The sequence below is a fragment of the Candidatus Methylomirabilis sp. genome, assembly GCF_028716865.1.
Lineage (GTDB): Bacteria > Methylomirabilota > Methylomirabilia > Methylomirabilales > Methylomirabilaceae > Methylomirabilis.
This window is the reverse complement of sequence record NZ_JAQUOY010000002.1, coordinates 115,344-158,482: the sequence shown is the minus strand read 5'-3', so window position 1 is coordinate 158,482 and position 43,139 is coordinate 115,344. Positions and strand designations below refer to the sequence as shown.

Below are 43,139 nucleotides of genomic sequence, written 5' to 3'. Positions count from 1 at the left end.
TGTCGAATGCGCTGTTCCCTGATAAGGTGTGGCACGGGTAACCTCCTTCCTGGTTGGGTGGACGAGTTGGACGACCACCACTCTTCTACCACAGGGGGGAGTGTTACCCATGTATGATAACTCTACTTCGGACTCGCCTGGGTGCCTTGACCCTGAGGAGCGCCTGTGATACAAGGAACGCACCGTTAGCAAAGCTGAAAACGGCACAACTTCGCGGGGCGATTTCATCAATGGCTCAACGGTCCAACCGATATTGCATATGTGGACCACGATCCGCTAGTCGGGAAACCACTACTTAATGCTAACCGAGGCGGATACCTGCCGAAAGTACGTCCTGCCAAAACTATACGCCGCCGGCTGGAGCGACGATCAAATCAGCGACAGGAATTACTCAAGGAGTTCAACCTCCACACCATCGTCCGGTTGCCCAATGGGGTCTTTGCACCGTATACCAGTATTCCCACCAACCTGCTGTTCTTCGACCGCTCAGGACCGACCAAAGAGATCTGGTATTACGAGCACCCGCTTCCCGAAGGCCGGAAGACTACACCAAAACCCAGCCCCTTCAGTTTGAGGAGTTTGCTCCCTGTCTGGCCTGGTGGAACAATCGTATAGAGAATGACCGCGCATGGAAGGTTTCGGTCAACGATGTGCTGAAGTACGACGAACATGGTAATCTTATCTCCGCCAACCTCGACATCAAGAACCCGAATGGTAAGCAGGACTTCGAGCATCTGCCACCGGAGCAACTTGTAGACGATATACTAAAGAAAGAGCAACGGATCATGCAGATCATGGCGGAAATAAAGGCCACGCTACACCGAGAGGTCCAGAGAGAAGGGAGACCGGATTATGATTGACTGGCGGCAACACCTCAGCAGTGACCCGCTGATTTGTCACGGCCAACTCTGCGCCAAAGGAACACGCGTCCTCGTTACGAACATCCTCGATAGCCTTGCCGAGGGAGCGAGCAGGGAAGAGATTCTCCGAAGCTATCCGTCGCTGAAGCCCGAACACATCGACGCCGCCATCGCCTATGCGGCTGAACTAGCGCATGAGGAATCCCTTCTTCCTTTGCACGCCGAATGAACTACCTCGTGGCAAGCCTCGGGGAATGAACCCTGGTAGATTCAAGGGAACACTGTGACCACCGCAGAGGCGCGTCGTATGGTCAAGAGCAAGGCAACAGTAGAGTCTGAAGGCTCCAATCTTACAAACAAATTCGAGGTGGCGTTTCTTCCATGGCTTGGCGTAGAACGGAACATTGCTGTCGGGCCGGTGACCTTCTCTCCGTTTGAGCCAGGAAGTATCCTGGAACCAACGGTTCGCGAATACCTGAGTCGCTACTTCAGGCGATATGTAGAAGTAGATAGCACGCCTCTTGGAGGTATTGTGCTCGCCAGGCACGCTGGCGTGGCAGACTTTCGCTATCATACGGATCTTGAGCGGCTCAACCTAAAGCGTGCGGTGGCAGCCCTCGCACTCTCCGGGATTACTGAGGCGTGGGTAGTTCGAATCGCGCACCATAACGAGGTCCCCGTGCCCGCCGCGGACGCCTTTCAATTGATCTTTCAGCGATTCACGGTCAACAGCAACTTCGTTGGAGTGACGGCAGGTCGCACACGCCACACCTGGCCACTGAATAAGGTGATGTTCACCCGCCTGTGGGCGGCGTCAGGCCTCTTCGGAGGGACTGATCGCCACCTTTTGGAAGCATTGGGAACCCTGCTCCTGAATCCTCATAAACTCGCTCCTGACTTTGTTGAGCGAGTATGGCGCGGCATGGAATGGTTCCGCTTGGCGCACCTTGATGGTGCAGACCAGACCGACGAGGCAAAGCTGGTAGCAACGGCGACAGCGTTTGAATCGCTGTTCGGTCTTCCAATGAGCGGCAAGCAAGAGGAGTTCGCGAAGAAGGTGCAGGGCCTAGTCAGGGATCGCGAGATGGATCGTGGCGTGAGGGTGAAACGGAACGGCAAGACGATAAACTTAAGCCTGGCAGGATGTTGGGCCTGGGATCTTTACGAGATCAGGAGCCGCTTGGTGCATGGCGATGCGGTGCCGACGCATGCCTTCAATACTGCCCAGGGGATGCCCCATCTTGTGGTGGCGGACCTTGTGCTGCGGGAGTGCCTCCTTCAAGAGCTTTTCCAGCGAGGATGCTTTGGTGCTGACCTCCGAGATACCGCGGAAAAGCTTGACCGTGCACGCACTGGAATCCCGGAGGGCGCCGAGCCCTTCAATGCACTGGAGCGGGCATTTGATTTACACCTAAAGTTTAGGCGTATTCATAAGGATTTGGGTTGGTCTAAACCTAAAACTCCACAACGCTTGCCGTGAGATAACTCATCCACGGTTAGCCTAGAAACGATCAGCGATTAACCGCGTCACACCTCACCGGCGGTACACATCCTTCCTGTCGGTAACGCGCTGGACGAGAACTCGCCGGGTGGCGTCCTGAATAGTATAGAGGACCCGGAACCGTCCCACACGGATGCGCCATTCACTTTCCAGGCCTCGAAGCTTTCGCACTCCTGAGGGCCGCGGGTTCTCGCATAAGCCGTCAATAGCCGCTCTTATTTGCTCAAACATTGCCGCGTCGAGCTTCAGAATTTCCTTTTCGGCTCGGCGTGTAAGTTCGATCTCATAGCTCACCGTTGCCGTCCCCGGCCACGTTTTGCCTTCACCTCACTCCACGCCACCCGGGGCTCATCTTTCACCTGATCGATCAAGGCCGCGTCGATAACATCCTGCGCGCTCTCCAAAAGCTCCCGGTACTCCTCAATGGACAGTAAGACACTGCGACGCTGGCCCTTTTCATCGATCACGTACTGGGGATGCAGGGTCATGAATCCTCTCCTTCCTCACTGGTCGGTTCCTGCAGATACTTTCTCACAAGGCAAAGCCTATCATAGCGCTCCTAAATAATCCAATCCGTGAGAGATCCCTCCGACCAGATGTAGAACGGAAGCTGCACTTCGAGACGGCGCAAAACGCCCGCGCCTCCTCAGTGCGAACGGAGTCCTGGTGAATTTAGGGAAGGGGGGAAGGAACGGCTTTCAAACAACATCAAAAGACTTGCCGGAGCAGCGGTAATCATCTATATTCACTAGCCGTGAGCGACGTAGCAGAGACGATCCGCTTTGTCGCCGCTCACAACTGAGGGGAGTCTGGTGCAAGGCTGCGAGCGAGTACAGGCACGGGGTAGAGGTGATCGTTGGGCGGCGGCTCTGGTGGTCCTCGCCATCAGCTTCTTGCTGTTGGCCCCTGATCCACACGATCACGGGGATGCCGCCTCACTCGGTGGGCTGCTGCGGCTGTTCCTTCCTAGTGCGAGTCAGACCACTGATTCTCATCAGTCTCAAGACAAGTCTCAGCCTGAGGCGAACGGGTCGTGCCCGATCCATTTCTGGCAGCAGGTCGCCACAACCGGCCTCCTCGTCGTCTTCCTGCTACGATTCTTCCTCGGCTCACTCTTCCGCATTCCCTCATTCGTCACAGTTCCCTGCATCACCGACCTCGGATCGTTTCACAGCCGTGCCCCGCCCGTTTTCTCCTAAGATCTGAATCATTCTGGCCTGCGGTCGGCAACCTCGCGATACCCCTGCCTTCTCGGTGGCCCTTTTGTATGGGGTGGTCCGGCCCCGGCCAGTGTCGTCGTCTTTTGAGGAGGAACACTCGATGCGTACCCTCTCCACTACACAGCTTAGCCTGATGACGATGATGTCCCTGGTCGCACTGGTTCTCGGAACGGGAGTGACGTGGGCGCAGGTCAAAAACCCTGAGCTGGAGGCCCTCAAGCAGGTGGTTGAAGAGCTTCGCAGACGTGACGCCGAGAAGCAGAAAAAGCTGGAGGAACTCCAGCGTGAGATTGAAGCGATGCGATCTCAGTTGCCGGCAGCGGCGAAACCCGCAACCCCTGAAGTGGCGCTCGAAAAAGCGTTGAAGGAGATCGAGGCGCCGGCCCCCACGGCGGCATTCGTGACAACCGATCTGTTCTCCCGTCAGGCCGGTGGAACCACATTTCGGTTGATCGACCTCTCGCTTGATGCGCTGTTCGCGGCAGGAAGCTCTACCGAACGGGAGGCCACGATCCAAAAGCTTGAGGGCGGCGACCACGATCCCCGCAAGCGGGGCTTCACAGTTCAGAACGTTGAGCTGTCATTGGCGGGCGCCGTGGACCCCTACCTTACGGGTGAGGCCCATATCACCTACCTCATCGACCCTGTCGTTGGGGACACCAGGGTCGAACTGGAGGAAGCATTCTTTACCACGCAGTCGCTCCCCTACGGCCTGCAACTCAAGGGAGGACATTTTCTTACCGAGTTCGGCCAGATCAATCCGGTCCACCCGCATGCGTGGGATTGGCTGGATCAGCCGGTCATCAATACACGGCTGTTCGGACCCGATGGCCTGCGACAGGCCGGCCTGCGCGTAGGATGGCTCATGCCGGTCCCCTGGTATTCTCAACTCTACGTTGGCGCACAGAATGCGAACGGCGAGATTGCGGCGAGCTTCATGGCCAACGAGGAGTTCTTCCAGAAACAGCCGATCGGCGGACGGCCGTTCGTCCGACGCGACGTCAGGAACCTGAGCGACCTCCTCTATTCGCTCCGCTGGGAGAACTCTTGGAACCCGAGCGACACGGTGACGACCAAGTTTGGCCTCTCGGGGCTCTTCGGTCCGAACGCGACCGGCTCCGATGGCGATACGCGGATCTACGGCGCCGACCTCAAGCTGACGTGGCGGCCGACTACGAGTTTCCGAGGGTGGCCATTTTTCCTCTGGCAGTCGGAAGCGATGGGTCGAGACTATGTGGCCGACCGTTTCTTTAACGGCACCATCGACCTGCCGCGTGAGACACTCCGGGATTGGGGGTTGTACACTCAAGCGCTCTACGGCTTCCAGTACGGGTGGGCGGCCGGACTTCGGTACGAATATGCAAGCGGGAGCGGAGCAAGCGTGCTGATTTACAATGGCCGGGCGAATGACCCATTCCGTGACACCCGGCACCGGATCTCGCCGCTTCTTGCTTGGCATCCCTCTGAATTCTCGCGGATTCGCTTGCAGTATAACTACGATCGGGCAGATCACCTGGAACACCAGGACGCTCATTCCGTCTGGTTGGGGGTCGAATTCCTCTACGGCGCCCACCCCGCCCACAAGTACTAACGACGCCAAGGGGATTGCGTATGCTGAGACTACTGCAAAGACTGTCTGTGTGGGGCGTTGTGGCTTGCGTATTGGGGTCCTTCAGCCTGGTGAGTACAGGCGCCTTTGCCCAGGAGGGCGCCAAGCCGATTGCCGTCTGCGCCACCGTGCCTGATCTGGGCAGTCTCGCCCGCGAGGTGGGAGGGGACCAGGTCTCGGTCACGGTCTTCGCCAAGGGGACAGAAGACGCGCATTTCATCGAGGCCAAGCCCAGCTTCATCAAGACGCTGAGTCAGTGCGATCTCTATCTCCAGGTCGGGATGGACCTGGAGATCGGTTGGGCCCCGGTCCTCTTGCAGAACGCCAGGAACGGGGCGGTCTTGCCGGGCGGACGCGGCTACATCGACGCCTCCAGGGCCATCATGCGTCTGGAAGTCCCCACCGGGCCGGTGGACCGTTCGATGGGTGATGTTCACCCCCTGGGAAACCCACACTATCTGCTTGATCCGTTAAATGGCCTTAACGTGGCGCGGCTGATCCGCGACAAGCTGGTTGAACTGCGACCGGACAGAAAGCCATACTTTGAGGATCGCTATATCTCTTTCAGTCTGAAACTGGGTACAGCGTTGGTGGGCGAGAAGCTCGCTAAGAAGTACGACGTCGAAAAGCTTGCCCTGCTCTACGAGCACGGCAAGCTTGCCCCCTTCCTGAAGGGCCAGGGAGAGGCATCACTCCTACAGGGCTGGCTGGGGAGGATGCTTCCTCACTTCGGAACCAAGGTCGTAGCTGATCACAATTTATGGCCCTACTTCGCTCGCCGGTTTGGGATCGCGGTCATCGGGTTCATGGAGCCGAAACCAGGAATCCCTCCAACGACCAAGCAGTTGGGGACGCTGGTGGATCTCATGCGGGCAGGACGGGTCGGGGCGGTCCTGACGGTGAGCTACTATGACCCTCGTCATGCCCGATTCATCTCGCAACAGACCGGCGCAAGGATCGTGAATCTGGCCCACCAGGTCGGGGCGCGCGATGGGACTGACCACTACCTCGCCATGATTGACTATAATATTAAAGAGATGGCCGCAGCGTTGGAAGGCTCATAGGTACGGCCTGTACTGAAGGAACATGGAGAACACTGACATCATCCTGAAGACGACAGGGCTGACTGTCGGCTACGCGCGTCGGAGTGTGCTCGAGGGTGTTACCCTTGAGTGCCAAAAGGGGGAGTTCTGGTTCTTCATCGGACCGAACGGCTCCGGAAAGACCACGCTGATTCGCGCGATGCTGGGGATCGTTCGACCCCGAGCTGGACAAATATGGCTCCACCCGGACCTGGCGCGTCGGGAGGGGATCGGTTTTGTCCCGCAGCGATGTGATCTGAATCCGGCCCTCCCGACCACGGTCCGGGAATTTGTCATACTGGGGCTCGTGGGCATTCGACTCAGCACGAAAAAAGAGGAAGCGGAGCGCCTCGAGTGGGCGCTCCACAAGGTCGATCTGGAGGGGATGGCGGGACGCGATTACTGGTCCCTGTCCGGCGGACAGCGACAACGGGCGCTAGTGGCTCGAGCCCTCGTGCGACGGCCTGGCCTGCTGATCCTCGATGAACCGACCAATGGCCTTGACCTCTCGACGGAAGACTCGTTCCTGCGATTGCTCGCCGACCTGAACCGGGAGGAACATCTGACCCTCTTCTTCGTCACCCATGATATCGCCATTGCCGCGCGATACGCCACGCACCTGGCTCTCTTCCGTTTGGGCCGCGTCGAGTCAGGACCGCGTGAGCAGATGCTCAACCGGGCCGCCCTCGATCGGGTGTACGGGGTGGGCGTGGAGGTGACCCGCGATCCATCGGGCGCTGTCGGTGTCCATGTCTATCCCCCGGGAGAACATCCGTGATCGAGGAGTTCCTCTCATCATGGCCTCTGTTTCAGAACACGTACCTCGTCGGCTTGTCGATCGCCCTGTTGCTCTCGCTGGTCGGTGTGCTTGCAGTGGCCCGCGACCAGATCTTCATCGGCGCGGCGATTTCTCAGGCATCAACCCTTGGCATTGCTCTCGCGATGTGGATCGGGGCGTGGGCAGCTCCGGCTACCCTCCCCTGGTTCCGCTCGGACGGATTTCTCTCCACCATGGCCGTGACGTTCTCCGTCATCGCGGCTCTGATCACCACGCGCGGAGGCGAGGAGTCGAAAGAGAGTCATGAAGCGATCACAGGATGGGTATTCCTTGTGTCAGCCAGCCTCTCCATCCTCATCGTCTCCCACAGCCCGCACGGACTGGAGGAGATCCATCGGCTGCTCGCCTCGAGCATCATCGGAGCCACGAGAGTCGACGTCTGGATCTTCGGCCTGCTCGCCGGTTTGACCGCTATATTCCTCTCGGCCACACATCGGCGCACCCTGCTCTTCCTCATGGACCCTGCCATGGCCGCGGCAGTGGGCATGAACATCATTCGCTGGGCAGCGGTCATCTCCACTTTGCTTGGTCTCGCCGTGGGGTTATCTATCCGATCCGCCGGGATGTTGTATACGTTTGGGTGCCTGGTGCTTCCCGCCCTTGTTGCAAAGAATCTCTGCCGCGAGGTTCGCCCCATGTTCCTTGTCGCCCCACTCGTTGCCCTCATGACCGGCGCGACCGCGTTCGTACTCGCGAACCATTATGATTATCCCCCAGCGCAAATGACGGTTGCGCTGCTGAGCCTGTTGCTCACAATGGCGTGGCTCTTCCGATGGCTGCGTCGGCTGAATGGGATGTTCTGACCAGCTCACAGGCTCGGGCAAGCCTCCAGGCGCAATGGTTCCCCAGCACGATCAACATATCGGCTATCCGAATTGACTTGTTGAAAAACACTCCATACGCATTTCGGATTGATCTGTGGAATCAGTCGAATAAACGCTTCGCAGACGTCCGAAATCCCCAGAATTCCGATTGCTTGGTACCACTTCACCGTCCATCGATCGCGCGCGAGATCACCTCCTGCGCTTCCGTTACTCGCTCCACGGCGGAGGTGCGTATTCCGATGAAATCGGCCACCTATTCCGATTGAAATCCGCCAAGCGCGCCGATGCCGGTGCAGATTTGTGGTTGTAACCTACACTGCCGCCCCCGCCGGCGCAGCCTTCAATATGGCTCATTGTTCCATGCGCACGCGAAGATGAAAACGCCCTGAAGAGGACTATGATATCTGCGCCGTCTGGAAGTGGCTTGACTGTCGGGATGTCAGCATGACGATGATCTATGCCTACGTGTTGAACCGGAGCGAACGGGGGACAATAGCCCGGCTGATCGGCTATAGGGTGCCAAGATAGGCCGCCAATTGTTCGGGGGATAGACCGCCGCTACTGACAGCGTTTGTCAGCCAGAATAGTCTTGACCGATAGGGCTAAGTGTAGGATATTACGAATAAATTCCCCGTTGAGAAGTAGAGCCGACTTGGGAGATAGGCCGTCGGCCTCTGTCGGCTTGTAAAGCGGCTCACTTAATAGTTGGGCGCTAACGGGTGGCATGAAACACAATAAGAAAGGGACCTGATTGGGGTGGTTTTCTAATAATGGGAGCCTGGGCAGATGACGAGTAATGACAGAAAAGTGCGCCTCGGTCGGGTTTTGATCCTGGCAGGAATAGGTGGACTATTCTCCTTTCTAATGATACTCGTGGCAAGGTATTCGACTGAGTTTGGCCGGAATACAATTTATGCTGGTCTTATCGCAATTCCTGTGGCGTTTGGCCTCGTAGCCTTGGCGGAAAAACAGGGGCTTGTTGGAAGAATTGCAAAAGTACTCTCCATTATTCCCATTCTCGTGGTAATAGCAGGCTTCGGAACCTTCTTCATTTCGGGACTGGCAGTACTCAAAAATGGTGACTTAGGCCAATGGGAACGACAGGACAGAATAGAATTGAATAGCCTGCGAGGAATTGTGAACGACGTAAAGCCTTTAGTCGGAATCTCCAGGACGATAGAGAATAAGCCCTCGATAGTTAGGGAGGGCAAAGCCTTGATCTGGGACATGAGGTCAGATTCGATAAGCTCGGCTCACGGTCTGTTACCCGCACACCTCAGAGCAGGCTCTTCGAGCCGGCCGGTAACGGTTTTTCTGGTGATGGCTGAGAGATCGGAACAGGTGGGAACTTATTCGATCTCAAAACAGCCAGCATATAGACAGTATCTAGATATCTATGTCGCAGCTTGGCCCGATAAGGTCGCGATTGGAAAAGCGTCAATTATCAGCAAAGACCCTCCACAAACCCGGACAGTCAGGAACGAACCAGAATACGGCTCTCCGGATGAACGGATCGTGAATTGGATTGTAAACTTGAATAGCAAGGGCGTGCAGTAGAGTCATTGAGTCATAAGGCTTTTGGAGAACGGTTATGGCTCAGGAACAGCCATAGCGGGATGCGGTGCGGCTGGCGGCCCAGGACTCACGTTGCTGAAATGCCAAAACTCGGCTTGGCATGTCTGCCCAACAAGCCGTTCGAGCCGACCTCGTACCTCGGCGGCTCAACTCGTCGTTCAGCACCGGTCAAAGTGAGCATCTTGATGCCCCTGGGAGCCGCGCGCGAGGCGCCAGAGTGTAAGTTGGCGTTGCGTACGGGCAACCGCGTCTGACTACCGAGTGTGATGCAGATTACACCCCCGTAATGTGCACTGTCTAGCCCTCTCCTCAGCAAGCTGGCACCTTCCTCTCAACGGATAACTCACTCCTGGCATCTTGGTAGTACAGCCTCTCTAACGATGTGGTGAGTCTCACTCTGCGCCACCTCTAAGTCCACATGCCTAACGGCCGGTTGCCTCCTCCCGCCGTCACCCACTTTCTCCTTGACAGGCTTTTATACGCCCCGTACCCTCGGCACCGCGGGAGCAGGACGGCATCGGTCGAACGCCTGCCCGTTGCCTGTTCCGTCCTAGACGGGAGAGCCGAGAAGGCCTTCCTGCCCTGCTCTCTTTTATGCCCCATGCGCTCCGACTCATCGCGCGAGTCGAGCAGACCCAGAAGGCCGAAAGGACCAGCCGTTAATTACCTACAAGGAGTTCCAATACCGCTGGATCGATGAGCTGAACGACAAGCTGAGGCGGCGAGATCATAAAGATGGGAGTAGAAACGGAGAAGTCCTTCAACGCCTTGAAGGCGCTTCTGTACGTGGGATGGCTGGCGGTGCTGCTGGGCCTCACGATGGAAGCCGTTCTCGTCGCGCTCGCGGCCGGCTTTGGGACGCTGAAGGGCGCGAACCCGGTCCTGGCTGATCTCGTCCAGAAGGTGTCCTGGTCGACCATCGTGTGCGTGGGCCTGGCCATCGGCGCTACGGTGAAGAAGGCGCGGGGGCCGGTGATGGGACTTGCGGGCCTGTTCGCTGCGCCCCTCGCGTTCATGGTTGCGCGCTCGCTGCACGACGGCGCGAAGGAGGCGCTCGCGGTCGCGGCAGACGCCGGCCCCGGCCCATCGCTCATTCTGATCGCCATTCTCAAGGGATTCCAGTATGGCAGTTTCGGCCTCATGCTCGACTGGGTCGCGAAAAAGCCGTGGGGAGGATTGTCGGCGCACCTCGCGACGGGGCTCGCTGTGGGCGTCGTGTTCGGGGGCACGATGGTGGCGCTCTTCGTCCAGGCCGCGCCCCAGACGCCGCCGGTACCCGTGCTCGTCTCCCGCACCGCCAACGAGTGCCTTTTTCCAATCGGCTGTGCGCTCGTGGTTTATATCTCAAAGATCCTGAAGAAACTGAGCGGACGACCGGAAGAGTGAGTACAGATTAATCCGCATAGCGAAAAAATCGTTGTTCGCGCGCGGCGAACTATCGATTACAATAGTGTTGAACCAACATTCCGAGTGTACGATAGTTGGGCCGTTTGGAGCGAGGGACGCAAGACTCGATACCGACGATGCTATGAACTCAGTCTGAAAGGAGGTCACCATGGTCAAGATCGGATCGAAGGCACCGGATTTCACTGCCAATACCACAAAGGGTCCCATCACCCTGTCGCAGTTCCGCGGCAAGTGGGTCCTACTCTTTGCTCACCCCGCAGACTTTACGCCGGTCTGTACGACGGAGTTCATCCAGTTTGCCAAGCGACACAAGGAATTCAAGGACCTCGGGTGCGAGGTGATCGGCCTGAGCGTGGATAGCATCTACTCGCATATCGAGTGGCTCCGCCACATGGAAGAGTCGGCCAAGGTCAAGATCGACTTCCCGGTGGTCGCCGACCCCGAGAAGGTCGTAGCCAACCTCTACGACCTGATCAACCCTGAGGTCGGCCTCACCGTCCGCGGCGTCTTCTTCATCGACCCCGAGGGGATCGTCCGTTTCGCCATGTACTATCCGATCCCATTCGGACGAAACATCGACGAGATCCTGCGGAGCCTGAAGGCGCTCCAGACCGTCGACAAGTACGGGGTTGCCTGCCCGGTCGACTGGCAGCCTGGCCAGGATGTGATCATTCCGCCGCCGCAAACGATCGATGAGGCCGACAAGCGCGCCAAGGCAGGCGCCGATCGCTGGTACCTGATGCGGAAAAAGCTCTAGCGTGAGCCTCTGATCCCCAATCGTAGTCGAGGACAGGTCGATGCAGCGCATTGTTGTCCGGGCTCCCACGTGTAGCGCGGATATCATTACCTACTTAAAGGGTATCTTTCGATTCCATGCCGAGGAGCTTCAGCCTGGCGAGCGAGTGGAATTCGCGTTTGACGCCGAGCGATTCCAGTTTGCGACCGCGATCTTCGAATCGTTACTGGCCGGCGTCGGCCTGAAACTCCTCTCAATCCGTGAGGAGGATAGTATTAGGGTCTTCGAGGTTGAGAAGCTGCAGCGTGGGAGCGCATAGGGAGCATCGGTGACCAAGCCGAAGGGCAACTGGCAGACAGAAACAAAGCTCTGGCAGGTCGCGCTCCTGCGCATCTTTTTCGGCTACTACTTCTTCCAAGATGGCCTCGGAAAGTTAACCGGCGGTTTTACCGGTTCAGACGCGCTGGAGAAGTGGCTTACGACCAAGACCACCGGGGCGTTTGGCTGGTATAAGCCGTTCCTGACCGGTGTGGCGATTCCCCATTATCAGCTCTTTGCCTGGTTGGTCACCTGGGGGATGATCCTGGGCGGCCTGGCGCTCCTGCTTGGGCTCTTGACGCGCCCGGCTGCACTCGTGGGGATCTTGATGACACTCAACTTCTATTTGGCCAAGGGGGGCGGGTCGCCGGCCACTACTTCGGACCAGGCGTTTATGGCCGGGCTGGTGGTAGTCTTCCTCACGCGGGCTGGTCGCTCCTTTGGATGTGACCGCTGGCTGGCTCGGCGCTATCCGGACTCCCCGCTTTGGTAGGCCACTGAAGGGAACCATTCAGCGTAGGTGGCCGCATGACCTATTCCCAGGCAATTGCCTATCTTTACGGGCTCCAGCGTTACGGTGTAAAGCTGGGTCTCGAGAATATCCAACGGCTTCTTGAAGCAGTTGGCAATCCGCACCGTCAGTTTCCGTCTATCCTGGTCGGCGGGACTAACGGTAAAGGGTCCACTGCCGCCTTTCTCGCGTCGATCCTGAAAGCTGCCGGTTATCGGGTCGGGCTCTACACCTCGCCGCATCTCCTGGAGTTTACGGAGCGGATCCAGGTAGACGGTCTGGCCATCGCGGAGACCGACGTCGCCGCCCTCACCGATGAACTTCGACATGTCATCGCCGATCTCTTCCCAATCCCTAACCTCCAACCCCCAACTCCCAACCCTGTTGCCCACCCCACCTTCTTTGAGGTCGCAACGGTCCTTGCCTTCATGCACTTCGTTCGCAGCCAGGTGGACTACGCGGTGGTGGAGGTCGGAATGGGAGGCCGGTTCGATGCCACCAACGTCATCGACGCCCAAGTGGCGGTGATCACTAATATCGCCTTGGAGCATGAAGAGTATCTTGGACAGACACTCGGTGCGATCGCCGCAGAGAAGGCAGGGATCATCAAAGAAGGAACGCGGGTCGTCACTGCCGTTGATGCCCCCGAGGCACTGGCCGTCATCACCGACGCATGTCAAAAGTGTGGCGTAACACTTTTCGATGTCCGGAGTGCATACGACTGGCGGGTTCACCAGTCAGATCTCTCCGGTCAGCAATTCAGCGTCGGCGAAAAAGGGCGGCCCACCGAAACCCTCGACATCAGTCTGCTCGGCCGGCATCAGGTGATCAATGCGGTCGCTGCCCTTGCAGCGATTCGACTTCTTCGGACTGTCGGCGCAACCATTTCGGAGAATTCGATTCGCAAAGGATTACGCCGGACACAATGGTCTGGCCGTCTCCAGCTTTTTCCCGGCCGGCCCCTTGTGATCCTGGATGGCGCCCACAACCCGGCGGGCGCGATCGCGCTGCGGGCCTTTCTCGAGGAACAGCGGTTTGCCGGTCGCGTGACTCTGGTGTTCGGCGTACTTCAGGATAAGAACTGGATCGCGATGCTGCGAGAGTTGGGGCCGCTGGCCAAGCGGGTCGTCCTCACGCGTCCGGAGAGCGAGCGCGCCGCTGATCCGCATCGTCTGCCGGAGGCCGAACGCTTCTGTCCGAAGATCGAGATCCTGGAAGACGTGGCCGAGGCGATCGCCCTGGCCAAGGCAGTGACCGATCCGGAGGATGCCGTTGTCGTCACCGGCTCTCTCTTTGTCGTCTCGGCAGCCCTGCGCGCGCTCGGGAAACAGGAGGCACGACTGTGAGGTCACCAGTTCGACCCTGGCGACTCACCATGACCGTGGCTGTGACCTTACTCAACTCATCTGCGTGATCGATTTTGCAGCCATTGGAAGGGTGTGATAGCATCATGAAGATTATAACCCAGAGTCTGGGGAGAGGTCTTAGCGCGTGAACGATCTCTGCACAGTGATCCTGGCTGCCGGCCAAGGGACCAGAATGCGCTCGAAATTGCCGAAGGTGACGCATCTGGTGGCTGGCATGCCGATGATCGCCTATGTCGTCGAAGCGTGTCGGTCTTTCCGGGCGAAGCGAACCTTGGTGATCGTCGGCTATCAGGCCGACAGCGTGGAAGAGGCGCTGGCGGACGAGGCCGTCGAATTCGTTTGTCAACCGGAACAGCGCGGGACGGCTCATGCCCTGTTGTACACCCGGGAGGCCCTCACCGGCTTCGATGGCGATCTGTTGGTCGTGTCCGGGGATACGCCGCTCCTCACCTCAGCAACCCTCGACGGCCTCCTGCAGGCGCACCGCGAGGCCCGCGCGCTGGCCACCGTACTGACGGCTGAGGTGGCTGAACCAACCGGATACGGGCGGATCGTCCGATCCGCGAGAGGGGAACTCCTGCGAATCGTTGAGGAACTGGAGGCCACGCCACAGGAGCGGCAACTCCATGAAATCAACGCCGGAGTCTACTGCTTTTCCGCGCTTGCGCTCTTCGATGCCCTCCAGGCGATTCGCCCTTCTGCCGTCAAGGGCGAACTCTACCTTCCAGACGCCATCGCGCTGCTGCGAGATCGTGATGGGGGCGTGCAGGCTTGCCGAGCCTCAGACCCCGACGAGGTGCGAGGGGTCAATACCCGCGCCGATTTGGCTGAGATCCATCGTCTTCTTTGGCGAAGAGCCGCCCTGCGGCTGCTCGCCGAGGGGGTCACCATCCTCGACCCTGCGCATGCCTACATTGGCCCGTTCGTCAGGATCGGTCCCGATTCGATCCTCTATCCGAACGTCACCCTTGAAGGGCAGACCGTGATTGGTGAAGGAACTACGATCCACTCAGGCTGCCGAATCCGTAATTCGACGGTCGGCGACGATACCGTAATCCTGGATGGGTGCATTATCCAGGAGAGTCAAATCGGTGACGGGTGCCAGGTCGGGCCCTACGCACACCTGAGGCCGCAGGCTACGCTTCGGCAACGAGTCAAGGTCGGAAACTTCGTGGAGGTCAAGAAGTCGGTCATCGGTGAAGAGTCCAAGATCCCACACCTGAGCTACATCGGCGACACCAGCATCGGAGAGCGTGTCAACATCGGCGCCGGGACGATCACCTGTAACTATGACGGTTTTACCAAACATCAGACCGTGATCGAAGACGATGTGTTTGTAGGCAGCAATGCGAGCCTCGTGGCGCCGATCTCGGTGGGCCGAGGCGCCATCATTGCCGCCGGATCGACCATCACAGAGGATGTGCCGGCCAATGCGCTGGCGTTTGGCCGAGCCCAGCAGGTCAATAAGACCGGCTTCGCTGCAACATTTCGGTCTAAAGAACGGAAGGGGTAGCGCGATGTGCGGAATCGTGGGGTATGTCGGGCATAAGAAGGTCGTCCCGGTCCTCTTGGAGGGACTCAAGCGCCTGGAGTACAGGGGCTACGACTCGGCCGGTCTGGCTATCCTCCAACAAAATCGGATCGCCCTGTATCGCAGCGTGGGTAAGATTAAAGAGTTAGAAAATGCCCTGTGGGGTCGTGATCTCTCCGGAGAGGTCGGTCTCGGCCATACGCGCTGGGCTACCCACGGCCGACCCACCGAAGAGAACGCCCATCCCCATAGCGATTGTACCGGTGATCTGGTCGTCGTCCACAACGGTATCATCGAGAACTACCTGGCCCTGAAAGAAAAGCTCCAGCGGGAGGGACACCACTTCACGTCCGATACCGATACCGAGGTGGTCGCCCACCTGATCGAGGCGCAACTTCAGGAGACGAAAGACCTGGAGACGGCCGTACGGCGCGCCCTGACCAACGTGGTTGGGACCTATGCCCTTGGGATCCTCTGGCGAGGCGATCCGCACAAGCTGGTAGCGGCCAGGAATGGCAGCCCACTGGTAGTGGGACTGGGTGACGGAGAGTTCTTCATCGCCTCCGACGTTCCCGCCATCCTTTCCCATACCCGCGATGTCCTGTTTCTGGACGACGAAGAGGTGGTGGTCCTCTCCCATGACGGTGTCACCGTGACAACCTTGACCGGAGAGCCGGTGCAGAAGAAGGTCGAAAAGATCATCTGGACCCCCATCATGGCCGAGAAGAGCGGATACAAACACTTCATGCTGAAGGAGATTTATGAGCAGCCCAGAGCGATCCGCGACACCATTCGGGGTCGTTTTTCGCTGGAGAGCGGTCAGCTTTACTTGGAAGGGTTGGAGTCACTCCACAGCAGGTTGTCGACGATCAATCGGATCGTCTTAGTCGCCTGCGGGACCTCCTGGCATGCCGGGCTGGTCGGCAAGTTCCTCATCGAGGATCTGGCGCGTATTTCGGTCGAGGTGGACTACGGCTCCGAGTTCCGATACCGCAATCCGATCCTGGATGAGCGAACGCTGGTCGTGATAATCAGTCAGTCCGGCGAAACGCTGGATACCCTGGTTTCCATGCGCGAGGCCCGTCGCCGCGGCTGTCATTCCCTCGCCATCTGCAACGTGGTCGGCTCTACGCTCAGTCGCGAAAGCGATGGCGTCCTCTATACCCACGCCGGCCCAGAGATCGGCGTCGCCTCGACGAAGGCCTTTACCTCCCAACTGATCGCCTTGCACCTGCTGGCTCTGGCCCTTGGCCGGGCCAAGGGACACCTTGATGGAGCGAGGTCCCAGGAATTGCTCAGTGAATTGATCCACCTGCCGCAGCAGATGGAGCAGGTACTCTCCCTTGGACCCGCGCTGGAAGAACTGTCCGGGCGCTTCCACGCCGCCTCGAATTTCCTCTATCTGGGTCGCGGTATCAACTACCCTATCGCGCTGGAGGGAGCCCTGAAGCTCAAGGAGATCTCCTATATCCACGCCGAGGGGTATCCGGCCGGCGAGATGAAACACGGACCCATTGCCCTGATCTCTGAAGAGATACCGGTGGTCTTTCTTGCGCCAAAGGACCGGACTTTCGAGAAGGTGTTGGGCAATATCGAGGAGGTGAAGACGCGCAACGGGATCGTCATCGCCCTCTCCGACGAGACCGATTCCCGCCTCATGGCCAAGGCCGACCATCTGTTAAGTATTCCACATACCTCGCCTCACCTAATGCCCCTGCTCCTTGTCGTCCCGCTGCAACTCCTTGCCTACCACATCGCTGTCCGCAAAGGGTGTGACGTAGACCAGCCCCGCAACCTCGCCAAGAGCGTAACCGTCGAATAGCTACGAGTCCTATTGACCCTTGCATAAGTAATACGATCCGGGGATGTCTTCGTTCCGTTCATGGTGAGCCTGTCGAACCATAAGCGGATTAGCCTTCGACAGGCTCAGGCCGAACGGATAGGTCTGTAGTTCACGTACCATTATTTATGCAAGACTCAATAAAAAGCTTGGGGTTGCCGAAGCCGCCGATCCCGGCGAGATAATCTCTCGAGCTTAGCAACTACGGCAACCCCCCATACCATCTGCCGTTATCAACTCTTTCTGCAACTACTCTCCAACCATTAAAGGAGTTGTGCCAGGCGGATGAGTTCCGCAGCGCACGTACGATCGATGGCCTTTCCTGTCTGTGCCTGGACCTCGTTGACGAAGGCGCCGATAATGTCGGCCTTGGCGGTAACGTTACCGCGTTGTTCGGCCGCCTCTGCGTTGTTGAGCTTAACAGTCAATGAATTGAGGATCCCTTTGTTCGTGACACAATCACGGCTTAACAATGCTCGCAGTGAATCGTAGGGATTCGGAGTGGTGTCAATCGCGAACGACGCGCTGATCGTGTGGTTAGCAGTAACATTACTGAATAAATAGCTCGCCACCGCACCGACCGAACTCCCATCCACCAGGACATCCGCAACGTGGAACCCTGCGTTAGGCGTGATGGTAAAGGTTTGGCTATCCCCGGAATTCACCGTCACCGCGCCTGAAGGGGCGATGCTGCCGTTGAGGCCGGCTGATGCCGTGATCGTGTAGGTGTCAATCGCAAACGACGCGTCGATCGTATGGTTAGCAGTAACACCGCTAAAGGTGTAGCTGGGCAGTGCGCCCACCGCAACACCATCGATGAGGACGTTGGCGATATGGTAGCCGACGCTCGGTGCAATTGAGAATACTTGGCTCCCACCTGAATTCACCGTCACCGCGCCTGAAGGGGCGATGCTGCCGTTGGGGCCGGCTGATGCCGTGATCGTGTAGGTCGCCGAGGACACCGCGCCGTACACTTCGACCTCTGCGAGGGCCGGCCGCGCCGTGACGGTGTTGACAGTTGGATTCATCTGCACGATTTGTACATAGCGGGCCAGAACCGGTACATTGAGTACAAAATCAGCGTCACCGAATGCAGGATTCGTCGTGCCAATGACGTTCGGATTACCGTCCCCAAACCAGCCGACTTCGGTACCTGCAGCGTTGTATAGAGTGATCAATGCGGTTTGAGCGCCGCCTGTCGCCGGTCGACGTAGGCGAGCACCGTGGACAAGGGTGTTGCCTCCAAGATCAATCCTGGCACCCCCGTATGTGATATAGAATTGCTGTCCACCGACCGGCGTGTATGGTACCGAAGAGGCGCCAATCCAAGACGTACCGAGATTGCCGTCGGCAACGGCGGATGCCGGGAAGCCAGGTGCAGATGCATAAAGATCCATAACACTACTGGGGGGCGTGGCCAGGTTAACGCCGCTCAGGACGGGCGGCGGTGTGCTGACCCACTCATACACAGCGAATTCTAACGTCCCCTGATAGCAGGCGCAGCCCATGTCTTGCGATCGATACTTGAGATACCGAGCCGAATACGCCCCATTGGCCTCAAAGACCAGCGGGCCGGACGCCATCCCACCTACCCAATTACTGTGCGCCACATCCGTCACATTGAGACTGTGCTGGGGCGAGAATGTGATTCCATCGAGTGACGATGAGATAACCAAGTTGCTTGCCTGCGAGACGTAGACAACGATCTTCCCTATTGAGGTCGGGGCGCCCAGGTCGATCGTGTATTCCTGGACAGGGTAGCTGTACCAGTATGTGTCGACTTTTCCGTCAGTGACAACGGATGAAGGACCGCCGAGCGCGGTGGGCGTGACGTTCAAAACGGGCTTCCCCTTCGCAACGTTCTCAATCCCGTAGTACTGTGCCTCAGCATGGACAGGTGCGAGAGCGATCGCACACGCCACCGTCAGCGCCAAAAGAAGAGGCGCGGCCAACCGTCCTGCACCCCGTAGCACATCTGAACTCTTCATAACGCTCCCTCCTTGTGATGAACCGTGGTTTTGGTATTCCCTTAGGGCCGGTCTGTAACTACCTGAATGTTGCGTCATTGTATTGATTGCTGACTTCGTAGTCAACGTCTCCTGTCCTAATTGCTATCGTTGATCAGGAGACCGCCCGATTAGCTTCACGACCTTCGCAGCGGTTAGATGAGCGACCGCGACTGACAGCCATTGACCGTAACGCACGCGCCGGTCACTAAGCTGACCTTTTGAGATGCCAGACAGATGACGACGGCTGCGACCTCCTCGGGGCGACCGAATCGGCCAAGCGGCAGTTCGTCCTTTCAAGTCAAGATGCGGAAGGGGCACAATCAAGAGGGGCGGGCGGAATTACTTTTGGGTGAGCTTGCGGAGCAGCCAGAGGAGCGGGTCGTAGCAATCGTCCACCACACGCTCCTTCAGCGGGATGATGGCGTTGTCGGTGATCCGGATCTGCTCGGGGCAGACCTCGGTACAGCACTTGGTAATGTTGCAGTAGCCAATTCCGGCTTTCGTCCGCACCATCTCCGTGCGCGAGTGGGTGTCCAACGGGTGCATCTCCAGCGCCGCAAGTCGAACAAAGAAGCGTGGCCCGGCGAAGTGCGGCTTGTTCTCTTCGTGGTCGCGGATGACGTGACACACATTCTGACAGAGGAAGCACTCGATGCACTTATGGAACTCCTGGACGCGGTCGACGTCCGCCTGCATCATCCGGTGGGCACCATCAGGATCTGGTGGGCCCGGCCTGAAGGCAGGTATCGTCTTGGCGACCTGGTAGTTAAAGGAGAGATCACACACCAGGTCCCGGACGATCGGAAAGGCCTTCATGGGGGCGACGGTAATCGGTTCACCGGAAGAAAACAGGCTCATCTGGGTCATGCACATGAGCCGTGGCCGGCCGTTGATCTCGGCGCTGCACGAGCCGCACTTGCCAGCCTTGCAGTTCCATCGGACCGCCAGGTCGGGCGCCTGCGTCGCCTGCAGGCGGTGGATCACATCGAGCAGCACCATCCCCTCCTCGGCCTCAACCCGGTACTCCGTATAACCTCCGGCCCTCGCGTCGCCCCGGAAAAGCCGCAGCGTGATGACCGGCATTACCCCTTCTCCTGGATAAGCCGCCTGAGTTCCTCGGGCATCTCGATGATCGGCCTCAGGGCCGTGACGATCGTCGCGTCGCGTTTGCACACGACTATGTTTACTGAAGCGAAGCGTGGATCTGTGGACGGGTAGTCGTCCCGCGCGTGCCCGCCACGGCTCTCCTTGCGTTCTATCGCCGCTCGCGTCACGCATTCCGCGACGGTGAGCAACGCGCGCAGATCCAATGCCGTATGCCAGCCAGGATTATACGGACGGCTGCCCTCGACGCGAACCTGCGGCAGTCGCTGCCGGTAAGCCCCGAGCCGCACCAACGCCTCTTGCAGCTCTGTTTCCGTCCGGATGATCCCCACCAGCAACTGCATCGTCTCTTGCAGTTCAGCCTGCAAGGCGTAGGGATTCTCGGCGCCCTGGCTTTCAAATGGTATCAGGGCCTCGCGCGCGCTTGTGCCAAGCTGACGCTCATCCACCGTCGGTATACCGGAGAAACTTTTCGCGTACAGCGCCGCAGACCGACCCGCGCGCCGACCAAAGACCAGGAGATCGGACAGGGCGTTGCCGCCAAGGCGGTTGCCGCCGTGCAGGCCCCCCGCAACCTCGCCGGCCGCGTACAGGCCTGGCACCGCCGTCGCTGCCGTCTCCGCGTCAACCCGGATCCCCCCATTCATGTAATGGGCGGTCGGTCCGACCTCCATCGGCTCTTTCGTGATGTCTATGCCGGCCAGCTCCTTGAACTGGTGATACATCGACGGCAGACGCCGCTTGATATAGTCCGCGGGCCGCCGCGAGGCGATGTCGAGAAAGACTCCGCCGTGCGGACTCCCGCGTCCGGCTTTCACCTCTGCGTTGATCGCCCGCGCCACCTCGTCGCGCGGCAGCAGATCGGGCGTGCGCCGGTTGTCTTTCTTGTCCGTATACCACCTGTCGGCCTCGTCCTCATTGTCTGCCGTCTCAGCCTTGAAGAACTCCGGAATGTATCGAAACATGAACCGCTCGCCTCTGCTGTTCCGCAGCGTCCCGCCGTCGCCGCGCACCCCTTCAGTCACGAGGGCCCCACGGATCGAGGGCGGCCACACCATCCCGGTCGGGTGAAACTGGTACGCCTCCATATCGATCAGCTCCGCGCCCGCCTCCAGCGCCAGCATGACGCCGTTGCCGGTGCACTCCCAGGAGTTGGAGGTGAACTTCCACAGCTTGCCGACGCCGCCGGTGGCGAGGATCACCGCCTTCGCCTTAAAGACGATGAACTGACCGGTGTCGCGCCGGTAGCCGAACGCGCCGCTCACACGGTCGCCGTCTTTGAGCAGGCGCGTCACGGTGCATTCCATGTGGACCTCAATCCCCTGGGCTACTGCGTGCTGCTGCAGCGTGCGGAGCATCTCAAGACCTGTCCGGTCGCCGACGTGGGCCAGGCGCGCGTAGCGGTGCCCGCCGAAGTCGCGTTGCAGGATAAGCCCATCCTTCGTCCGGTCGAACACCGCGCCCCAGCGTTCCAGTTCCCGGACGCGCTCCGGCGCCTCTTGGGCGTGCAGTTGGGCCATCCGCCAGTTGTTCAGCATCTTGCCGCCTCGCATCGTATCGCGGAAGTGCACCTGCCAGTTATCATCCGGATAGACGTTGCCGAGGGCCGCAGCGATTCCGCCCTCGGCCATGACCGTATGGGCCTTGCCCAGGAGCGACTTACTGATGAGACCCACGGAGACGTCAAGAGCCCTCGCTTCGATGGCTGCTCGCAGGCCGGCGCCACCGGCGCCGATGATCAGCACATCGTGTTCGTGAGTCTCGTACTGCTCCTGCGCCACCATTAGAACAGTCTCATATCGCTGATGATGCCCATCGACAGGAGACGGATGTACAGATCGGTCAGTCCTACTGAAAAGAGGCTCAGCCAGAACCAGAGATCGTGACGTTCGTTGAGTCGGCTGACCTGGCCCCAGAGAGCGTGCCGGGTTGGGCAGTGTGAGAAACAGTCGAGTCGTCCGCCGATGAGGTGTCGAAAGGAGTGGCAGGAGGTCAGGTAGAGACTGAGGAATGCGACATTGGCCACCATCACGAGTGAGCCGATTCCGGCGCCGAGTCGGCCGTCAAAGACGACACTGCGGGCGGCGTGATACCACAAGACAGCCAACTCGACCATGGCCAGGTAGAGGAAGTAGCGATGGAGGTTCATGAGGATGAGAGGGAATCGGGATTCCCCCGTATAGCCGGCCCGCGCGTCAGCAACCGCGCAGGCCGGCGGGGTCAGCAGGACAGAGCGATGGAAGGCTTTCCGGAAGTAGTAGCAGGTAAATCGAAAACCCGCCGGGGCCCAGAGGATCAGGAAGGCCGGTGAGAACGGCCACCATTCAGGTTTGGTGAACGTCGGATAGAAGGGTGAAAAGTAGTTCTTGTACTCATAGTGGGTTCCCTGGAGGGCTGCCCAGGCCGTATAGACCATGAACCCGCCCAGCGCCAGCACGATCAGCATCGGCTGCAGCCACCAGGCCTCTCTTCCCAAGGTCGCCACGGCGACCTGCCCACGCTGGTTGCTTAGCCGATCTTCGGTCATGAGTCTCCCAAGAACCAACGTTGTGCTGTCGACTGGCTCGCTACTTCTTCCTCGCAGGTCGGCCTTTCGCCTTCATCTGCTGCTCCATCTGTTCCATCTGCGTCTTCATCTCCTCGACTTCCTTCTTCATCGCCTCGTTCTCACCCTTCAGTGTCACCGTCTCAGCCTTGAGATCGGCATTCTCCTTCTGAAGCGTCTCTACCGTCTTCTTCAGTTGCTCATTCTCCTTCTTAATTTCCTGCCCGCAGCCGGCAACCAACAGTCCCACGGCCAGCACCAAAGAACCCAGATATCTGTTTCGCAGTCTCGTCACAGCCTATCCTCCTCACGTTAAGAGTTGACGGTTTACGGGTTACAGCTCAGAGCTTCAGGATGTCGATCAGCTCTTTTACGGCAGCCGCCGACCGGTTCAGGGCGGCCGCCTCATCAGGTGTCAGCTGGATTTCGATAATCTGCTCAACGCCGGTGCTGCCCAATTTGACCGGGACACCGACACACAACCCGTGTATCCCATACTCCCCTTGCAGATAAACACAGCAGGGCATGATCTTCTTCTTATCCTTGACAATCGTCTCCACCATCTCCACGACTGAGGCCCCAGGCGCATAATACGCGCTTCCCGTTCCAAGCAGCGCCAGGATCTCTCCCCCACCACCGGCTGTCCGCTTCACCAGCGCCTCGATCCGGTCGGGCGGCAGCAGTTCGGTGATCGGAATCCCGGCAACCGTAGAGAATCGAGGCAGGGGAACCATCGCGTCGCCATGGCCGCCGAGCACGCAGGCATGAACATTCTCCACAGAGACCCGAAGCTCTTGTGCGATAAATGTCCGAAATCGCGCTGCGTCCAACACGCCCGCCATGCCGATGACCCGCTCCCGAGCAAAGCCGCTTCGTTTGAGCGCCAGTTGGGTCATCGCGTCAAGCGGGTTGCTGACGATGACGAGAATACCGTTCGGCGAGTGAGCCACGACCCGCTCGATCACCTCACCCACGATCCTGGCGTTGGTGTGAAGCAGGTCATCCCGACTCATCCCCGGCTTTCTGGCAATGCCGGCGGTTACGACCACAATGTCGGAGTCGGCGGTATCCCGATAGTCCTTCGTACCGACGATTCGGCTGTCAGATCCAAGGACGGGACACGTCTGGAGCAGGTCCAGCCCTCGTCCATGCTGAACGCTTTCTAAGATATCGATCAGCACCACATCGGCCAGCTCTTTTGCGACAAGATACTGGCCGACGGTGGCTCCGACGTTGCCAGCACCGCCAACCACGGTCACCTTCGGTCGCATCAACACCCCCAAGCGTTCACGTCTTGACCTGCCTAGCCCATATTCTCGATGACGGCTGTGGCGAATTCGGAGCACTTCAGCTCCTGCACGTCAGTAGCCCCCTCGACACGCAGCAGCCTGGCAAAGTCATAGGTGACCTGCCTTCGAGCAATGGCTTCCTCCAGCCCACGGATCACTAAGTCGGCCGCCTCGTCCCAGCCAAGGTGCCGCAGCATCATCTCGCCCGAGAGGATGAGCGAGCCAGGATTGACCTTATCCAGGTCGGCGTATTTCGGCGCCGTGCCATGGGTCGCCTCAAAGATCGCATGACCGGTCTGATAGTTGATATTCCCCCCGGGTGCAATCCCGATCCCACCAATCTGAGCGGCGAGGGCATCCGAGAGATAGTCGCCATTCAAGTTCAGCGTCGCGATTACGTCGAACTCATCGGCCCGTGTGAGTGTCTGCTGCAGCGTAATGTCGGCGATCGAGTCTTTGATCAACAGCTTGCGCCTCCACTGTCCATTGCCGTGCGTTGGCCACAGCGCGAGGGCGACCTCGACCTCTTCGCGGATCTTCGCCTGTCGATCGGGTGTCATATCTTTGTAGCCGGGATCGATGGCCAGGGCATTCTCCTCAACCGTGAGGGCGGGCTGCTTCTCTTGGTTGTCGAGGATCCAGCTCTCTCGAAGGCTGACCGTCTCGTGACGGTACTTGCCGGCCGCCAGGGCATAGCCCCAATCCCGAAACGCGCCCTCCGTAAACTTCATGATGTTCCCCTTGTGGACCATCGTCACAGACTTGCGCTTGTGTCGGAGCGCGTACTGAATCGCAGCCCCGATCAGTCGTTCGCTCCCTTCTCGACTGACCGGTTTAATTCCGATCGCAGAGCTCTCCGGGAAGCGGATCTTCTTGACCGCCATCTCATCCTGAAGGAAACGAATGACCTTGCCGACCTCCGGCGATTCCGCCTCCCACTCGATCCCGGCGTAGATATCCTCCGTATTCTCCCGGAAGATCACCATGTCGACCAGTTCGGGGCGCTTCACAGGGCTCGGGACACCGCGAATATACCGGACCGGTCTGAGGCAAACATACAGGTCGAGCAGTTGGCGGAGCGCCACGTTCAGGCTCCGGATACCGCCTCCTACTGGCGTCGTCAGCGGTCCCTTGATCCCAACTATGTACGTGCGGAAGGCCTCAATAGTCTCCTCCGGCAACCAGGTCTTGAGGGTATTAAACGCCTTCTCACCCGCATAGACCTCGAACCATGTGATACGGCGCTGCCCGCCATAGGCACGTTTCACCGCCGCATCGAACACGCGGACCGAAGCGCGCCAGATGTCTCGTCCAGTCCCGTCACCCTCGATGAACGGAAGAATCGGATCGTCCGGGACGATCAACCGGCCATCTTTTACGGTAATTGCGCAGCCTTCTTTCGTCGGCTGAAGTCCTTCACGCCGCCCTACCATCGACCTCTCCCTGATCAGCATCCTTTCCCGTACACCAGCCTCGTTCGCAAGCGGGCGTAAAAGGCCCTCCGACCCGCCACTGTTACCAGAAGATTATGTGTCAGGACAACGCGAAGAAAAGACTCACGTAGCTTTCCCAGATCTTAACAGGCGCACGCTAACACGAACGCCGGAGGAGTGTCAAGCCATAGTGCTCGATACTCAAAACCGTGTCACGGAATAATCGTGAACGCCCTGCTACGCGAAAGCCGGTAGATGCGGAAGTTCCGATCCAGGGTAAAGATTGTGGTGAGTCCCCGTTCTTCAGCCAGCGCCACGAGCGAGGCATCAGCCAGATCCATCGGGACGCTCTGATACTTACTCATCAGTGTGGCGATCCGTTCCAACTGCTGAGGCATCTCGACGATGAGATCTCCCCGGCGCAGCAGGCGCCACAAAGGCTCCTGTGCTATCCATCCCCCGGCCTGCCCCAGTAGGTAGATTGCCTCCGTAAACGCCGGCCAAGTTGTGAGCAAGGGACCATGCAACCGAACGGAGGCCTCCTGACATTTCAGGTGATCAGGCTCTCCGCGATCGAGCAGCGCGATCAGGGGACCTGCGTCGGTTAAGATCACGACCGCCTCTGTAGCGCCTTCCGAAATGCCTCACCGGTTCGGCGGGCTCGTCCCCCTGTTGACCTCACGACGCCGATGACATCGGCCAGCCTCAGGTCCAACGAAGCATTCGTCAACTCGTTGCAATATCGGGCCGCCGCACGTCTGAGTAGCTCCGAGAGTGGTACCCCCTCGGTCTTGGCCATCTTCCGCAGCCGCGCTGCAACCCCTGGATCCAATCGCACACTCGTCGGCATCGTCACACCTCCGCGTATTCTACTTTATTGCATATTGTCATACACACAATGATCCGTCAAGAAAGATATCGGTTCCGGAGCATCCGAATCAGACGACTAAAGAGCCAGGCCTTCAAATTGGTTCCAGGCTGAAACTGGTGAGCGGATCGCAGGGCGCGAAGGCAGGTCTCTTGTACCAGGTCCTCAATCTCGTCCCGGCGATGCGTCAGCCACCAGACGAAGCTATAAAGCGCATCGAGGTGCTGAAGCAGGGACTCGGTAAACTGATCCTTTTCGTCCTCGGACAGCGATACTCGATCCATTGCGAACACCGTCTGAGCCGCTCATATTTCGGCGCAGCCTTTTTCTTCACACTACGCCGTTTTGCTGCGTTCGGCAAGCCCGGGTCCTGAAGGTTACTTCGAGAAGGACTTGATGTCGCGGAGGAAGATGCGAGTAGTGACGGGACCTACTCCTTTAAATTCCTGAAGACGCTTGGTCAGGTCCTTCCTATCGCTTGATTGCCTGAACAGGTTGGCAAGAGAGCCATAGCGGGTTATGAGGGATCGGGAGATGTCAAGGAGTTTCGTGGCGGTCGAGAAATCGAAGCGAACATAGTGGCCGCGGTCTAAGACGCTCACGAGCCGATCCCACCCTGCTTCGATAAGCGCCTCTGGGGTAACCAACCCCTCTCTGACGAATTCCAGATAGGCTCGCTTAGTCACTTCCTGTTGAATCGGTTTACCAAACAACAGGCAGGCCAGGAACCATTTAAAGCGCTCACCTTCTGCCCCCGATTCGAGTTCGATCCCGAGGTCCCGAGCTCGAATCATAGGCCGGGACGATGCCCTGGGTCCAGCCTGCTTTGGAGCGGGTCGCCCTCGCGTCTGTGTAGGGGAGCGCGCCATAGCTTGCCCCTCATGCCATCTGGGGCACCGACAGCCTCAATGGGTATCCATAAAAAATGACTCTTACTTCCGAGAAATTTTTCGAAAGACAACAAACACTACGCCATAGCCGATCACTAAGACACCGACCACAACCGCCCAAATAATAACGTCTGAGTCAAGGTTCCACATCAATGCGCCTCTCGCAGTGTGAGATTACAGGCTAAGATTCTGTGACACCCGCTTACCGTCCTTTAAAACCGTGATAACTACTTGATTCTATAGATATGGCCGAAGTCGGTCTGTAAGCCGGATCCTGTACGGCCGGACCTTGCGGCCCGACCGGATGACCATTCCTCTAGGCCCGACGTTGCCGCCGGGCTCAAGCGGCCTACCCGTCCCGCCTGCCCCAAAAGGAGCACGAGAGCGGGCCACCCTCTGCATGATGGGGCGGGACCTATTTGGCCTTGCTCCGGGTGGGGTTTGCCAAGCCGACATGTCACCATGTCGCTGGTGCGCTCTTACCGCACCATTTCACCCTTGCCCACGGGACCGTTCGGCGACGCTTGCGACGAAGCCTGACGGTCGATAATGCAGCGTGGGCGGTATCTTTTCTGTGGCACTGTCCGTGAGGTCACCCTCCCTGGGCGTTACCCAGCACCCTACCCTGTGGAGTCCGGACTTTCCTCCCGTCCGCCAAAAGCGAACCGGCGGCCATCCGACCGACTTCGGCTACCACCAACGTAACGCACACGGGCACGATTTGCAACAGCGATCCTCGCCCACATACTGCGTCTTGCAGTTCTTGAAATATTCCGTTCGCCCTGAGCTTGTCGAAGGGCTTCTAACTTCAACAACTTCTGTTCATGCTTCGACAGGCTCAGCACGAACGGGTACAAAGCTATTTGTGACGCACTACACTAGGCTGATAGCCGACAACATACGGGTGACGTCGCTATCAAGCATACTGGGTGGCTTTCCACGACTGAAAATACGTCTCCACATCATCGACAAAGCCGCGATGTTTCGGCTGCCATTCCAACAGGCGACTCGCCTTTCTGGAATCCACAAGCTGATCCAGAGTCAGACACTCGGCAAACCCGTCCAGAGTGTAAGACGCTTCACCCGCCGGGACAAATCCAATCTGCCCGGTATAGCCGGTGGCCCGCGCCACAGCGAGGACCATTTCAAGCACGGTAGAACTGGAGCGATCAGTGAGGTTAAATACCTCGCCGGCAAGTCCGCTCTCCGCTACGCGCAGATAGCCATCCGCCAGATCGTCGACATGAACCATGGCCCAGCGATTATTGCCATCGCCAATCATCTGGAGCGGTTTGCCTTTGTCGGGGCCGTCGAACCACATGCCTGTCAGCCCGCCTTGTCGGCCGTACACGCAGCCCGGCCGCACGACCACTCCCCGGACCCCGGACGCGTTCAGCACCATCTGTTCGATGTCAGGACGGCTGGCGACCAGTGCCGCAGGTCGCAAGGGCGCATCCTCGTCTACCGGCTTGCCGAGGGTGTCGCCATACACCCATGTCCCGCTCGTGTACACAACCGTTTTCGGCTGTGCACCGAGTTTGCCGGCCGCCAGCAATACCTCCATGGTGTGCCTGTCCAGCGAAAAGGTATCGGCCTGGTAATCCACGGCCGCGTGGATCAGCACAGAACATTGCTCCGCAATCGGCTGATAACTTTCCGGATGTTGCATGCTCCCGATGACCGGGCGGATCTCGCTCATGGCAATGGTATGAGCCTTTTTCTCGCTGCGGACCAGCCCCCACACCTCATGCCCGGCTCGGCGAAAACCTGAAGCCACATTGAAGCCAATGTAGCCGCTTGCACCAGTCACAAATACTTTCATCGTCCCTCCCTCGACCGATCGTATGTTTGAGATTTCTGCATCTATTCGACTTTCACCTTCTGGGCCTTCCGACGTGAGCCCGACTTCGACTCTGAGGCCACCGCCCCAAACCCTCTGTCAAATAACACTTGGACGGCAAGGAGCAATTCATGCCCTGCCTGATTGAGGTGCAAGCTCACCTCGGGGGGTAGGCACTCCTTGACTCCCCGCTGAAATCTCTCCTGCGCCTCGTAGAGGGCGCACAACGGACAGCGATGCGGGCATATCTGCTTCTCCTGCTTAGCCATCCTTCTCCTCCTTGGGGCTTCCGTCCTGACCGAATCGCACCACGAGATAGCCTTCCTCAAGTCTCGCCCTTCTCACTGCGAGGTCGGCCAGCGCCCTGGGAAGCACGAGGTCTCTCCGGAAGTTTCCAATCGACACCACCAACTCATCGCCTCGCTTCAAGAGCGATAACTCCTCCTTCTGAAGGAACGGGAGCTTTAACCGGAGATAGTAGTTGCCCCCTTTCTTACGGACCGTCTGGATCGGCCCCGGCATCCAGACGGTCAGAGGATCCTGATCGGTAAAGAGGCTCCGGCCCATGCGCTCAAGCATCGTCAGACCGACGACCTCACGGTCGAAGAGCGGGATCTCCCAGATCGGGATCGGCGAAAAGCCCTGCTGGATCATCTCCCGGTACCGGCTCTGGATATGACTCCATTCGGCAAAATACCCGTGCTGGAGTTGACGGGGAAAGACGCGGTTACAGATGACGGCATCGGTGACGTAGCCGTACAGGTTCAGATAGGTAAGGGCCCGCTGCGCCTCTTTGATGACCATCTTCTCCGGGTTCAGGACCAGCCTGATGCTGGAGCGCTTCGGGTCGCACAGCACCTCTTTCATCCCGTCAATGCGAGTAAAGAGGGTCTCGATGGCCGCATACACATTATCCTTGGGAAGCGGAACAGGCACGAACGGCTGAACAATGGGGCCCATGGCGGTCACGATTCGACGCTCCCACGGAAAGAGCTTCTCCATGTACCAGCGGGCCACATCGGGGAAGCTCAGCAGGCGCATCGTCTCTCCGGTCGGCGCGCAATCGACAATGAGACAATCGAAGCGCCCCGCCTCGCCCTGCAGTCGGATTTGCAAAAGGCTGCACAACTCCTCTAGTCCGGGAAAGACCGCCATCTCCTCAGCGATCACTTCGTCTACACCGCGCGTGGCAAACAGAACGGTGAGATAGTCCTTGACCTCACCCCAGTGTGTCCGGATCTCCTCCAGAACATTGATCTCCTGTCCCCAGAGATGGTCCGTAATCCGCGTCGGCTCAGACCCGAGCGGCTGATCGAAGGCATCAGCCAGGCTGTGGGCCGGGTCAGTGCTGATGACCAGGGTCCGGTAGCCTCGCTCGGCCGCCATCAACGCCGTGGCGGCTGAGACGGTCGTCTTGCCTACCCCTCCCTTGCCGGTATACAGAATGATGCGCATTATCGGCCCTCGCGTCAGCTCCCGGATTCACCGCGATTATAACGAGAGAAGGTCGCCTCGTAAATCCCCCGTACCCGCTCCGTATGGCGCTGGTAGTCAGCCAGCAACCGTTCCCCTGGACGTACGCCGTCACCCGCTTCATACTCAAGCCGTCGTGCCAGGCGATCGAGCCGGTTTGGGTCCTTCGGTAGCGCGGACGTCTCAAGATCGGCCACGACCCGGAGACGATTCTGGACCGTGCGCAGGAACCTATAGGAGTCGCACAGGTAAGCGACATCCAGGTCGGCGAGCAGGCCCACGCCCCGCGCGGCCTCCAAGGCCTTCAGCGTATTACCGACCCGCAGGGCAGAACGCGTAGATCCATACGCAAGCTGGAGGAACTGAATGATGAACTCGATGTCAACGATCCCACCGCTCCCCAACTTCACATGATGCTCGCCGGTTTTCTCCTTGGTCAACTCTACTTCCATCCGGTGACGCATCGCTGTAATGTTCGCTGCCAGACTCTCCGCTGAGGTTGGTCGATAGATACGCTCGGATAATGACGCCATCAACGCCTCCGCGATGTTGAGGTCGCCGGCAATCGGACGCACTCGCAGGTAGGCTTGACGCTCCCACAGCTCCGCTGTGCGAGCAAAGTGGGTCTCAAAAGCCGCGAAGGACTGCGCAACCCTGCCTGCCGATCCACCTGGGCGTAGCCGGATGTCGACCCGGTAGGCCGTTCCCTCTTTGGTGATCGTCGTGAGGTTCCTGCAGATCTTATCGGCCAGGCGCTCGAAATACTCGGCATGGCTCATGCCCTGGGACCCGCCCGTCGTCGCTCCTTCTTGCGCATAGGCGAAGGCGAGATCAAGGTCGGATCCATACCCTATCTCCTCAGCACCACATTTGCCAAGGCCCAAGACGACGAACCCCCCTGAGGACGGTAGGCCATACTGCGGCCTCAGTTCCTCACAAGCCAGCCTGTATGCCGTCTGAACACAGGCCTCCGAGAGACGCGTTAACGCCCTGCTCACTTCGTCCAGGTCAGCCTTTCTGAGTAGGTCCAGGATACCGATTCGCAACTCCTCCGCCTGTTTGAATCGCCGCAACGCATCCAACCTGGGGCTTCCAGGCGGGGCATCGGCCACCACGTCTAAGCATTCCTCAACGAGCCGGTCGGGTCGCCCACGTTCAGGCTGATCGGGGACGAGCAGCAGGTCCAAGAGCGCGGGATGTCGGATCAGGATCTGCGAGAGAAACTCGCTTGCGCCAAAGAGTCGCATCAGGTGGACCAGGGCGAGCGGCGCCTGTTTGAAGATGTCGTACAAGCCGGCGCTGGAACCAACCCCCTCGATAAACCGCTCAAGGTGCAGGAGAGCCAGGTCCGGGTCCGGCGCCTGCGTCAAACCCTCCATGAGGGTAGGCGCCAGGGTGGCGAGGATCCGCTGAGTGCCGGTCGTATTACGTCTGAAAGGAGGGCCGTCGCGTAACACGAACAGCGAGCGGACGGCGCGATCAAGATCCACGATTCCCGCCGCTGTCAACGACTCGCGCACTACGCTTTCGTCTGCCCGCCCATCCAGAAAGTCGGCGAGCGGATGAAGTGGAATCTCCTCCTCCCCCATGGGCGGCTCCCTCAGCAGATGGTCATACATCTGTCGAACCGCCTGGATGTGCCGCTGATAATCCTCCCGTAAGGCCAGCGCCGGGTCAGGTGACCGGTTTGGGGAGTAGCCGAGGCGCCGAGCCAACTGGACGAGGTCCCCATGGTCCGTCGGCAACGTATGGGTCTGCAAGTGATGGAGGATCTGGAGGCGATGCTCGACCGTGCGGAGAAAGGTGTAGGCCTTGGCCAATGTCGCGTGCTCATCGACGGTAACATGCCCACGGTCAGCTAATCGCTGCAACGCACGGAGCGTATTCGGCTCGCGGATCCACGGGTCGCTTGCCCCGTACAGAAGCTGAAAGGTCTGCACGATAAACTCGATCTCGCGGATCCCCCCGTAGCCCAGTTTGACGTGGCGGAAAGTCTCCTGGTCCCGTCCAACCTTCGCATTGATCCGATCCTTCATGGCCCGGATCTCCCCGATAGCACCGTAGTCAAGTGATCTGCGATAGGCAAACGGTTCCACCAACTTAAGGAATGCTTCCCCCAGCGCCGGATCACCGGCCACCGGCCTCGCTTTGATCAGCGCCATGCGCTCCCACGTCTGTCCCCATGATTCATAATAGAGCTCATATCCCCTGAGCGAATAGACCAGCGCACCCGCCCGTCCCTCTGGCCGAAGCCGCATATCAACTCGGAAGACGCGCCCCTCCGATGTCAGCTCACCGATCGCTTTGATCACGCCCTCCCCCAGGCGCGTGAAAAACTCATGATTGCTCACTCTGCCGATGAGGGCGCCAGACGGGCTGGTGAGCCCTGCCGTCTCACCTTCTCCTTCGTAGATGAACAGCAGATCGATATCCGAGCTGAAATTCAACTCCTCGCCGCCGAGCTTCCCCATCCCGATCACCACAAATCCGCACACCTTGTCGCCTGAGGGTCCCACGCATCGTGGCTCGCCGTACCGACGCACGAGCTCAGCGCGGCAGATCTCATAGGCCCGATGCAGCACCACATCAGCCATCAGGGACAGTTGCTGCGTCACACCGGTCAGATCCAGGTTGTCAAGAAGATCCTGAATCCCGATTCGCAAGATTTCCCGCATCTTGAATCGACGCAGCGCTGTCCATGCTCGCTCCTGGCTCTTCGCTCTCGAGAGGAACTCGTTGAGATCTTCGACCAGCTCCTCCTTAGACCTGGTCCGCCGGAGCAGGCCGGGCTGCAACAGCCAATGAAAATCCTGCGGGAAACGGATCAGGATATCGGACAGATGCTGCGAACTTCCGAAGAGCGTCAGCAGAAGATCAAGCGACTTAGGACTGTCTCGGAGGTGAGAAAACAAGAATCCCCGATCAATGACCACCTCGGCGTAGCGCTCCAGGTTATTGAGTGCCATATCCGGGTCGGCTAGATTTCTCAGGCGATCCAGGAGCAGTGGTAGAATCGATTGGACCGAGGTCAGGTGTGAGGATCCGGCCAGGTGTTGCAGATTCTGCCGGGCTTGTTCCGGGTATCGACAGCCGGCAGCCGCCAGCGCCTCAACCCCAGGTGGGAATGGTTCCTTCATCGGCATATGCCTTGCGGCCGAAGGTGCGAGATGACAACTCCTCGTCCACGCCTAACACGGAGAGGATACTTATCTCGAATCAGGGGTATCACACGATTTTGGTAGCACACTCCCTGGAGTAAGTAAAGTTCTAATGGCTCGACAGGCTCGATCGCTCGAAAAAGGAGCGAGCGGGGATGCAACTACTCTCCCCGCTCGTCTGCTACTTGTAAATTTACTCTAAGCGCTCAGGCTATCTCACCACGTACCCGCGTCCGGTCATGCAGGCGGCGTAGGCTCTGTCGTAGCCATCTTTGTTTTGTGCGTAGGCACCGCTCCCACCGAGGATGATACCGCCGATTCCGCCGGTCGCCGCGCCGATGGCCGCACCCCTGCCTGCGCCACCGCCGGTCGCCGCGCCGATGGCCGCGCCTGCCGCGGCGCCCCCTAGTGCGCCGAGCACTCCTCCAACCCCTGCGCCCCTGGCCGTCTCCGCAGCCGGATCGAACCCACTCTGCTGTTTCGCCCACATTTGACACTCGTACTGATCGCGACTCAACTGCTCTGCAGTCTGTCCGCGCTGCGGATAGGCGTAGTAGCCGGGCCGCGACTCCGTCGTCGCGCAGCCCGTAACCGCGATTGCAAAGGTAAGCATGACAAGCCAAGCACCCGCACGCTTCATCTCTTCTATCCTCCTCTCCCAATTTAGGACTGAAGTGAGATTTACTGCCAATATCGGAATACTAGCACGGCGGCTCTAGACCTCGCAAGTTGCGGAGAAGCCCATGGATGGGACAGACAGAAATTTTCCTTAGGCCAGAGAAAAAACAGAACGGCTCCGGATATTCATCCGGAGCCGTTTGCAGTATAAGAAATCGAGAATGCTTAGATATCGAAGTAAAGGGCGAACTCCCAGGGGTGAGGGCGGAGGCGGATCGGATCGACCTCGTTCTTCCGCTTATAGTCGATCCAGGTGTCGATGAGATCCGGGGTAAAGACATCGCCCTTCAGCAAGAACTCGTGATCGGCCTCCAGGGCGTCCAGAACCTCCCCCAGGCTACCAGGCAACTGCTTGATGTCCTTCGCCTCCTCCGGCTCGAGCTCGTACAGGTCTTTGTCGATCGGCTGTCCGGGGTCGATCTTTTTCTGGATGCCGTCAATGCCGGCCATGAGCATGGCGCTGAAGGCCAGGTAGGCGTTGCAACTGGGGTCGGGTGTTCGGAACTCGATCCGCTTTGCCCGCTCGCTCTTTGAATAGAGGGGGATCCTGGCGGCAGCCGATCGGTTCCGTTGGCTGTACACGAGGTTGATCGGCGCCTCGTAACCGGGCACGAGTCGCCGGTACGAATTCGTCGTCGGAGCGATGAAGGCGCAGAGCGCTGGCGCATGCTTGAGCAATCCGCCGATGTAGTAGCGGGCCGTCGCGGACAGATCCCCATAGCCTCCAAGCTCCCAGAAGGTATTCTTGCCGCCCCTCCAGAGACTCTGGTGGACGTGCATCCCTGATCCGTTGTCCTGGAAGATCGGCTTGGGCATGAAGGTTGCCGTCTTGCCGTGCTTACGGGCAGTATTTTTCACGCAGTACTTATACCACTGGACCTTATCGGCCATCCTGGTCAGCGTGTCGAACCGCATGTCGATCTCACACTGACCGGCCGTCGCCACCTCATGGTGATGGACCTCGATCTGGACGCCGACAGACTCCAACGCCAACACCATCTCCGACCGAAGGTCTTGCAGCTTGTCCATCGGCGGCACGGGGAAATAGCCCTGTTTGTAACGGGGCTTGTAGCCCAGGTTCGGCTTCTCTTCCTTTCCGGCGTTCCAAAACCCCTCCTCCGAGTCGATAAAATAATAGCCGTGCTGGTAGCTCTGATCGAACCGAACGTCATCAAAGACAAAGAACTCCGCCTCAGGACCGAAATAGGACGTATCCGCAATCGCTGTTGACGTCAGGTACGCCTCGGCCTTTTGCGCAATATAGCGCGGGTCTCGACTGTAGAGCTGCCTTGTGACCGGATCGATGATATTGCAGATCAGGACCAGGGTGGGAACGGCCATAAAGGGATCGATGATCGCCGTCGCCGGATCGGGCATCAGGAGCATGTCCGATTCATGGATCGCCTGAAAGCCTCGAATGGATGATCCGTCGAACCCAACCCCGTCCGTGAACAGATCTTCCGTCAACTCTCGGCTGGACATGGAGAAATGCTGCCACAGACCAGGCAGATCGATGAATCTGAGGTCGATGATCTTCACGCCTCGCTCGTTCGCCAGCTTGATAACGTCCTTCGGTGTCATAGGACCGCCTTTCCTCCTTCTCGGGTCGAACAATTCGCCGTTGAACAGTTCATGGAGCGCTTAGTCCTGCTTCGCTGCGCACCCTTAAATCGCTGCCTCGCCCCTCTCGCCGGTCCGGATTCGGACGACCTCGTCGATCGATACGATGAAGATCTTGCCATCTCCGATTCGACCCGTCTTCGCCGAGGACAGGATCGTCTCCACAACCTTATCGCACTTGTCGTCCGGAACCACGACCTCGATCTTCACCTTGGGCAAAAAATCGATCGTGTATTCACTACCCCTGTACAGCTCAGTATGCCCTTTCTGCCGGCCGAAACCCTTGACCTCGCTCACGGTGAGGCCCTGGATCCCAACCTCGGCCAGAGCGCTCTTCACCTCGTCCAGTTTGAAGGGCTTAATGATCGCCTCGATCTTCTTCATCCGCCATCCTCCGTCTCTGAAGGCGTTTGCCTCCCAGCCGGGGGTCTCACACCCCCGCTCCCGACACCACTGTCAGCCTTTACACCTGTCGCTTGAAAGAGCAAGTCGTATGCCAAAACTGCCGACAACTTAAGCGCTGCGCTATCGCTCTGTCGGCCCACCAAACCCGCAATCTTGAGACCTCTCCAGTCAATTCCTCGCTCCATATGCCTCCGGCTCTGCCAATATCTTGGGCACTCCTCTGCCCACCATGACTACTTTTTATGCAGCTAGAGCCGAGCCTCACGAAGATACTTGGCCGCGTCCTCAGGCAGGACAGGATTGATGTAAAACCCGGTCCCCCACTCGAAACCTGCAACCTTGACGAGGGTCGGCATAATCTCAATATGCCAGTGATAATGGTCCACCTCGGTCTCCTGGAGCGGCGAACTATGAATCAGATAATTATAGGGAGGGTTAAGGAGAACCCGATCCATTTTGCCAAGGACTTCCTTCAATATCCTGGAGCAACTCACCATATCCTGCTTCTGCGTATCCTGGAAGAACGGCTCATGGCTCTTAGGCAGGATCCAGGTTTCGAAAGGAAAGCGCGAGGCAAAGGGCGCGATCGCGACAAACTCATCATTCTGCGCGATGACCCTAAGCTCTTGCTGCAGTTCCTGGCGGATAATGTCGCAGAAGATGCACCGATCCTTATAATCGAAGTAGGCCTTGGCGCCATCAACCTCTTCTCGAGCCCGCTTCGGAACGATAGGGGTAGCAATGAGCTGAGAATGAGGATGCTCCAAGGAGGCGCCGGCCTGCTCACCGCGGTTCTTGAAGATCAAGATGTAGCGAAATCGGTCGTCTTTCTTGAGATCGAGTATTCGGTCTCGGTAGGCCCACAGGACATCCTCTACCCGTTCATCCGGCATGGCGGAGAGCACGTCATTGTGATTGGGGGATTCGATGATCACCTCGTGAGCACCCAATCCGTGCATCTTGTCGTAGATCCCTTCGCCTGCCCGATCCAGGTCTCCTTCGATCTGAAGTGCGGGGAACTTATTGGGCACAACACGAAGGCTCCACTCCTTGCGATCAGGCCGGTTACCGTCCTTCCGATAGGCGATGATCTCAGGAGGCGTTTTGTCCTCATTCCCAGGGCAGAATGGGCAAAACCCCAATTGTCTTGGCGGCGGAGCGGCGGAAAAGTCCGAGGGACGCTTCCCTCGCTCTGTCGAAATAATGACCCATCGCGATGTGATCGGATCCTTGCGGAGCTGCGGCATCCGGTTGATTTCCTCCTTTATCCCGAGATACCCTCGCTTGAAAAGCGTCTAACAGTAAATCACGCGCATGGGAATGTCAATGGGTAGGCGCTGAAAGCAGCAAGCGTCACCATTTCTCTGAAACATCTGACGCTCACCAGCGGGTGACCGCGACACGTGCTCGCAATGCGTTGCTCGTATGATTCTGTTCATCCACTACAACGACTTCTAAGAACCTGATCCCCTCGCTCTCCCACTTGAGGCTTGTTTCGACATGCCCGATGGCCAGGCCATACTTCTCAGTTTTCAGGTTCAGGACCTTCGGTGTAAAGGCTGGTCTGTAGATCCATTCCCGAACCTCAGAGGGAAAGATGCGAGCTTCCACAACGTCAGCGTCGGTGTCCTCAAAGTCAAAGGTGATTCTCACCTCTTCTCCGACTCTCACCTTCCCAGGCTCGACCTGGAGATTGGAGATGAACGGTACGCCCGGTCCTACCAAGGTCGGCTTGTTTCGCCAACTTGCACAGGCTGAAAACCCCAAGGCCAGGACCCCCACCAGCAGCACCCGCTTGACCACACTCCACCCCAACGGTCCGTTATTGCTCTTCAGCATCCTCAGATTTCCTCTCCATCCCCTCAAGACTCACCCGGTACGTCCCCTTCTCTCCTTCCACATCGACTCGATACGATCTGGCCCCAAGGCTTAGCCTGTAGCTATCCCGCTTCCCCGGTAGACTCTGCCATGCCTGTCGCAATGCGTCAAATCTTCCCTTGTAAGCCCGTATGGCAGCACACGCCTCGGGCATGGAGATCCGGCAGAACCGAATCACCTGCCCCGGCGTGGCCTGGCACAATCGAAAGATGTCTTCTTGTACGACAACCGCAATCTTCGCGTAGCCACCCGTCGTCTGGCGATCGGCCAATAAGATCATTGGCTGGCCGTCAGGCGGCACCTGCACTGCCCCCAGCGGGGTCGAGTCAGAGATGATATCTGCGCCCGACTGGTGGGCGATCGGCGGTCCGTGGAGCCTGGCACCCATCCGATCCATCTGTGGTGTGAGGCGGTATGATCCGCTCAAAAATGTACGAATCCCTTCAGGGGTAAATCGCTCCTCTTGCGGCCCAAGGATCACACGCACCGTGAGGACCTCACTGATCGGCTCCACCCAGCCTTCCGGCAGTCGGCGACCGCTGAGAGCCATAGGCCGTCGCCCGACCGGACCGATCGGCAGGCGATCACCTGAGCACAAGGCCCGACCATGAACGCCGCCGAATGCGGCAGGGAGGCAGGTGGAGCGACTCCCGAGCATAACCGGAACATCAATCCCTCCGGCAATAGCCAGATAGCCGCGCAACCCTCGCCGGGCGCGCTGGAGCTCAAGGATCTGGCCGCTTCGAATGCCGATGGCCGTCCCGCACTCAACCGGCTTTCCGTCCACAAGCGGCTGCATGTCCGCCCCAACGATCGCCACAACCAGATCGAGGAGTGCGCGAAGTGTCGGCCCTTCTGCCGTCGCCTCCAAGCCCGCAAGTCCTTCCTCGTTATCAAGCAGTAAGTTGGCGGCTCGCAGCGCGGTTTGATCCATTGCGCCGGACGTCGGCACGCCATATTTCTGATACCCGATTCGACCAAGGTCCTGAACCGTGGTCAACAGCCCCGGTTGGATCACCTCAAAGGCGTCCACGCTGTTCGCTTTCGTACTCGTGCGGTTCTATTCGCACGAATCGGACCTTGTCGCCCGGAAGCATTGGAGTCGGTACCTCGGCGGACGGATCGAAGAGACGAAGGAACGTACGACCGATGATTCGCCACCCCCCAGGGCTCTCAATGGAATAGATGCCCGTCTGCCTCCCACCGATCCCTACGGAGCCGGCCGGCACCTTGAGGCGGGGCGTAGACAGCCGGGGGATCGCAAGTCGTTCCGCGAGGTCACCAAGGTAGGGGAATCCCGCCATGAAACCCAGCATATAGACATGGTAGAGCGGCTCGGTATGCAGACGGATCACCTCATCCGGTGAAAGGCCGCTGTGGCGAGCGACGAACTCGAGGTCGGGACCGTATGCCCCGCCATAGACGGTGGGGATCTCTATCACTCTGGGCGTCTGGTCGTCTTGGTCCCCTAATGAGTCGTACAGCATACCGATCTGCTGCCCCAACGCGTCACGGTCGATCGTCATCGGGTCGTAGTAGATCGCAAGCGATCGATAGGTGGGCACGGCTTCCAGCACCCCGTTTCCCCTTGCCTGTTCCAAAGCCAGGCCCAGGGCCCGGACGTGCCGGTTCACGGCAAGATCAATCGCCTCGCCCAGCTCGACCACGAGGCAGCACTCTCCACCGTCAAGCAACCTGACCGACAAGGAGTTCCTCCAACGGCATGGTCGTGATCCCCGCCAGCGCCAGTCGCTCTTGAAGCCGCTTCGCAATGGCCGGCGCACCGGGGGTATCGCCATGCAGGCAGACGGTATCTACCGCGATGGGGATCATCCGACCGGTGATGGCCCGCACCTTTCCTTCGACCATCAACAGCACCTGAGCAGCCACCGCATCGGCATCGGTGAGAATCGCGCCAGGCGCCGATCGGAAAACCAGGCTTCCGTCTTCGTTGTAGGCGCGATCGCCGAACCCTTCCGCCGCCACCCTCAGCCCAGCCGCCCGGCCGGCCGACAACAACGCAGACCCCGGCGGCCCAACCAGAATCAGGGTGGGGTCAACTTCGACAATCGCCCCTGCAACGGATTCGGATAGCAATCGATCGTTGGCGGCTACGTGATACAGGGCCCCGTGAGGCTTGACGTGCTGAAGCCGCATCCCCTCAGCCTTGGCGAAGGCGTACAGCGCGCCGATCTGGTACAGGAGATAGTCCCTCGCCTCCGCGGGCGAAAGCTGCATCGGCCGACGACCGAAGCCCAGCAGATCCGGGTAGCCCGGGTGCGCTCCGACCCTGACCCCATGCGTCCTCGCGAGCCTGACGGTGCGTCGCATCACCTGTGGATCGCCACCATGCCACCCGCATGCGATGCTCGCCGAGGTGATATACGGCATCAGCGCCTCGTCGGCCCCCATCGTCCACGCGCCAAAGCTCTCGCCGACATCGCTGTTCAGATCAATCTTCTTCCCGGTCATGGTGTCGTTGGCTCATGGAGGTCAGAGGTAGCATCCTTAGAGCGCACTTGCTCTCTCGTCAGGAAAGTTGACACGATGTGGATTGTACACTATTGTGGCAATAGCTTGAAGCGGTTCGTGGAATAAGTTTTTCGGTCAGCGGCAGCGGTTGTTGACACAGCTCACACTCAAAGGAGGCGGTCATGGCTGAAACGATCAAGCGTGTGGATTACTTCTACATCGAGACCCCCAACAAGCCGGGAGAGGCGGCGCGCGCGCTCACCGCAATCAAGGAGGCAGGGCATAACCTGCTGGCCTTCTCCGGGTTTCCCAAGGGTCGGCGAGCCCAGTTGGATTTCATCCCCGCCGATTCGGCAGCCTTTGCAAAATGCGCCAAGAAAGCCGGGTGTACGCTCAGCAAGAAGAAGAGCGGCTTTCTCATCCAGGGCGAGGACCGCATTGGCGCTGTCGCCAACGTCCTGAGTAAGCTGGCAGATGCGAAGATCAACGTCACCGCCATCACTGCCGTCTCTGCCGGCAAGAATCGGTACGGCGCCATTCTCTGGGTCAAGGCACCCGACCTCAGGCGCGCCGCAAAAATACTCGGTGCCGCCTGACGCATTTCAGTATCAGTCTAGCGCAGGAGGTGGATGGGATGACGTGGGCGTCCGGCATCAGACTGTACCAGCCCAAGCCCACTCAGGCTTGGGCTGGCTGGCTCGATCTCTCAATGCCCGTACCGTTCGCCCTGAGCCAGTCGAAGGGTAAATATGAGGCTTTGAGAACCGGCTAAGGTCAGCGACTCAGTCGCTACCCCACTAGGCAACCTTCCTGCGAGGCTTCAGAGTTAAGCCGACGCGCATATCTGACTGTCGATGCTGGAACGGTCGATCCTGCCGCGCGTGAGATCGCTGATTCGTGGTTGTGTCACGCCCAGCAGCTTTGCGGTAGCAGCCTGGGTCAGTCGACGAGCCTTGATGATTTTCGTCAGCTCGATCATGAGGTCGGACCGGGCTCGAAGGTTTTCGGCCTCCTCGGGAGAGAATCCGAGATCTCGGTATACATTGCCGGACGAGCGACCGACAATCCCGGATGAGGTGGGTTCTTCATTTTCGAAGCCTTCATAGCGTTCTCCCTTTGCCGATGAGCTTCTTGAAACCGGCTTCGTCGAGGGTGGGGACGCCGAGGCGCTTGGCATCGTCGAACTTACTGCCGGGATCTTTGCCGACGACAACGTAGTCAGTCTTCTTGCTAACCGTTGAAGTCACGCGCCCGCCCTGCCGCACGATCAGCTCCTTGGCCTCGTCGCGGGTCAAGCTCTCCAGCCCGCCGGTTAGAGCTAACGTCTTGCCGACCAGGGAGCGCGGTTCCGCCATAACGCCTTCTTCCTTCATACTAACGCCCACTTCTCGCAACTGCTCGATCTGGCAGCGATTCTCCGGTTGGCGGAAATAGAGCGCCACGCTCTGCGCGATCCTGGAGCCAATCCCATAGATCTCAGCCAGTTCTTCCTCCGGCGCCTGCTCCAGCTTCTCCATTGAGCCGTAATGCTGGGCCAGGATCGTGGCGATGTGCTCGCCCACATACCGAATGCCTAGCGCGAACAGCAAGCGACTCAGCCCGCGACCCTTGCTGCCTTGGATCGCGTTGTACAGGTTCGTCGCCGACTTCTCAGCCAGACGTTCCAACTCGGCGAGGGTGATCACATCAAGTTGGTACAGATCGGCGAACCCCCTAACCAGTTTCCGATCAACAAGTTGCTCCACCACAGCCTCGCCCAGGTGCTCGATGTCCATCGCCCTTCTCACGCCAAAGTGCAGCAGCGACTCCTTCAGCCGGGCCAAGCAGGCGGAGTTGGTGCAGCGGCTGACGACCTCGCCTTCTGGTCGGAAGGCCTCGGCGCCACAGATCGGGCATCGGGTGGGAAAGCGAAATGGTGTACTGTCAGGGGGCCGCTTTTCTTGAATCACTCGCAGGATGTGCGGAATCACGTCCCCTGCCCGCTCGATCAGGACGGTGTCTCCCTCGCGGGTATCAAGACGTTCGATCTCGTCAGCGTTATGTAGCGTCGCTCGACTGATCGTAGCGCCGGCAATCTTGACGGGATCGAGCAGGGCGGTCGGCGTAAGCGCCCCCGTTCGCCCCACGTTGATATCGATCTTCCTGATAACACTGGCTGCCTGCCGCGCTGGGAACTTGTAGGCGATGGCCCACCTAGGATGGTGAGTGGTCGAGCCGAGCCTACGTTGCTGCTCGATCGCATCGACCTTTATCACCAC

Annotated in this window: 44 protein-coding genes, 1 other RNA gene and 1 pseudogene (1 of these 46 only partly in view); 17 read left to right on the top strand and 29 right to left on the bottom strand. The window is 58.9% G+C overall.

The window, feature by feature from the left end; translation table 11 throughout:
- Positions 1-378: 378 nt before the first annotated feature.
- The 3 genes and pseudogenes from PHV01_RS01920 to PHV01_RS01910 all read left to right on the top strand — a co-directional run.
- Positions 379-860, top strand: a pseudogene (locus PHV01_RS01920) (N-6 DNA methylase); the annotation flags it as partial.
- Positions 853-1,089: a DUF433 domain-containing protein gene (locus tag PHV01_RS01915; protein WP_337289456.1), complete on the top strand. Its 237-nt coding sequence runs from the start codon at positions 853-855 to the stop codon at positions 1,087-1,089. The pseudogene PHV01_RS01920 and the gene PHV01_RS01915, both read left to right, overlap by 8 nt.
- A 78-nt stretch (positions 1,090-1,167) precedes the next feature.
- Positions 1,168-2,340, top strand: a complete 1,173-nt coding sequence (locus tag PHV01_RS01910) for a hypothetical protein (protein WP_337289455.1) — start codon at positions 1,168-1,170, stop codon at positions 2,338-2,340.
- Positions 2,341-2,394: 54 nt separating this feature from the next.
- Here the strand turns inward: PHV01_RS01910 and PHV01_RS01905 are convergent, their stop codons facing one another.
- A complete protein-coding gene (locus PHV01_RS01905) occupies positions 2,395-2,655 on the bottom strand; it encodes a type II toxin-antitoxin system RelE/ParE family toxin (protein WP_337289454.1) in 261 nt (86 codons plus the stop codon).
- Positions 2,652-2,849 carry a hypothetical protein gene (locus PHV01_RS01900; RefSeq protein WP_337289453.1) on the bottom strand — a complete coding sequence of 66 codons (198 nt, stop codon included), beginning with the start codon at positions 2,847-2,849 and terminating at the stop codon, positions 2,652-2,654. Before PHV01_RS01900 ends, PHV01_RS01905 begins: the two co-directional genes overlap by 4 nt.
- 324 nt (positions 2,850-3,173) lie before the next feature.
- Here PHV01_RS01900 and PHV01_RS01895 point away from each other — a divergent pair, with 324 nt between their 5' ends.
- The 13 genes from PHV01_RS01895 (at position 3,174) to glmS (ending at position 17,201) form a co-directional block, all read left to right on the top strand.
- The gene (locus tag PHV01_RS01895) at positions 3,174-3,560 is read left to right on the top strand and encodes a hypothetical protein (protein WP_337289452.1); all 387 of its coding nucleotides are present in this window, start codon (positions 3,174-3,176) and stop codon (positions 3,558-3,560) included.
- 121 nt (positions 3,561-3,681) lie between these two features.
- Entirely contained in the window at positions 3,682-5,172 is a 1,491-nt protein-coding gene (locus PHV01_RS01890) for a hypothetical protein (RefSeq protein ID WP_337289451.1), read from the top strand.
- A 20-nt stretch (positions 5,173-5,192) separates the two neighbouring features.
- Positions 5,193-6,254: a metal ABC transporter substrate-binding protein gene (locus PHV01_RS01885; RefSeq protein WP_337289450.1), complete on the top strand. Its 1,062-nt coding sequence runs from the start codon at positions 5,193-5,195 to the stop codon at positions 6,252-6,254.
- 22 nt (positions 6,255-6,276) lie between these two features.
- Positions 6,277-7,050, top strand: a complete 774-nt coding sequence (locus tag PHV01_RS01880; RefSeq protein WP_337289449.1) for an ABC transporter ATP-binding protein — start codon at positions 6,277-6,279, stop codon at positions 7,048-7,050.
- A complete protein-coding gene (locus tag PHV01_RS01875; RefSeq protein ID WP_337289448.1) occupies positions 7,047-7,913 on the top strand; it encodes a metal ABC transporter permease in 867 nt (288 codons plus the stop codon). The genes PHV01_RS01880 and PHV01_RS01875 overlap by 4 nt, the downstream gene beginning before the upstream one ends.
- A gap of 807 nt (positions 7,914-8,720) precedes the next feature.
- Positions 8,721-9,491 carry a hypothetical protein gene (locus PHV01_RS01870; RefSeq protein ID WP_337289447.1) on the top strand — a complete coding sequence of 257 codons (771 nt, stop codon included), beginning with the start codon at positions 8,721-8,723 and terminating at the stop codon, positions 9,489-9,491.
- 753 nt (positions 9,492-10,244) lie between these two features.
- On the top strand, positions 10,245-10,895 hold the full coding sequence (locus PHV01_RS01865) for a hypothetical protein (protein ID WP_337289446.1): 651 nt from the start codon (positions 10,245-10,247) through the stop codon (positions 10,893-10,895).
- Between the two features lie 169 nt (positions 10,896-11,064).
- Positions 11,065-11,673: a peroxiredoxin gene (locus PHV01_RS01860; protein WP_337289445.1), complete on the top strand. Its 609-nt coding sequence runs from the start codon at positions 11,065-11,067 to the stop codon at positions 11,671-11,673.
- 40 nt (positions 11,674-11,713) lie between these two features.
- Positions 11,714-11,971: a hypothetical protein gene (locus PHV01_RS01855; RefSeq protein ID WP_337289444.1), complete on the top strand. Its 258-nt coding sequence runs from the start codon at positions 11,714-11,716 to the stop codon at positions 11,969-11,971.
- Between the two features lie 9 nt (positions 11,972-11,980).
- Entirely contained in the window at positions 11,981-12,463 is a 483-nt protein-coding gene (locus PHV01_RS01850; RefSeq protein WP_337289443.1) for a DoxX family protein, read from the top strand.
- Positions 12,464-12,498: 35 nt separating this feature from the next.
- A complete protein-coding gene (locus tag PHV01_RS01845) occupies positions 12,499-13,827 on the top strand; it encodes a folylpolyglutamate synthase/dihydrofolate synthase family protein (protein ID WP_337289442.1) in 1,329 nt (442 codons plus the stop codon).
- A 145-nt stretch (positions 13,828-13,972) separates the two neighbouring features.
- The gene (gene glmU / locus PHV01_RS01840; protein WP_337289441.1) at positions 13,973-15,361 is read left to right on the top strand and encodes a bifunctional UDP-N-acetylglucosamine diphosphorylase/glucosamine-1-phosphate N-acetyltransferase GlmU; all 1,389 of its coding nucleotides are present in this window, start codon (positions 13,973-13,975) and stop codon (positions 15,359-15,361) included.
- 4 nt (positions 15,362-15,365) lie between these two features.
- On the top strand, positions 15,366-17,201 hold the full coding sequence (gene glmS / locus PHV01_RS01835; protein WP_337289440.1) for a glutamine--fructose-6-phosphate transaminase (isomerizing): 1,836 nt from the start codon (positions 15,366-15,368) through the stop codon (positions 17,199-17,201).
- Between the two features lie 281 nt (positions 17,202-17,482).
- Here the strand turns inward: glmS and PHV01_RS01830 are convergent, their stop codons facing one another.
- From PHV01_RS01830 to PHV01_RS01710, 25 genes are all read right to left on the bottom strand, one after another.
- Positions 17,483-19,207, bottom strand: coding sequence for a hypothetical protein (locus PHV01_RS01830; RefSeq protein ID WP_337289439.1), 1,725 nt, complete (start codon positions 19,205-19,207; stop codon positions 17,483-17,485).
- A 173-nt stretch (positions 19,208-19,380) separates the two neighbouring features.
- Positions 19,381-19,512 carry an SDR family oxidoreductase gene (locus PHV01_RS01825; protein WP_337289458.1) on the bottom strand — a complete coding sequence of 44 codons (132 nt, stop codon included), beginning with the start codon at positions 19,510-19,512 and terminating at the stop codon, positions 19,381-19,383.
- A gap of 55 nt (positions 19,513-19,567) precedes the next feature.
- Positions 19,568-20,311 (bottom strand): succinate dehydrogenase/fumarate reductase iron-sulfur subunit, encoded by a 744-nt coding sequence (locus PHV01_RS01820; protein WP_337289438.1) that lies wholly within the window; start codon positions 20,309-20,311, stop codon positions 19,568-19,570.
- Positions 20,311-22,116, bottom strand: a complete 1,806-nt coding sequence (locus PHV01_RS01815; protein ID WP_337289437.1) for a fumarate reductase/succinate dehydrogenase flavoprotein subunit — start codon at positions 22,114-22,116, stop codon at positions 20,311-20,313. The genes PHV01_RS01820 and PHV01_RS01815 overlap by 1 nt, the downstream gene beginning before the upstream one ends.
- Positions 22,116-22,859 carry a succinate dehydrogenase gene (locus tag PHV01_RS01810; RefSeq protein WP_337289436.1) on the bottom strand — a complete coding sequence of 248 codons (744 nt, stop codon included), beginning with the start codon at positions 22,857-22,859 and terminating at the stop codon, positions 22,116-22,118. The genes PHV01_RS01815 and PHV01_RS01810 overlap by 1 nt, the downstream gene beginning before the upstream one ends.
- A gap of 40 nt (positions 22,860-22,899) precedes the next feature.
- Entirely contained in the window at positions 22,900-23,172 is a 273-nt protein-coding gene (locus PHV01_RS01805) for a hypothetical protein (protein WP_337289435.1), read from the bottom strand.
- Between the two features lie 46 nt (positions 23,173-23,218).
- Complete coding sequence (gene mdh / locus PHV01_RS01800) at positions 23,219-24,148, bottom strand: malate dehydrogenase (RefSeq protein WP_337289434.1); 930 nt, start codon at positions 24,146-24,148, stop codon at positions 23,219-23,221.
- A 32-nt stretch (positions 24,149-24,180) separates the two neighbouring features.
- The gene (gene icd / locus PHV01_RS01795; RefSeq protein WP_337289433.1) at positions 24,181-25,599 is read right to left on the bottom strand and encodes an NADP-dependent isocitrate dehydrogenase; all 1,419 of its coding nucleotides are present in this window, start codon (positions 25,597-25,599) and stop codon (positions 24,181-24,183) included.
- Positions 25,600-25,811: 212 nt separating this feature from the next.
- Positions 25,812-26,213 (bottom strand): PIN domain-containing protein, encoded by a 402-nt coding sequence (locus tag PHV01_RS01790; RefSeq protein WP_337289432.1) that lies wholly within the window; start codon positions 26,211-26,213, stop codon positions 25,812-25,814.
- Positions 26,210-26,449, bottom strand: a complete 240-nt coding sequence (locus PHV01_RS01785; RefSeq protein ID WP_337289431.1) for a CopG family transcriptional regulator — start codon at positions 26,447-26,449, stop codon at positions 26,210-26,212. Before PHV01_RS01785 ends, PHV01_RS01790 begins: the two co-directional genes overlap by 4 nt.
- A gap of 56 nt (positions 26,450-26,505) precedes the next feature.
- A complete protein-coding gene (locus PHV01_RS01780; protein WP_337289430.1) occupies positions 26,506-26,751 on the bottom strand; it encodes an RNA polymerase sigma factor in 246 nt (81 codons plus the stop codon).
- A 93-nt stretch (positions 26,752-26,844) separates the two neighbouring features.
- Positions 26,845-27,261: a DNA methylase gene (locus PHV01_RS01775; protein WP_337289429.1), complete on the bottom strand. Its 417-nt coding sequence runs from the start codon at positions 27,259-27,261 to the stop codon at positions 26,845-26,847.
- A gap of 343 nt (positions 27,262-27,604) precedes the next feature.
- Positions 27,605-28,045, bottom strand: an RNA gene (rnpB, locus tag PHV01_RS01770) — RNase P RNA component class A.
- Between the two features lie 228 nt (positions 28,046-28,273).
- A complete protein-coding gene (locus tag PHV01_RS01765; protein WP_337289428.1) occupies positions 28,274-29,179 on the bottom strand; it encodes an NAD-dependent epimerase/dehydratase family protein in 906 nt (301 codons plus the stop codon).
- Between the two features lie 41 nt (positions 29,180-29,220).
- Positions 29,221-29,466, bottom strand: a complete 246-nt coding sequence (locus PHV01_RS01760; RefSeq protein WP_337289427.1) for a hypothetical protein — start codon at positions 29,464-29,466, stop codon at positions 29,221-29,223.
- The gene (locus tag PHV01_RS01755) at positions 29,459-30,652 is read right to left on the bottom strand and encodes a TRC40/GET3/ArsA family transport-energizing ATPase (protein WP_337289426.1); all 1,194 of its coding nucleotides are present in this window, start codon (positions 30,650-30,652) and stop codon (positions 29,459-29,461) included. Before PHV01_RS01755 ends, PHV01_RS01760 begins: the two co-directional genes overlap by 8 nt.
- Before the next feature lie 14 nt (positions 30,653-30,666).
- The gene (gene glnE, locus PHV01_RS01750; protein ID WP_337289425.1) at positions 30,667-33,807 is read right to left on the bottom strand and encodes a bifunctional [glutamate--ammonia ligase]-adenylyl-L-tyrosine phosphorylase/[glutamate--ammonia-ligase] adenylyltransferase; all 3,141 of its coding nucleotides are present in this window, start codon (positions 33,805-33,807) and stop codon (positions 30,667-30,669) included.
- A gap of 232 nt (positions 33,808-34,039) precedes the next feature.
- Positions 34,040-34,468, bottom strand: a complete 429-nt coding sequence (locus tag PHV01_RS01745; protein ID WP_337289424.1) for a hypothetical protein — start codon at positions 34,466-34,468, stop codon at positions 34,040-34,042.
- A 203-nt stretch (positions 34,469-34,671) separates the two neighbouring features.
- The gene (gene glnA, locus PHV01_RS01740) at positions 34,672-36,087 is read right to left on the bottom strand and encodes a type I glutamate--ammonia ligase (protein WP_337289423.1); all 1,416 of its coding nucleotides are present in this window, start codon (positions 36,085-36,087) and stop codon (positions 34,672-34,674) included.
- An 84-nt stretch (positions 36,088-36,171) separates the two neighbouring features.
- Positions 36,172-36,510 carry a P-II family nitrogen regulator gene (locus PHV01_RS01735; RefSeq protein WP_015743621.1) on the bottom strand — a complete coding sequence of 113 codons (339 nt, stop codon included), beginning with the start codon at positions 36,508-36,510 and terminating at the stop codon, positions 36,172-36,174.
- 269 nt (positions 36,511-36,779) lie between these two features.
- On the bottom strand, positions 36,780-37,778 hold the full coding sequence (gene galT / locus PHV01_RS01730; protein WP_337289422.1) for a galactose-1-phosphate uridylyltransferase: 999 nt from the start codon (positions 37,776-37,778) through the stop codon (positions 36,780-36,782).
- A 133-nt stretch (positions 37,779-37,911) separates the two neighbouring features.
- On the bottom strand, positions 37,912-38,370 hold the full coding sequence (locus PHV01_RS01725; protein ID WP_337289421.1) for a hypothetical protein: 459 nt from the start codon (positions 38,368-38,370) through the stop codon (positions 37,912-37,914).
- Positions 38,354-39,442 (bottom strand): biotin-dependent carboxyltransferase family protein, encoded by a 1,089-nt coding sequence (locus PHV01_RS01720; protein ID WP_337289420.1) that lies wholly within the window; start codon positions 39,440-39,442, stop codon positions 38,354-38,356. The genes PHV01_RS01725 and PHV01_RS01720 overlap by 17 nt, the downstream gene beginning before the upstream one ends.
- On the bottom strand, positions 39,429-40,115 hold the full coding sequence (gene pxpB, locus PHV01_RS01715; protein WP_337289419.1) for a 5-oxoprolinase subunit PxpB: 687 nt from the start codon (positions 40,113-40,115) through the stop codon (positions 39,429-39,431). Before pxpB ends, PHV01_RS01720 begins: the two co-directional genes overlap by 14 nt.
- On the bottom strand, positions 40,096-40,881 hold the full coding sequence (locus tag PHV01_RS01710; RefSeq protein WP_337289418.1) for a 5-oxoprolinase subunit PxpA: 786 nt from the start codon (positions 40,879-40,881) through the stop codon (positions 40,096-40,098). The genes pxpB and PHV01_RS01710 overlap by 20 nt, the downstream gene beginning before the upstream one ends.
- A 182-nt stretch (positions 40,882-41,063) precedes the next feature.
- Here PHV01_RS01710 and PHV01_RS01705 point away from each other — a divergent pair, with 182 nt between their 5' ends.
- Positions 41,064-41,477, top strand: coding sequence for a hypothetical protein (locus PHV01_RS01705; RefSeq protein ID WP_337289417.1), 414 nt, complete (start codon positions 41,064-41,066; stop codon positions 41,475-41,477).
- Between the two features lie 230 nt (positions 41,478-41,707).
- Here PHV01_RS01705 and PHV01_RS01700 read toward each other — a convergent pair whose 3' ends face one another.
- Positions 41,708-42,058 (bottom strand): helix-turn-helix transcriptional regulator, encoded by a 351-nt coding sequence (locus PHV01_RS01700; RefSeq protein ID WP_337289416.1) that lies wholly within the window; start codon positions 42,056-42,058, stop codon positions 41,708-41,710.
- Positions 41,982-43,139 carry the 3' portion of an NAD-dependent DNA ligase LigA gene (gene ligA, locus PHV01_RS01695; protein ID WP_337289415.1) on the bottom strand. It continues 891 nt past the right edge of the window, so 1,158 of the gene's 2,049 nt are visible here — the last part of the coding sequence; its start codon lies off the right edge, out of view; the stop codon is at positions 41,982-41,984. The genes PHV01_RS01700 and ligA overlap by 77 nt, the downstream gene beginning before the upstream one ends.

What these genes read in the sequence shown, in the direction of transcription:
- PHV01_RS01785 (WP_337289431.1), bottom strand. Translation starts at nt 26,449, where the DNA reads ATGCCGACGAGTGTGCGATTGGATCCAGGGGTTGCAGCGCGGCTGCGG.
- PHV01_RS01870 (WP_337289447.1), top strand. Translation starts at nt 8,721, where the DNA reads ATGACGAGTAATGACAGAAAAGTGCGCCTCGGTCGGGTTTTGATCCTG.
- PHV01_RS01775 (WP_337289429.1), bottom strand. Translation starts at nt 27,261, where the DNA reads ATGATTCGAGCTCGGGACCTCGGGATCGAACTCGAATCGGGGGCAGAA.
- PHV01_RS01885 (WP_337289450.1), top strand. Translation starts at nt 5,193, where the DNA reads ATGCTGAGACTACTGCAAAGACTGTCTGTGTGGGGCGTTGTGGCTTGC.
- PHV01_RS01890 (WP_337289451.1), top strand. Translation starts at nt 3,682, where the DNA reads ATGCGTACCCTCTCCACTACACAGCTTAGCCTGATGACGATGATGTCC.
- PHV01_RS01700 (WP_337289416.1), bottom strand. Translation starts at nt 42,058, where the DNA reads ATGCCAAGCGCCTCGGCGTCCCCACCCTCGACGAAGCCGGTTTCAAGA.
- PHV01_RS01880 (WP_337289449.1), top strand. Translation starts at nt 6,277, where the DNA reads ATGGAGAACACTGACATCATCCTGAAGACGACAGGGCTGACTGTCGGC.
- PHV01_RS01855 (WP_337289444.1), top strand. Translation starts at nt 11,714, where the DNA reads ATGCAGCGCATTGTTGTCCGGGCTCCCACGTGTAGCGCGGATATCATT.
- glnE (WP_337289425.1), bottom strand. Translation starts at nt 33,807, where the DNA reads ATGAAGGAACCATTCCCACCTGGGGTTGAGGCGCTGGCGGCTGCCGGC.
- glnA (WP_337289423.1), bottom strand. Translation starts at nt 36,087, where the DNA reads ATGACACCGAAGGACGTTATCAAGCTGGCGAACGAGCGAGGCGTGAAG.
- PHV01_RS01760 (WP_337289427.1), bottom strand. Translation starts at nt 29,466, where the DNA reads ATGGCTAAGCAGGAGAAGCAGATATGCCCGCATCGCTGTCCGTTGTGC.
- PHV01_RS01815 (WP_337289437.1), bottom strand. Translation starts at nt 22,116, where the DNA reads ATGGTGGCGCAGGAGCAGTACGAGACTCACGAACACGATGTGCTGATC.
- galT (WP_337289422.1), bottom strand. Translation starts at nt 37,778, where the DNA reads ATGCCGCAGCTCCGCAAGGATCCGATCACATCGCGATGGGTCATTATT.
- PHV01_RS01865 (WP_337289446.1), top strand. Translation starts at nt 10,245, where the DNA reads ATGGGAGTAGAAACGGAGAAGTCCTTCAACGCCTTGAAGGCGCTTCTG.
- mdh (WP_337289434.1), bottom strand. Translation starts at nt 24,148, where the DNA reads ATGCGACCGAAGGTGACCGTGGTTGGCGGTGCTGGCAACGTCGGAGCC.
- PHV01_RS01780 (WP_337289430.1), bottom strand. Translation starts at nt 26,751, where the DNA reads ATGGATCGAGTATCGCTGTCCGAGGACGAAAAGGATCAGTTTACCGAG.
- PHV01_RS01810 (WP_337289436.1), bottom strand. Translation starts at nt 22,859, where the DNA reads ATGACCGAAGATCGGCTAAGCAACCAGCGTGGGCAGGTCGCCGTGGCG.
- PHV01_RS01765 (WP_337289428.1), bottom strand. Translation starts at nt 29,179, where the DNA reads ATGAAAGTATTTGTGACTGGTGCAAGCGGCTACATTGGCTTCAATGTG.
- PHV01_RS01915 (WP_337289456.1), top strand. Translation starts at nt 853, where the DNA reads ATGATTGACTGGCGGCAACACCTCAGCAGTGACCCGCTGATTTGTCAC.
- PHV01_RS01710 (WP_337289418.1), bottom strand. Translation starts at nt 40,881, where the DNA reads ATGACCGGGAAGAAGATTGATCTGAACAGCGATGTCGGCGAGAGCTTT.
- PHV01_RS01910 (WP_337289455.1), top strand. Translation starts at nt 1,168, where the DNA reads ATGGTCAAGAGCAAGGCAACAGTAGAGTCTGAAGGCTCCAATCTTACA.
- PHV01_RS01860 (WP_337289445.1), top strand. Translation starts at nt 11,065, where the DNA reads ATGGTCAAGATCGGATCGAAGGCACCGGATTTCACTGCCAATACCACA.
- PHV01_RS01705 (WP_337289417.1), top strand. Translation starts at nt 41,064, where the DNA reads ATGGCTGAAACGATCAAGCGTGTGGATTACTTCTACATCGAGACCCCC.
- PHV01_RS01745 (WP_337289424.1), bottom strand. Translation starts at nt 34,468, where the DNA reads ATGAAGCGTGCGGGTGCTTGGCTTGTCATGCTTACCTTTGCAATCGCG.
- PHV01_RS01735 (WP_015743621.1), bottom strand. Translation starts at nt 36,510, where the DNA reads ATGAAGAAGATCGAGGCGATCATTAAGCCCTTCAAACTGGACGAGGTG.
- PHV01_RS01755 (WP_337289426.1), bottom strand. Translation starts at nt 30,652, where the DNA reads ATGCGCATCATTCTGTATACCGGCAAGGGAGGGGTAGGCAAGACGACC.
- PHV01_RS01725 (WP_337289421.1), bottom strand. Translation starts at nt 38,370, where the DNA reads ATGCTGAAGAGCAATAACGGACCGTTGGGGTGGAGTGTGGTCAAGCGG.
- glmS (WP_337289440.1), top strand. Translation starts at nt 15,366, where the DNA reads ATGTGCGGAATCGTGGGGTATGTCGGGCATAAGAAGGTCGTCCCGGTC.
- PHV01_RS01845 (WP_337289442.1), top strand. Translation starts at nt 12,499, where the DNA reads ATGACCTATTCCCAGGCAATTGCCTATCTTTACGGGCTCCAGCGTTAC.
- PHV01_RS01900 (WP_337289453.1), bottom strand. Translation starts at nt 2,849, where the DNA reads ATGACCCTGCATCCCCAGTACGTGATCGATGAAAAGGGCCAGCGTCGC.
- PHV01_RS01830 (WP_337289439.1), bottom strand. Translation starts at nt 19,207, where the DNA reads ATGAAGAGTTCAGATGTGCTACGGGGTGCAGGACGGTTGGCCGCGCCT.
- PHV01_RS01820 (WP_337289438.1), bottom strand. Translation starts at nt 20,311, where the DNA reads ATGCCGGTCATCACGCTGCGGCTTTTCCGGGGCGACGCGAGGGCCGGA.
- icd (WP_337289433.1), bottom strand. Translation starts at nt 25,599, where the DNA reads ATGGTAGGGCGGCGTGAAGGACTTCAGCCGACGAAAGAAGGCTGCGCA.